This window comes from Jiangella muralis (genome assembly GCF_001270745.1).
Lineage (GTDB): Bacteria > Actinomycetota > Actinomycetes > Jiangellales > Jiangellaceae > Jiangella > Jiangella muralis.
The window spans coordinates 168,583-223,380 of sequence record NZ_LFXL01000010.1 but is presented as its reverse complement, the minus strand read 5'-3'; the positions used below and the strand labels follow the sequence as shown (position 1 = coordinate 223,380).

Sequence of the window (54,798 nt, the reverse complement as noted above, 5' to 3'; positions counted from 1 at the left end):
CGGTAGATGTCGTGCACCTCGTCGCGGTCGGTGTGCACGTGCTGGCCGGGCGCGTGGGCGGGGTCGACGTCGGGGAGGTCGGCGTGCTTGGCCAGCAGCCCGGCGGAGTCGATGCGCACGCCGGCGGCGCCGCGGTCGAACCAGAACCGCAGGATCTGCTCGTGCTCGTGCCAGACCAGCGGGTGCGTCCAGTTGAGGTCGGGCTGCTCCGGCGCGAACAGGTGCAGGTACCACTCGCCGGGCGTGCCGTCGGCGTTCTTCGTCCGGGTCCAGGCCGAGCCGCCGAAGATCGAGCTCCAGTCGTTCGGCGGCTCGGCGCCGCCGGGACCGCGTCCGGGCCGGAACCAGAACCGCTGCCGGGCCGGCGACCCGGGCGCGGCGTCGAGCGCGGCCCGGAACCAGGCGTGCTGGTCGGACACGTGGTTCGGGACGATGTCGACGATGGTGCGCAGGCCCAGCTCCTTCGCCTCGGCGATGAGCTGCTCGGCCTGGTCGAGCGTCCCGTAGGCCGGGTCGATGTCCCGGTAGTCGGCCACGTCGTAGCCGCCGTCCGCCATCGGCGACGGGTACCACGGGCTGAACCACAGCGCGTCGACGCCGAGGTCGGCGAGGTAGCGCAGCCGGGCCCGGACGCCGGCCAGGTCGCCGGTGCCGTCACCGTTCCCGTCGGCGAAGCTGCGCACGTACACCTGGTAGATGACGGCGCTGCGCCACCACGCGTTGTCCATGGCGGTCACGGTAACGACGGCGACATCGCCGCGCAATAGTCAGACAGAAAGTTGCAATAACTAGATCTCGGCCGGATTCCGTGCTGGCGGCGGCGCCGTCGAGCCCCTGACCACCAGTTCCGGTTCGAAGAGCAGTTCGTCCGACTCGACCCGGTGCCCGCTGATCAGCCCGACCAGGAGGTCGACGGCGGTCTTGCCCATGGCCTCGATCGGCTGGCGGACCGTCGTCAGCGGGGGTTCGGTGCAGTTCATCAGGGCGGAGTCGTCGTAGCCCACGACGGAGAGGTCGTGCGGGACGCGCAGGCCGGCGCGCTTGGCGGCGCGAATGGCGCCGAGGGCGATGGGATCGCTGGCGCAGATGAGAGCGGTGACGCCGCGGCGAAGGAGGCGGGCGGCGGCGGCCTGGCCGCCTTCCAGGGAGTGCATGGCGTTCTCGACGTGGTCGTCGGGGAGCTCCAGCCCCGCTGCCGCCAGCCTGGTGTGCGCTGCTGCCAGCTTCCGCTGCGACGGCACATGGTCCGGCGGCCCCAGGATCAGGGCGATCCGGGTGTGCCCCAGCGACAGCAGGTGGCCCAGCGCCTGCTCCGTCGCCACCGCGTCGTCGCAGCTCACCCGCGGAAACGGCAGCTCGTCGATGCCCGCGTTGACCATGACGGTGGGCAGGTTGCGCTCGATCAGGCGCGCGTAGTGGTCGTGTGCGCCGTTGCGGCCGCTGTACAGGCCGCCGGCGAACAGCACGCCCGACACGCGCTGCTGGAAGAGCAGCTCGATGTAGTCGGCCTCGGACACCCCGCCGACGGTCTGCGTGCACAGCACCGGCGTGAGGCCCTGCTGCGCCAGCGACCCGCCCACGACGTCGGCGAACGCGGGGAAGATGGGGTTCTGCAGCTCCGGCAGCACCAGCCCCACCAGCCGTGCCCGTTCCCCCCGCAGCTTCGTCGGCCGCTCGTACCCCAGCACGTCGAGCGCCGTCAGGACCGCCTCGCGGGTGGCCTCGGACACCCCCGGGCGCCCGTTCAGCACCCGGCTCACGGTCGCCTCGCTCACGCCGACCTTCGCGGCCACCTCAGTCAGTCGTCCAGCCATGTGCGAAAGCATACGACAAGATCACGCAAGATCCTTGCGTGCGGCTGCGGCCCGGCGCGACACGGGACCAGTGAACGCGCCGGGTCAGCGCGTGGGTCGCGGCGTCTCCGTCGCCTCAGCCGGTTCCCGGGCCACCAGCGCCGCCGGCGGCTCGGATCGCCGATACAGGTCGCTGGGCCACCACATGAACCGCCCGATGTCGAGGTTGAGCGCCGTCACCAGGATGGACCGCACGATCAGCGTGTCCAGCAGCACGCCCAGCGCCACCGCGATCCCGATCTCCGCGAACGCCACCACCGGCAGCGTCGCCAGCACCGCGAACGTCCCCGCCAGCACCAGCCCGGCCGACGTGATGACGCCGCCCGTCGCCGCCAGCCCGATCAGCGCCCCCCGTCGGGTGCCGTGCTGTTTCGCCTCCTCGTGCACGCGCGTCATCAGGAAGATGTTGTAGTCGATTCCGAGCGCGACCAGGAACACGAAGACGAACAGCGGGAACGCGGTGTCGGCGCCGGCGAAGCCCAGGAGGTGCTCGAAGATCAGCGAGCTCAGCCCGAGCGCCGCGGCGAACGACAGCACCACCGTCGCGATGAGGACTAGCGGCGCCACGAACGCGCGCAGCAGGATCATGAGGATGACGAGCACCGCCACCAGCACCAGCGGCATGATCACGATGCTGTCGCGGCTGGACGCGTCGCGCGCATCCAGGGCGATCGCGGTGTTGCCGCCGACCAGCGCGTCGGCGTCGGGGACGGCGTGCACGCTGTCGCGGACCGCCTCGACGGTGTCCTGCGCGGCCGGGCTGTCCGGCGCCGCCTCGAGGGTGCCCTCCATGTACACGCGGTCGTCCAGCGGTACCGGGTCGGCCACGTCGGCGATGCCCTCGGTGTCCTCGAACGCCTGCCGCACCGCGTCGGCCTCGGGCGCGTCGGCGACCACGATCACGGGGCTGCCCGTTCCGGCGGGGAAGTGGCGGGCCAGCGCGTCCTCTCCGGTGATCGAGGCGGGCGTGTCGATGAACGCGTCCTTGTTCTGGATGACACCGGTGTTCAGGCCGAGCAGCCCGAGCGCCATCGCGCCGAGCGCCAGCGACGTACCGATCCACACCGTGCGCGGGCGGTGCGCGATGGCCCGGCCGATCCGGGACCAGAACCCGCGTTCTGTCGGCTCGGCCGATCCGTACTTCGGCTTGAGCGGCCAGAACACCCAGCGGCCGGTCACCACGAGCAGCGCCGGCAGCAGCGTGAGCATCGCCGACACCCCGATGAGGACGCCGATGGCCAGGACCGGGCCCATGCCGCGGGTGGAGTTCATCTCCGCGGCCACCAGACACAGCATGCCGACGGCGACGGTGGCGGCGCTGGCGACGATGGCGGGACCGGCCCGGTGCAGGGCGAACGCCATGGCCTCGTGCCGGTCCTCGTGGCGGCGCAGCTCCTCGCGATAGCGCGCGATCAGCAGCAAGGCATAGTCCGTGCTCGCGCCGAACACCAGCACCAGCAGGATGCCGGCGGTCTGCCCGTTGACGGTGACGCCGGCGTACTCGGCCAGCAGGTAGACGACGGCCTGGGCGGCGGTGAGCGCGGTGAACGCCGAGAAGACCGGGATGAACCACAGCGAGGGACTGCGGTACGAGATCAGCAGGATGACGATGACGACGCCCATCGCCGCGTACAGCAGCGTGCCGTCGATGCCCTCGAACGCGTCGGCGAAGTCGGCGGACACACCGGCCGGCCCGGCGACGTACGCGTTCAGGCCGTCGGGCCCGCCGCTGACGATGCCGTTCATCTCGTTGACGGCGTCGCCCAGTGCGAACCAGCCGCCGTCGCCGGGATCGATCGGCACGATGATCTGCAGCGCCTGGCCGTCCTCCGACGGGATCGGCCCGACGACGTCGCCGCTGACGTGCTCGACGTCCGCGAACGCCTGCGCGTCGGCAGCGGCCTTCTCCTGGTCCGCGGGCGTGATGCCGTCCGGCCGCTCGTAGACGATGATGGCCGGCAGCTCCTCGCCGGTCTGGAAGGCGTCCTGCTGGACCTCGAACACCTGGGTCGACTCGGCCGAGCCGGGCAGCCAGGATGCGGTGTCGTTGTCCTGCGCGCCGGTCAGCTTCGCCGACAGCGGGAACGCCACGACCAGCAGCACCAGCCAGAACACCAGGACCACCCACTTCGAGCGGCGGCCGCAGACGAGCGGGCCCAGTCGGCGTCGCGAGCCTGCTGCAGGCGGCGTGCTGTCGCTGTCGCGCGTGGTCATGGACATGACCCATCACTCCCCGGCCGGCGCGCGCCGACCCCCCGTCGGAGTTCCAGACCCGCACGAGTCTAGGCGTGTCCGAGCCGTCCGGACCCGGTGCGGACAGGATATTTTCGGGACCCATGATCGTATGGCTGAACGGGACGTTCGGGGCAGGCAAGACGACGACGGCGAAGGAGCTGACGGCCCTGCTGCCCGATGCCCGGATCTTCGACTCCGAGTACGTCGGCTTGCTGCTGCGCCACCTGCTCGGCTCCGTCCCCGTCGATGACTTCCAGGACTGGCCGCCGTGGCGCGGGCTGGTGGTCGAGACCGCCGCCCAGGTGCACGCCTACGTCGGGGGCACGCTGGTGGTGCCGCAGACGGTGCTGGTCGAGGCGTACTGGCAGGAGTTGCGGACGGGGATGGAGAAGGCCGGTCTCCCGGTGCACCTCGTGCTCCTGCACGCCGACGACGACACGCTGCGGCAGCGCATCGACGGCGACACCGTCGAGGCCGGGGCCCGGCAGTGGCGGCTGGACCACCTGGCGCCGTACGCGGCGGCGCTGCCGTGGCTGCGGCCCGCCGCCGACACCGTCGTCGACACCGCCGGCGCCGAGCCGCGCGCGGTGGCCGAGCGCATCGCCGCCGCCGTCAGGGCGTGAGCTGCCAGCAGCCCTCGTAGCCGATCGGGGCGAACCCGACCGCCTCGTTGACGTCGAGCATGTGCCGGTTCTCCTCGGCGTTGAACGTGGTGACCAGCGTCGAGGACGGGCTCAGCTCGGCCAGCCGCTGCAGGTTGGCCACCTTGAGCAGCATGCCGAGCCGCCGGCCGCGGTGCTCGGAGAGCACCAGGGTGTCCTCCTGGGTGACTGGGCGGGTGCGGTCGGCCGGCAGGTAGAGCTCGTTGTAGCCGGCCAGCCGCCCGGTCGGGACGTGCTCGGCGGCGACGGTGAGGCGCTCGCGGCCGCTGCCGGCGAGGTGGCCGTCCCACCGCGCGAGTCGCGCGGCGTCCCACTGCTCGTCGGTGGTCTCGAGGGCGGCGCTGGGGATGTCGGTGCTCATGCGCGTCTTCAGCGTGACGAGGTCGTCGACGCGCTCTGGCGGGGTGGTGCCGGTCCAGGCGACCACGCGGTAGTCGTCGCCCGCGGCGGCCTGGGCGGACGTTCGCTGTGCGGCGAGGACCGCGGGATCGACCGGCAGCGGCAGCGCGCTGATGCGAGCCACCTGCTCGAGGCGGTAACCGTGGCGCAGCAGGAACCGCACGCCGGGGTCGTCGGCGGACACCCAGCCGAAGCCGGTCGGCGAGTCGATGCGCTCGCCCGTGGCCGGCCGGGTGTGGATGGCCTCGGCCTGCAGCGTCGGGCGGCCGGAGGCCAGCGCGATGGCCGTCAGGTGCTCGAGCAACGTCGTGCCGATGCCGCGCCGGCGGTACTCCGGTAGCACCTCGACTGAAACCCACGACGCGCTCGCGCCCTCCTCGGTCTGCCACGACAGGATGGCCCGCCCGACGATGCGGCCGTCGACACGGGCGACGAACAGCCGGTTCGGCTCGTCCTCCTGGACGAGGTAGACGGGCAGCAGCTCGCGGGCGGAGTAGTTCAGCACGTCGGTGCCCATGATCTGGGTCTCGATCGCGTTGCGGACCTGGACCATCTCGGCGAAGGCGGCCGCGCCGGGTGCGTCCATCGAGGCCGGGATCTCCAGTTCCTCGATGGCGACGGCGGCGTAGGTGCTCATGATCGGACGCTAGCCCGCCGGCAGCGCCCGGCGCACCATATTTTCAGCCGGCGAGCAGCTCTGCGTACTCGCTGACCAGCACGTATCGTGCCGCGGCGTCCTCGGTGACGGACGGGTAGCGCGGCGACGGATCGAGGAAGACGTTGTCGTCGGCGTCGTCGTTCACGGCCGACACCTCGCCGGCCAGCAGGACCCCGCCGTCGGCCCAGAACCGGTGGTAGACGCCGGCCGGCACCTGCACGCTCTGCCCGGGCTCCAGCCGCAGCGGCGACCCGCCCCGCACCGCCCGCTCCAGCCCGTCGACCAGCGTGACGACCTCGCCGTCGCCCGACTCGGGGCGCAGCTCGACCACCAGTTCGGCGCCGCCGCGGTTGATGATGTCCTCGGTCTTGCGCCGGTGCAGGTGCATCGGCGTCTCCTGGCCGTCGCGCGCGACCAGGAACTTCTCCGCGTACGTCTGCCCGGCCCCGGCGTCGCGCTCGGCCAGGGTGCCGTTGCGCAGCGTGCACAGGACCAGCCCGACGCGGTCGAAGTCGCCGCGGCCGAAGTCGGTGACGTCCCAGCCCAGGCCGCGTTCCAGCGCCGGTCGCAGGCCCGGCGTGGGCGCGGCGGCGAGCCAGTCGGCCCGCGTCCAGGCCGCGAATCCGGGCAACGCGATGCCGGCCTCGGCCGCTCGGGCCCGGGCGTCGTCGATGGCGGCGTCGATGCGGGATCGGTCCATCGCCGGGAGTCTACGGAGCCGGGCCCGTCTGGTCGTCAGCCGACCGCGACGGCCTCGATCTCGAGCAGCCAGTCCTCGGAATAGATGTCGGTGATGATGATCGTCAGCGCCGGCGTGTGGTCGCCGAGCACCTCCTCGCGGATGCGGCTGTTCGCCTCGCGGTAGCGGCGGTCGGACAGGTAGGTGGTGACCTTGGCGAGGTTCTGGACGCCCATGCCGGCCTCTGCCAGGACGGCGAGCACGTTGCGCCACGTCAGCCGGCACTGGTCGGCGAACTCCGGCGGCACCCGGCCGTCGTCGCCGGCCCAGGGGACCTGGCCGCTGACGTAGACCGTGCGGCGGACGCCGGTGACCAGCGTGCCGTGGGTGTAGTTGCTGGCGGCGGGCAGGACGGCGGGGTCGAGCCGTTCGATGGTCATGCGGGCTCCTTCGCGACGTGCATGGCGGTGTAGTAGACGCACTCGGTGGCGCCGGGATTGGCGAACTCGTGCACCGCGTCGCCCGCGTAGTACAGCGCGTCGCCGGCGGCGAGCCGGTGCCTGACGCCGTCGACGGTGACGGTCAGCTCCCCGCTCTCGACGGCGACGTACTCGCGCGAGCCGGGTGCGTGTGCGGCGAACGAGCCGAGCGTGACCCCGGCCGGGACGGTGGTGCGGATGAACTCGAACTCGACGCCGGGCAGCGTGGGGGAGAGGATGCGCCGCTGCCACCCGTCGGCGTCGGTGATGGCCCGCTGCTCGGCCTGCCGGCGGACGATCACCCGCTCGGGCCGGTCCTCGCCGAGCAGCCGCGCGACGGTGACGCCCAGCGCCGTCGCCAGCCGGGCCAGCACGATGACGGTGGGGATCTTGGCGCCGCGCTCGATGTCGGAGATCATGCTCCGGCTCACCCCGCTGGCCGCGGCGAGCGCCTCGAGGCTCAGCTCGCGCTGGTGCCGCTGCGCCCTGAGCCGGGTGCGCAGCCGCTCCGGCAGATCGTCGTCCATGGCGGAAGCATATCCGCTATCGCGGCATAGTCGAGTTTGACATGGAACGACGTGCCATCCGAGGGTGAGCCGAGTCCGTCCACCCAGCGAGGAGCGCCCGCGTGATCGAGTACATCGAGCCCGACCCCGAGAACCCGCCGCCCGTGCCGCTGTCGTCCGCCGTGCGGGTGGGCCGGCTGCTGTTCGTGTCCGGCCAGGTGTCGACGGAGCCGGGCGTGGGGATCGTGGCCGACACCTTCGACGGCGAGTTCCATCGCACCATCCGCAACGTGCAGGAGGTCCTCGCCGCCGCGGGCGCGACCCTGCGCGACGTCGTGCAGGTGCGCGCGTTCCTGCGCGACGAGGAGGCGCGGGCGCGCTTCAACGAGTTGTACGCGCAGACGTTCCAGCCGCCGTACCCGGCGCGCACCACCGTCGGAAACCACTTCTCGTTCATCCAGATCGAGATCGACTGCGTGGCCGTGCTGCCAGACGGGGCCGACCCGACGGTGTGACCCCGGCGTCACGGGCGCGGAACGCCCTGAATCCACCGCCGTTGTGAGATCGATGCCGAAATGATCTTGCGTTCGGGCGGCCGGTCCGACAGGGTCGTTCGTGACAATCCGGTTGTCGCAGGGCAAGGAGGAACTGCCGGATGAAACGCGCCATCTCTGCACTTGCCTTCGTTCTGTTCCTGCTCCTCGGTCTCTCCGTCCCCGCGGCCGCCGGCGGAGAGTCCGACCCCACCGTCGGCGGCGACGAACGGGTGGCCGCCGCGGCCGGTCCATGCGGCTCGTCGTACCGGCACATCGGCCACTACCCGATCGGCTCGTCGCCGGTCCTCGGCTACATGGACGTCTACTGGTCCAGCACGGCGAAACGCAACTGCATGGTCGTCAACCACTCCAGCGCCACCTACGGGGAGCGGTTGTACACCGAGGCGAGCATCTGGCCGTACGGCTCCGCGGCGCCGTCCTGCCCCAGCAGCGTCGGTTGCGACGGCGGCATGTACGGCTACTACGCCGGCCCGGTCTACACCCCGGCGGGCGTGAACATGTCCAACCGCTGCCTCAACATCAAGGGCGTGGTCGACTGGACCACGGCCACCCGCACCCGAATCCACTGCGGTTGACGCCCCGCTGGATGAGCGAGTCCGATTGATCGGGTGGACCTGTCAGCCATGATCATCAACCGCTGGCGACGTCATGATGTCGCTGATCGTTGATGATCATGTCGACCCGCCCGGGTGCACCGTCCGCCTGGCTGGCTGCCGTTCGTCGTTCCTGCCGGTGCGCCGTTTGGTCGTCCTCGACTCCCGCGACCGTCGTCGATAGCTCCGCCTCCATGACCCGAGTTGATCATGGCCATATCGGGGTTCCGGCGCACGGGGAACCCCGATCTCACCATGATCAACTCGGCGAGCGGGGACGGCATCCAGCGAGGTTGGCCTCGGACCGCCGAGCCGGTGGGGTGAGGTACGCAGACGGGCGGAACCGTGACCGGTCGCGTCCCCCTCTGCACGATCCCCACCTCACTGTGTGAGATCGCTGCGCCGGGTGGGGCGGATCACTGTTCCCTGACAACAGCAACGCCACCCACCAAGCACAGTGATCCCACCCAGTGACGCGCCAGGGGCGCACAGTCGTCGCGGCCCAACGATGCGGGGATCGATGTGAGATCGCTGCGGAAACGACGCGGCATCACTGTCGCGGACACGACAGTGTTCTCCCATCGATCACGCAGCGATCCCGCATCGTTGCGCCGGGCCGGCGAGGCGCCGCCACCTGCTTCAAAACTCGGTTCGAGTGTCGGAGTCTCGGAGACCAAGCGGAGCTAGGCTCCGGGCATGATCCGGCACACGGTCGCCTTCCGTCTTCGTCACCCCGCCCGCTCGGAGCAGGAGCGTGACTTCCTGATCGCCGCCCGAGCACTGGCAGGCATCCCCGGCGTCGAGCGGTTCGAACAGCTGCGGCAGACCAGCCCGAAGAACGACTTCGCCTTCGGCTTCTCCATGGAGTTCGCCGATCAGGCGGCCTACGACGGCTACAACGAGCACCCGGTGCACGTCGCGTTCGTCGCCGACCGGTGGGCCGCCGAGGTCGAGGACTTCCTCGAGCTCGACTACGAGCCGATCGGCTGAGCCGGGCGGGTCAGTCGTCGTGGGTCATCAGGTCGAGCGCGACGGTGGCCGCCAGCACGGGCACCGGGTCCTGGCCGGGCGCGATCTCCACGCCGTAGGTGTCGGCGACCCGGAACCACTTCTTGGAGACGGTCGCGACCGATGTGCGGCCGTCGGTGAACGTGTACTCGTGGTCGACGACGTTGCCCTGGACGTCGAGGTCGGACCCGCCGCTGATCTCGACGCTCCACCGATCGCGCAGCGGGCTGACCAGGGCCTTCTTGATGAGCGCGATCCGGTTGCCGTCGGCGTCCTCGACCTCCATCGAGTCCTTCACCCGCATGACCCGGTCCTGGATCTTCGCCACCTCGTGACCCTGGGGGTCCTCGAGGATCAGCGTCTTGCGCATCCGCAGCGCCTTCCCGTCCACTTTGTACGCGCGCTGCCCGTCGTCGGTCTCGATCCAGAAGTCGTCCCCGATCGACACCAGCCGCTGCCGCATTCGATAGTGGACCTGACCGCCGTCGTGCCGCTCCTCGCGGCGTTCCTCCCGGCGTTCGCGTCGTCGTCCCAGTGCCATGCCGGCCACGTCCTTCCCGTCCGGCTTCCGAGCATGCGGCCGGCGACGCGTCCGCGCCTCATCCACCGCGGGTGAGGCTCGCGAGCAGCCCGTCGAGCCGTTCGCGCGTGTGCTGGTCGTCGAGCATCTCGCCGATCCACGCCTCGGCATGCGACCGGCCGCGCGAGCGGTGGTTCGGGCGCAGCCATTCGGTGGCCGCGATCTCGGCGATGTGCCCGAGCACCGCGATCAGCATGGAGAAGTCGCCGCGGCCGGTGACGCGGCCGGGGCCGCCGGCGTCGGCGTAGGCGTTCGCCAGTGCGCGGGCCCGGCCGGGATCGGTGCGGCCGAACTCGAACAGCGCGACGGCGAGCTCCTGGCCGGCGCCGGCCGGGCCGCTGTTCTCCCAGTCGATGACGCACACGCCGCCGGCCGCGGTCGGGACGAGGTTGTCGGCCATGAGGTCGCGGTGGCAGGTCCGCAGCGCCGCCGGGGGAGCGAGCCACGACTCCAGCGCGACCAACTCGTCCCGCACCGCCGCCAGCCGCCCGGCGAACGGCGCGCCCTTCGCGTGCAGCTCCGCGATCAGCTCGTCCCACCGCGGCGCGCCGACGGAGTCGAAGTACCAGCCGTCGACGTCGATGATGGGCGCCGCTCGTTCGGCGCCGGGCACCTGGTGGGTGGCGGCGACGGCGGCGCCCACCAGCTCCGGATCGAGGAGCGGATCGGGGTGGCCCAGGTCGACCCACTCGTAGACCCGCAGCTGAACCCCGTCGACGACGGCGAAGAGGTCGCCCTCGCCGGTGCGGCGGATCCGTGGCGCCGGCACGCCGGACGCGGCGGCGGCCTCCTGGAACGCGGCGGCGGGCGCCAGCGCGGCCTCGTCCTCGTGGCGGAACGGGACCTTGACCGCCCACCGTCCGTCCGCGGTGGTGAGCCGCCAGACGGCACCCTGCTTGCCGCGCGCGACCGGTCCCTCGGACAGCGCCGGACGGGCGCCGAGGGCGAAGCGGTCGGCGATGGCGGCGGCGTCCACCACGCCACCCCATCACAGCCGTGACGGGTCAGCCAGCGAGTTCCACGGCCGGCCGCGCGCTCGTCAGCATCGTCAGCCGCGGCGTCACGCCCGGCCAGGCGGCGGCGAGATCGCCGGCCAGCGCCGTCAGCAGCGCCTCGACGTCGGCGGCGGCGCCCGGGTGCAGCGCCTCGGACACGATCAGCACGTCGCGGGTCTCGGGCCGGACGATCGACGTGCCGCTCTGCTTGTACGTCCAGCGGCGCGCGTGCGCCTGGCCGGCCTCGTCGGCGAAGATCACCTCGCCGGGCACGGGCCGCTCGACGTCGCCGCCGAACGCCGTGTACGTCTCGTCGCCGCGCGCCCGGCGGACCTCGAGGTCGCCCTTGACGCGGTCGCGGTCCAGCGCGGCGACGGGGATCGCGGCCGCCGCCGACGCCGCGTTGCACAGGTCGACCAGCGGGTGGATGCGCGGCAGGTCGCCGTCCTTGCCGAGCCGGCGCAGCAGCGACTCGGCGGCGCACCGGTACTGCGTCGGCTTCAGGCCCATCGCGGCGAACGCGCGCCGCCAGGCCCGCAGTTGCGGCAACGCGCTGGCCGGCTCGCCGCCGAGCCGGGCCCTGGCCGCGTCGAGGTACCGGTCGACGGCGTCGCCGGTGGTGGCCCGGTCGCTCACCCCGTCGACGACGAGGACCCCGGCGGCCAGGGTGGGGTGATCGGCCCAGATCTCCGGGGCATGACGGAACCGCATGCGGGCATCGTCGCCGCTGCCTCCACTGCCGGAACAGGGCCAGCCGCGCGCTCGTGCACTGGGCCAGCGGGGCCGGACGCTCGCGGTCGGCCTGCGCGCCACCCCGGCCGCATCCGGTGTTCTGTCCGAGCCCGCGAGTAGCGTCCGCCCCGCAGGCCTCGCAGGGGGCGTGGCCTGCGCAAACGCAGGGGGGATCCATGAACGAGCAGCACACGCCCCAAGGCTGGTACCAGGACGGCCAGGACCCGACGATGGACCGGTGGTGGGACGGCACCCGGTGGACCGGCGCGACCCGGCCGAGGGTGGCGCCGGGTGCGGTGGCCGCCGACCAGCGAGCGCCGATCGTCGTGGCGCCGGCGCCGCCGAAGAAGCGGCACCGCGTCCGCAACGCCGCCCTCATCGTGGTCGGCGTGATCGTCCTGATCTCGATCATCCAAGGCATCACGGGCGGCGACGACACCGACACGCCCGCAACGACGAGCCAGGAGAACGGTGGCGAGGCGCAGGATGCCGGCCTGGGCCTCGGCGACGCGGCCGAGGACGGCGACTTCACCTTCGTCGTGGAGTCCGTCGAGGACGGTCCGGAGCGCATCGGCACCGACACCTTCGGGACGAGCCCGCAAGGCCGCTTCGTCTACGTGACCGTCACGGTCACCAACCACGGCGACGAGGCCGGCTCGTTCTTCGGCGACAACCAGTACCTCGTCGACACCGAGGGCCGGAAGGCCAGCGCCGACACCGAAGCCGCCGTCTACCTCCCGGAGTCGCAGTCGCTCTACGAGGAGATCAACCCCGGCAACACGTTGACCGGGACGGTGGTCTTCGACATCCCGGCCGACGCGGTCCCCGCGGCGGTGGAGTTGCACGATTCGCTCTTCTCCGGCGGCGTGACGGTCGACCTGTCGTAGCGCCGTCAGCGACGGTCGGCCACGTCACCCCTGGCCATCGCGTCGGGAGGCGCGTACGTTCAGGGTGGGGGTGATGGTCATGCTGAATGACTATCCGGTGTACGCAACGATTGCGACGGGTGACCTCGCACGGGCGCGGGCCTTCTACGAGAAGACTCTGGGGTTCAGCCCCGAGATGGAGGACGCCGCCGGCGGCATTCTCTACCGGTCCGGTGGCACCCGGTTCCTGCTCTACGCCAGCGAGTTCGCCGGCGATGCGGGGCAGACCGTGGCGACGTGGATGGTGGAGGACGCCGACGCGACGGTGGCCGAGCTGGCCGGCAAGGGCGTGACGTTCGAGCAGTACGACCTGCCGGGGCTCAAGACCGACGAGCGGGGCATCGCCGAGCTGGGGCCGTTCCGTGGCGCCTGGTTCAAGGATCCCGACGGCAACATCCTCAACGTCGGCACCGGCCCGGCGAGTTGAGGCCGGGCTCGTCCGCTATCCCACGCGACGGGTGAGGGCGGGCCGCCCGATCCAGGGCACGCTGAGGTGCGAGTCCTGGACGGGGGTGCCTCATGGTGGAGCCCAGCGGTCCGGCCGCGACCGGACCGGTGCCGGCCGCGTCCGGGCTGATCCTGCTGACGCTGGCGTCGGGGCAGTTCCTGATGGCGCTGGACAGCTCGGTCATGAACGTGTCCATCGCCACCGTCGCCGCGGACCTCGACACGACGGTCACCGGGATCCAGTCCGCCATCACGTTCTACACGCTGGTGATGTCGTCGCTGATGATCACCGGCGGGAAGATCGGCGAGATCCTGGGCCGCAAGCGCGCGTTCGCGATCGGCTGCGTCGTCTACGGCTGTGGCTCGCTGACGACGTCGCTGGCGCCGAACCTGGCGGTGCTGCTGGTCGGCTGGTCCGTGCTGGAGGGCGTTGGTGCGGCGCTGATCATGCCGGCGATCGTCGCGCTGATCGCGGCGAACTTCGATCGCGGCGCCCGGCCGCGGGCGTACGGCCTGGTGGCGGCTGCCGGCGCGATCGCCGTCGCGCTGGGTCCGCTGATCGGCGGGGCGCTGACGACGTACGCGTCGTGGCGGTGGGTGTTCGCGGGTGAGGTGCTGATCGTCGGCGCGATCCTGGTGCTGACGCGGCGGCTGGCCGACGTCCCGGGCGACCGCTCGGCCCGGCTGGACGTCGTCGGCACGGTGCTGTCGGCACTGGGGCTCGGCCTCATCGTCTTCGCGGTCATCCGCTCCGGGACGTGGGGGTTCGTCAACCCGAAGCCGGACGCCCCGGACTGGCTCGGCCTGTCACCGGTGATCTGGCTGCTGCTCGCCGGCGGCCTGGCGCTGCTCGGGTTCGCCGCATGGGAACGCCGGCGGCGCGACGCCGGCCAGGCGATCCTGTTCGACCCGGCGCTGCTGCGCAACGGCGTCCTGCGCGCCGGGCTGGTCTCGTTCCTCTTCCAGTACGTGGTGCTGGCGGGCGTGTTCTTCACCGTGCCGCTGTTCCTCTCCGTCGCCCTGGGGCTGTCGGCCATCGAGACGGGCGTGCGGATCCTCCCGCTGTCGCTGGCGCTGCTCGCGACGGCGCTGGGGATCCCGAAGCTGCTGCCCGGTGTGTCGCCGCGGCTGGTCGTGCGGGCCGGCTTCCTCTCGATGTGCGCCGGCATCGTGTGGCTGGTCGCGGCGCTGGACGTCGACGCCGGGGCGGAGATCGTCAGCTGGCCGATGGTGCTGGCCGGGCTCGGCATCGGCGCGCTGGCGTCGCAACTGGGCAGCATCACGGTGTCGTCGGTGCCGGACGAGCGCAGCGACGAGGTCGGCGGCGTCCAGAACAGCGTCATGTTCCTGGGGTCGTCGATCGGGACGGCGCTGGCCGGCGCCGTGCTGATCGCGGCGCTGACGACGTCGTTCTTCACCAACGTGCGCGACGACCCGGCCGTCCCGGCGCAGCTGACCACCCAGGCCGAGGCCGAGCTGGCCGGCGGCGTGCCGTTCGTCTCCGACGACCAGCTGACCGCAGGCCTGGACGACGCCGGCGTTCCCGCGGACGTCACGACGGCGATCGTCGACGCCAACGCCGACGCGCGTGTCGACGGCCTGCGGTCGGCGCTCGCGCTGCTGGCCCTGCTCGCGTTCGTCGCGCTGTTCGCGGCACGGGGGATTCCTCGCCGGCAACCGGCGGCTGTCGGCGGAGCATCGAGCGAAATCCATTGACTTTCGATCGATATCGGGCGACAGTCGGTGCATGCCGTCCACGCATCGGGCCGTCGGCCCGCTCCGGGTCCTGCTCGTGCTGCTGTTCGCAGGGCTGGTCGTGGCGCAGGTGGCCATCCTGCCGCCGACGCTCGCGTCCCTGGCCGACGACGAGCCCGATCTCGCCTACCTGCAGTGGCCGGCGCTGGCCTTCTCCGTCGTCGAGCTGGTGTGCGTGCAGGTCGTCATCGTCTGCACGTGGCGGCTGCTCGGCATGGTCCGGGCCGGCCGCATCTTCAGTGAGGCCGCGTTCGTCTGGGTGAACGCCATCGTGGCGACCATGGCCGTCGCGTGGGGGCTGCTGCTGGCCGCGCTCGTCTACGTGAGCGTGCTGGTCGACGGGCCGGGGCTGCCGGTGCTGCTGTTCGGGGCCGTGCTGGCCGGGGGAGCGCTGGTCCTGCTGGTGGTCGTCATGCGGGCGCTGCTCCGGCAGGCCACCACGCTGCGCGCGGACCTGGACGGGGTGATCTGATGCCCATCGTCGTGCGCATCGACGTCGAGCTGGCGAAGCGGAAGCTGAGCGTCGGCGAGTTCGCGGAGCGGGTCGGGCTCACGCCGGCCAACGTCGCCGTCCTGAAGAACGGCCGGGCGAAGGCGGTGCGGTTCAACACGCTGGAGGCGATGTGCCGGGTCCTCGACTGCCAGCCCGGCGACCTGCTCGAATGGGTCCCGGACGGCGCCGAGTGAGGGCCGACGTGCTGGTCGTCGGCGCCGGGCTGGCCGGGCTGCACACGGCGACGCTGCTGGCGCGCGCCGGTCACGACGTGCTGCTGGCCGAGCGGCGGGCGCGGCTCGGCGGCGCCGTCCGCACCACCGGGATCTTCGTCCGCCGCACGCTCGACGACTTCGCGCTGCCGCCGGAGCACCTGGGCCCGCCGATCCGCCGCGTCGTCCTCTATCCGCCCAGCCGGCGCCGCCCGGTGACGCTGGTCAGCGAGCGCGACGAGTACCGCGTCGGCGACATGGCGGCGCTGTACCTGGCGGGCGCGCGGACGGCGGCAGCGGCGGGCGTGCGGGTTCTCCTCGGCACCCGCTACGAGGGCGGGGGACGGTCGTCGTTCCTGCTCAGCGGGCCGGACGGGCCGGTGCGGGTGCGTGCGCGGTTCGTCGTCGGGGCCGACGGCGCGCGCTCGCGGGTGGCCCGCGACCTCGTCCTCGACCGCAACGAGCACCTGCTCACCGGCGCCGAGGAGGTGTTCGCGGTCCCGGCGGGGGAGCGGCCGCCGACCTTCCACTGCGTCGTCGATCCCGTGCTCGCCCCCGGCTACCTCGCCTGGGTCGTCGACGACGGCCGGCACGCGCACGTCGGGGTGGCCGGGTATCCCGACCGGTTCCCCGGCGGCATGCGGCGGGCGCTGGCCCGGTTCAGCGCCACGGCGCCCGGCCTCGACGGCGTGCGGCGGCCGGCCGGCGCCGAGGTCGAGCGGCGCGGCGGCCCGATTCCGGTCGGTGGCATGCTGCGGCGCATCGGCTGCTCCGACGGCCTGCTGGTCGGCGACGCCGCGGGCGCCGTCTCCCCGTTGACCGCCGGCGGGCTGGACCCGTGCCTGCGGCTGTCCGAGCACGCCGCCGCCGTCCTCGACGACGCCCTGCGGACCGGGCGCACCGATGCCCTGGCCCACTACGACGGCGCCGCGCTGCGGGCCCGGTTCCGTGGCCGGCTCGCGCTGCGGCACGGGCTGGCCCGGGTGCGGACGCCGGCCGTCGCGACCGCGGGGTTCGCGCTGCTGCGCACGCCGCCGGGCCGGGCCGCCGCCCGCCGCATCCTGTTCGGGTGACGGCTAATTGCGTTGCTCGCCGAATCGGGCCGGGTTAGCGTCGCGAGCATGAGGCCGGTCACCGAGGACGACATCCGCCGCTCCTTCGTCAACTGCTCCAAGGGCGAGGCGAAGCGGCTGGCCGTCCCGCGCGACCTCGACGAGCAGCCCTGGGACGACCTCGACTTCCTCGGCTGGCGCGACCCCGGCGCGCCCGACCGCGGCTACCTCGTCACCACCCGCGACGACGGCGGCCTGCTCGGCATCACGCTGCGGGCGAACCCGAAGTCCGGCCGGGGCTTCACGCACAGCAGCATGTGCTCGCTCTGCATGACGGCGCACACCGGCGGGGGCGTGTCGCTCATGACCGCGCGCCGCGCCGGCGAGGCCGGCCGCCAGGGCAACAGCGTCGGCCAGTACCTCTGCGCCGACCTCGCCTGCTCGCTCTACGTCCGCGGCCGCAAGAAGGCCGTCGTCGCCGTCCAGCCCATCGAGACCACCCCCGTCGAGGAGAAGATCGCCCGCGCCCGCCGCAACCTCGCCGCGTTCGTCGACTCCGTGCTCAGGTAGCCGGCAGGCCCAGCAGCCGCTGTGCGTTCCGGAAGTACAGCTGCTCCAGGACATCATCGGGCAGGTCCAGGCCTCGGACCGTCGCCTCGGACTGGAACGGGAACGGGTTGCCGATCCCGTCCAGGCCGGTCTCGAAGAAGGCCAGATTCCGCGCGTAGAAGGCCTGGGTGAGGTCGGGATACTCGCCGGGCAGCGGCTGGTCCAGCCACCCGGCCATGCGCGCGTAGTCGCTGCCGAAGAGCACCCGGTCGGCGAAGTCGCACAGCAGCGCCCGGGCCGCCGCCGGCTCCTGGGCGAGGTCGAGGACGCGTGCCGACGTCTCCAGCCAGAGGTTCGGGTACCTCCGCATCATCCGGTGCAGGCGATCGAACGGGATGAAGCAGCCGCCGTGCAGTGCGACGAAGTCCGTCGCCGGATGCGCCGACACGAGCCGCTCGAACTCGTCGTGCAGCGTCTCCAGGCGAGGGAACTCGTCGCCGGCGAAGGACCAGTCGGGTCGTTCGAGCAGCTCGGTGTAGCGCGGGTTGTCCGGCGCGACGGGCTGGAAGAACGGCTGCGGGTCGGCGATGTGGATGCCGGCCGGACGCCGGTGCCGTGCGGCGCAGTCCCACATCGGCGCCAGCCGCTCGTCGTCGACGGCGACCCGGTCGCCGCTCGCGTCGGTGAGCCAGAGGCCCAGCTGCTTCCAGATCTTGAGGCCGCGGGCACCCAGCTCGAAGGCGCGCCGGACGTCGTCGGCGAGGTCCCGCTCGAAGCCGGGGGAGCCGATGCCCGCGAGGTCAGGAGCGTGGAAGAGGACCATCCCGGCGACCGCGCGGTCGCCGCTCCAGCCGGCCCGCCACTCCTCGAACGGTTGCGGCGGCCAGGCGCCGACGAGGTTGACCAGCCCGCCGAGGCCCGCGGCCCGCATGGCCGCGACGGCCGCGTCGCCGGCGCCGACGGAGAAGTGCGTGTGGACGTCGACGATCTGCCCGTGGAAGCGGGACCGGTAGCCGTCGTGCGGCCCGGCCGCGGCGCGAGCGAGCCGGCTGGTCATGAGGCGAGCCGCCGCAGCGCGCCGGGGTTGGCCTGGATCTTCGCGAAGGCGAGCGCCAGGTCCGTGGTCAGGTCCTCGTTCTCCTCGACGTAGTTCCACGGGATCTCGATCGACGCGGCCACCTTCGTCCGCATACCTGGGAGGTCCGCCGCCGTCGCGTCGTACCCGGAGCGCCGGACGGTGCCGGTCCACATCACCTTCGGCCCGGCGTACGACGGGCTCAGCCGCGGCGACTCGTTGAGGCCGCGGGCCACGTAGGTGACCGCCGGGACGCCCTCGGCCTGCAGCGCCCCCAGGATCGCGTCGCGCCACTCCGGGACGCGGACGTTGATTGTGACCATGTGGTAGACGGGCGTGTCGTCGGCCGGATAGGCCGGCATCGAGAACAGGTCGAGGTCGTCGATCTTCTTCCGCAGTGCCTCGGCGTTGCCGCGCCGGTTCGCGTTGAGCTCGTCGACGTGCGGCAGCTGGTCCAGCGCCAGGATCAGCGAGGCGAGGTTGGGCCGGTAGGTGTAGACGAGCGTGTCGACGAGGTCGCGCAGGTCGTCGGGGAAGCCCGGTTCACTGGCGCGCCCGATCAGTTCGCCGCGCCCGGCGTGCTGTGCGCTGATGGTCGGCGTCCAGTAGACGGACTCGTGACGGGTCACGAGGTAGCCGCCCTCGGTCGTCGCCAGCGGCTTGACGCCGTTGATCGAGAAGCCGGCGGCATCGCCGAGTGACCCGAGGCGCCGGCCGCGGTGGCGGGCACCGTGCGCCTGGCTACCGTCCTCGATCACGGCCAGGCCGTGGCGGTCGGCGAAGTCGAGGATCGCGGTCATGTCGCTGACCTGTCCATACAGGTGCGGCACCAGGACGGCGCGGGTGTGCGGCGTCAGTGCCCGCTCCAGGCTGCCCGGGTCGATGAGGCCGGTCTCCGCGCTCACGTCGCAGAAGACGGGGACCGCGCCGTTGTGGAGGATGCACGACACCGACGCGCCCCAGGAGTACGGCGACGTGATGACGTGATCGCCGTCGGCGATCTCCAGCCCGATCAGCGCGGACTGCAGCGCGCCGTGCCCGGAGCTCGCGCTCAGGCAGTGCGGCACCTCGTGGAACTCGGCCAGCGCCCGCTCGAACTCTCCGACGACCGGATGGTGCTTGGAGAGCCCTTGCGTCGGCCCGGTGCTGATCACCTGGACCAGCCGCTCCAGGATCGCTGCCGAGAAGCTCGGATACCGAGGGGTTTCATGTCCGAAGGCGGCCGGGCCGCCCTCGATCGCAAGTTCCATCGTCACGTCGGCCAGCGTACGGAGCATGAACAGGATCGGTCAACCGGTTGACCAATTGTGGCCGAAACTCTATGGTGCCGCCTACGACGACATCCACTGCGGCTGCCATGGCGCCGTCCCGGCTCCCGCGCCCGGCACTCCATGACCCGAGAGGGACACCATTGATCCGAGCGTTCATCGAGCGTCGCTCCGACCCAGGCACCGAGCACGCGCCCGCACCGCCGGGTGACGGCCAGCAGGCCGCCTCCGCGCGGCTGCTGCTGGCGGTGATCCGCCTGGGCCCGACGCTGCTGCTGGCGATCCTCGCGGTGGTCTTCACCGTGGCCTCGCCGTACTTCCTGACCTCCGGCAACCTGCAGAACCTCGGTGCGCAGAGCTCGATCGTGATGGCTCTGGCGCTCGGCCAGTTGATCGTCGTGCTCATCAGGGGCATCGACATCTCGGTCGGCTCCGTCATCGGGTTCTCGGTGGTGTTCGCCGCAGTCGTCGGCGGGACCGGCAACGGCTGGCAGTTCCTCCTGCTCGCGCTGCTCGGCGGTGCGCTGATCGGGACGATCAACGGCGCCGTGATCGTCTGGGGCCGGCTGCCGCAGCCGTTCATCGTCACGCTGGCGACGCTCGGCGCGGCGGCCGGAGCGGCCCAGCTGCTCACCGACGGCACCGCCGTCGTCGGCGTGCCGGAGCTGATCACGACGATCGGTGGCGGCGAACTCGGCCCGGTGCCGACGCCCGTGCTGCTCGTCGGCGCGCTCGGGCTGCTGCTCTGGTACGTCACGACCCGGACGCAGTGGGGCCGGTGGCTCTACGCGCTGGGTGGCAACCCGGAGGGCGCCACGCGAATGGGCCTGCCCGTCGGCCGGATCACGATGGCGGCGTTCGTCATCTCCGGGGTCACCGCCGCGTGCGCCGGGATCATCGCCGCCGGGCGCACCAACACCGCGACCCCGCTGGCCGGAACGGGCGCCGAGCTGGACTCGATCATCGCCGTCGTCATCGGCGGCGCGAGCCTGTTCGGCGGCCGCGGGACCGTCGTGAACGTGCTGGTCGGAGCGCTGATCCTCGGCACCATCCGCAACGGCCTGGACCTGCTCGGCGTGAGCCCGTACATGCAGCAGGTCGCCGTCGGGGTCATCGTGCTCGCCGCGCTCGAGCTCGACGTGATCCGCCGCCGGCTCGAGGAACGCGTGAAGCGGCTGACCGCGCTGGAGGTGGAACGATGAACTCGGCGACGACCACCGCGCCGCTGCTGCAGATCACCGGCGGGTACAAGACGTTCGGCCACGTCACCGCCTTGAACGGCGTCGACTTCCAACTGTACGAGGGTGAGATCGTCGCGCTGCTCGGCGACAACGGGGCCGGGAAGTCGACCCTGGTCAAGGTCATCGCCGGCGTGCACCAACTGGACGCGGGCGAGCTGCGCATCGACGGGGAGGCGGTGCACTTCCGCAGCCCCGCGGACTCGCGCGGCGCCGGGATCGAGACCGTCTACCAGGACCTCGCGGTCTTCGACAACCTCGACGTCCTCGCGAACATGTTCATGGGCCGCGAGCACCGCACACCGCGCTGGCTCGGGCCGCTGGGCTACCTGCGCAATCGTCAGATGCTCGCGGCCTGGAAGACGGCGTCGGCCGAGCTCCAGGTCACCATCCCCGACCCGCGCCAGCCGATCGGCCTGATGTCCGGCGGCCAGCGGCAGGCGGTCGCGGTGGCCCGGGCGGCGGCGTTCGCCAGCCGGGTCGTCGTGCTGGACGAGCCCACCGCGGCGCTCGGCATCCGGGAGAGCCGGCAGGTGATCGAGCTGGTGCGGTCGCTGCCGGAGCGAGGGATGTCGGTCGTGCTGATCTCCCACAACATGGAGCACGTCCTCCAGATCGCCGACCGGGCCACCGTCCTGCGGCAGGGCCGGGTCGTCGGGAACGCCGCCGCCAGCAAGGAGAACGAGCACCGGCTCGTCTCGATGATCGTCGGATCGCCGCAACGATAAAAGGAAGGGCACCCATGAACCAGCTGATGAGGACCGCAACGGCGGTCGTCTGCGCCGGCGCCGTGGCCGGCGGCCTCGCCGGATGTTCCGCGCGCGGCGAGGCGTCGACGGACACCGAGATCAAGGTCATGTACCTGCTCCCCACGCTCAACGACGAGGCGTACAGCCGTGAGGCGGCCGGCGCCCGGGCCGAGGCCGACCGGCTGGGCGTGACGGTCGACGTCCAGGCGGGCCCGCAGCGGCGTGACCCGACGCCGATCATCGCGAAGGTCGAGGACGCGATCACCCAGCGGTTCGACGTCATCGTGGTCGACCCCGGCGAATACGCGGCCCAGCTGTCGCCCGTCCTGAACAAGGCGGAGGAGGCTGGGATCGACGTGATCTCGATGATCCAGGAGATCCCCGACCTCGAGCCGACGGTGCACATCGCCTACGACGAGTCCGCCGGCTACCGGGCCGCGGGGGAGTACATGGGTGAGCTGCTGCCCGAGGGCGGCGAGCTGGGCGTGATCGGCTGCGGGATCGGCAACGCCCAGATGGACGGGCGGCGCTCCGCGTTCGCGGAGGGGCTGCCGGCCAACATCACCCAGGTCCAGATCGGCGAGACCCAGTGTGACCCGACCAAGGCGCGCAAGCTCACCGAGAACATGCTGACCGCTCATCCGGAGCTGGCCGGCATCTTCAGCGACACCGACATCGCGCTGCTCGGCGGGATCGAGGCGCTGCGCGCCGCGGGCGCGGACCTGGCGGTGATCGGCGGCGACGGGCAGACCGCCAACCTGGAGCTGATCTCCAACGGCGAGATTCAGGACGCCAGCACCAGCTACCCGAGCGAGATCTTCGGCGCGACGGCGATCCAGGTGGCCAGCCGGCTCGCGGCCGACGACGCCGTTGCCGCCGACTGCGAGATCCCGTCGCAGCCGCTGATCACCGAGGACACCGCCGCGCAGGTGCTGGCGCTGATCGAGGAGATCGAGGCCGGCACCGCGCGACCCGAGGTGCCCGACTGCTCGGAGAACCATGGCTGACCGATCGTCGCATCGCCCACCAGGAGGTCAGGTGCCCGCACCGTTCCAGGCCGAGAGACTCGACCAACTGCTGCAGGAGGCCGGGATCGACGTTGTCCTCGCGACCACGCGGCACAACGTCCAGTACCTGCTCGGCGGCTACCGCTACTTCTTCTTCGCCGGCATGGACGCCATCGGGGTCAGCCGCTACCTGCCCGTCGTCGGGTACGTCGCGGGCCGGCCGGAGGACTCGTTCTACGTTGGCTGCGGCAACGAGGACTGGGGCACCGACGTCCACCCGCTCTGGGTCGGCGAGATCCAGAACGTGAGCTGGTCGAGCCTCGACTCGGCTCGCACGGCGGCCGCCGCGATCACCCGTCGCGGGGCCGCGACCGGGCGCATCGCCGTCGAGTACGCCTTCATCCCCGCGGACGCGCTGGACGAGCTGCGGCGCGAGCTGCCGGACGCCGAGTTCGTCGACGCGCACCCGATCCTGGAGTCCTTGCGCGGGCAGAAGTCCGCCGCGGAGCTGGCGCTGGTCCGGAAGGCGTCGGAGGGGATCATCGACTCGATGCTGGCGACCTTCGCCACAGTGCGCCCCGGCTTCACCAGGCACCAGATCGTGGAGGAGTTCCGCCGCCAGCAGACCAGCCGCGGGCTGGTCTTCGACTACTGCCTGATCGCCACCGGGCCGAGCCTCAACCGGGCGCCGTCGCAGGAACCCTGGCGCCCCGGCACCGTGATCTCGCTCGACAGCGGCGGCATGTACGACGGCTACATCGGTGATCTCGCCCGGATGGCGGTCCACGGGGAGCCGACCGACCGCATGGTCGACCTGATGGCCGAGATCGAGCACGTCCAGCAGCAGGTCCGGACCGTGGTCCGGGCCGGCAACCCGGGTTCGGCGATCTACGAGATCGCCGCCGACCTGGTGGCTGCCAGCCCGCACGCCGCGAGCATGACGTTCCTGGCGCACGGCATGGGCCTGATCACCCACGAGGTCCCGCGGCTGACGGCGACCGGCCCGGTGCCCTACCCGGCGGACCACGCGAACACCCCGCTGGCCGAGGGCAACGTGCTGTCCATCGAGACCTGGATCGAGGATCCGGTGGTCGGCTTCGTGAAGCTGGAGGACACCCTCATCGTGACGGCGGACGGATATGAGGCGCCCGGGGACATCGGCCGCGGCTACACGGTCGTCCATGACTAGGCCGGCCGTGACGATCGCCGAGTTGGACCGGCCGCCCACCGCACGGCGCGAGGCGGACGACCTGGCCGCGGTTCGGGCCGCCGCCGTGCGGCGCCGCACCTGGACCGTCGTGATCGACGACGACCCCACCGGCACCCAGTGCGTCCGCGACGTGCCGGTCGTCATGGGGGAGTGGACCGCGGATGACCTGGCCTGGGCGGCGCGGGGCCACGACCTCGCCTTCGTGCTGACGAACAGCCGCGCGCTGACGGCGTCCGAGGCGAGCCGGGTGACGTCGCACGCGGCGGCCGCGGCCGGCCGGGTCGGCGAGCGGCTGGGCCGTCCGGTGCGGTACGTGAGCCGGAGCGATTCGACCCTGCGTGGGCACGTCCGGGAGGAGGTGGCGGCCGTCCGGGCTGCCGCCGGCGCCCCGCAGCGGCAGCGGGTCGTGTTCGCGCCGGCCTTCGTCGAGGCGGGCCGGTTCACCGCCCGCGGCGTGCAGTGGGTCGGCGACGGCGTGCTGGTCCCGGCCGCTGCGACCGAGTACGCCGCGGACCCGGCGTTCGGCTACGACGACGTGGAGCTGGCCGCCTGGGTGCGCCGCCGGTTGCGGGACGACGTCGCCCAGGTGCGGGTGCTGGACCTGGCGCGGCTGCGCAGCGGGTCCGGCCCCGAGCGGGTCCGCGACGAACTACGTCACGGACACCACGACGACGTCTGGATCGCCGAGGCGGTGACCGGCGGTGACCTTGCCGCGGTGGCGGCCGGCTGCGCGCTGGCCGAAGAGGACGGCCTGCAGGTCGTCTATCGGACCGGCCCTACGGCGGTACGGGCACTCGCCGGGCAGCCGCTGCCGAAGCCGTGGCCGGGTCGCGCCGGCGCGGCGGCGAGCGGGCTGGTCGTCGTCGGCAGCCACACCGGGCTCACCAACGCCCAGGTGGACGAGTTGCGGCGGAGCCGGCCGGTCTCGCTCGTCGAGCTCGACGCCGGGGTGGTCGTCGCCGGCGACGAGGCGGCGCTGGAGGCCGAGATCGGGCGGGCGGCCGCCGCCGTCCGGGCCGCCGTGCCGTCCGTCACGACTGTGCTGCAGACCTCCCGGCAGGTCGTCGCCGCGCCCGCTGGCGAGAACCCGATCGGCGCCAGCCGGCGGGTGGCGGCCGCCCTCACCGAGACAGTGCGCCGGATCGCCGAGTCGACGCGGCTGGGCTTCCTCGTCGCGAAGGGCGGGATCACCTCGCACGACGTCCCCGCGCGGGCGCTCGGCGCGACCCGGGCCGTCGTCCTCGGCCAGTTGTTCCCGGGGATGGTGCCGGTATGGCGGCTGCTCGACGGCTCCCGGCCTGAGCTGCCCTACGTCGTGTTCCCCGGCAACGTCGGCGACCGCGCAAGCCTCGCGGTCGCCGTCACCCGGCTCGCAGAAGGAGACCCCAGTGCCTGACCCGAACCGCAGCCGTTCGTTCGCGGACCGCCTACGCGACCGCGACCCGGTGCTCGGGCTGATCGTCAAGATGCCCAACCCTGCCCTGGTCGAGCAGGCCCGGTACCTCGGGTTCGACCTGGTGGTGATCGACACCGAGCACGGGGCCGGCGACGACCTGCTGCTCGAGCACCACCTGCGCGCCGCCGGCAGCGCCGGCATCGACGCACTGGTCCGGGTCGGGTCGAACTCCCCGCTCGACATCCTCCGGGCGCTCGACGCCGGCGCCGCGGGGGTGATCATCCCGCACGTCGCCGACGGCGCCGAGGCCGGCGAGGCGGTCGCCAGCGCCCACTACCCGCCGCGCGGCCGCCGTGGTCTCGCGGTGAGCACCCGCGGCGGCCGGTACGGCGACGAGCCGATCGACGAGTACCTCGCCCGGGCCGCCGCACAGACCGTCGTCGTCGTGCAGGTCGAGGACGAGGCCGGGGTGCGCAACGCCGCCGAGGTCGTCGCAACTCCTGGCGTCAACGGCGTCTGGGTGGGGCCGGGCGACCTGTCCGTGTCGCTCGGCTTCCCTGGACAGGGCGACCACCCGCGGGTGCGCGCCGCCGTCGAGCAGGTCGTCGCCGAGGTCGTCCGCAGCGAGCGGACCACCGCCGCGGTGCTGGTCAAGTCCGCACACGAGATCAAGGAATGGCACGCTCTGGGTGCGTCGATGTTCCTCATCACCTCGATCGACCTGTTCGGCCGGGCGGCCCGCGAGCTCGTGGCGGCGGCCGCGGCGCTGGACGGCGCCCGTCACGACGTCAAGGAGGCAGCACAGTGAGCAGGAGCGGGATCCTCGGCCGGTTCGACCTCACCGGACGCACCGCGTTGATCACCGGCGCCGGCATGGGGATCGGGCGGGCCTTCGCGCACGCCCTCGGCGAGGCCGGCGCGAACGTGGCGGTGATCGACCTCGACCCGCACCGTGCCGAGCAGGTCGTCGGCGAGCTCGGCGAGAACGGGATCGCCGCGCTCGCCGTCGGCGCCGACGCCTCCGACCCCGAGCAGATCGACGGCTTCGTCGCCCGGGTCGTCGCGCACTTCGGCCGGCTCGACATCGCCGTCAACAACGCCGGGATCAACCTCAACTCGGCGGCGGAGGAGACCACGCTGGACGAGTGGGACCGCGTCTTCGCGGTGAACACCCGGGGCGTGTTCCTCGCCTGCCAGGCCGAGGCGCGGGCCATGTTCCCGCACGGCTACGGCAAGATCGTCAACACCGCGTCGATGGCCTCGCTCATCGTCCCGCACCCGCAGAAGCAGGTCTCGTACAACGCGTCGAAGGGCGCCGTCGTCACGCTGACCCGCACCCTGGCCGCCGAGTGGGCACCGCGCGGCATCCGGGTGAACTGCATGTCGCCGGGAATCATCCGGACCGCGCTGATCGAGCAGTCGCCCGACCTCGCCCCGCTCGTCGACGAGTGGGTGCGTTCCATCCCGGCCGGCCGGTTGGGCGAGGTCGAGGATCTCCAGGGCGGCATCGTGTACCTCTCCAGCCCCGCGTCCGACTACATGACCGGCCACAACCTGGTGATCGAGGGCGGCCAGACGCTCTGGTGACACTCAGCTCTCGACGGCGCGCTGCTCGGCCGCGGGCAGCGACAGCCGCAGCCGCCGGGTCGCCCGGTCCATGAGCGCCTGCATGGCCGCACGTGCCCGGTCCTCGTCCTGCTCGATGACGGCGTCGAGGACGGGCACGTGCATGGCCAGCGACGACTCCGTCTCCTGCGCGGACTCGATGACCCGGTGCGCCCAGGCCTCGATCAGCGACCGGATGTTGCTCAGCACACCCGTCAGCACCTCGTTGCCCGACGCCGCGGCCAACTCCAGATGGAACTGCACGTCGGCCTCGATGTACCGGTCGTAGTCGTGACTGGCCGCCCGCATCTCCTCGATCAGCTGCGTCAGCCGGGCCGCCGCCACCGCGCTGCGGTTGCGCGCCGCCTGCGGCGCCAAGGTCACCTCGAGCAGCTGGCGGGCCTCGATGAGGTCGGTGAGCTGGTTGTTCCCGAGCAGCACGCCCCATTCGATGACCTTCGGCAGCAGGCTCGACGGCTCTTTCGCCAGGTACGTGCCGTCGCCCTGACGCTGCTCCAGCACGCCGAGCAGGATGAGCGACTTGATGGCCTCCCGCAGCGCCGCGCGGCCGACCCCCAGCGCTTCGCTCAGCGCGCGCTCACCCGGAAGCCGCTGCCCAGGCGTCACGTCGCCGGACGCGAGATACGTCAGCAACTCCCGCGTCAGCTCGACCGTCGCCGGTTCGCGCCGGCGCAGCGGCCGATCGGGCAGCGGTGCAAGGTCGCCCATGACATCCTCTCGAAGGTTGACCGGTGAACCCCTCGACCATCCTAACGTCCGGGCCGGTGTCCAGAGGTCACCCGGACGACGCTCTCCGCCACGGTCTCACCGGCGTGGCCCGCTCCTCATCGTTCTCCTCCGCGTCCCGGCTGACGGCTCCGTCGGTGTGGTCGACACTATGAGACCGCAGCAGTTCGTCGACAGCATGACGGCCGCGCTGGAGACCCCTTCGGCCAAGGAGATCGCCGCGGTGGCGCTCAGGCGGACGTCGCAGGAGTGGCACGCGCCGCACTTGGGGCGGCATGACCGCGACAGCTGAGTGCGCGGCGTCCTGCGAGATTTCGGGTAGGCGTGTCCTGGTAGGGCGGGTGGGACTCGAACCCACGACCCAGGGATTATGAGTCCCCTGCTCTAACCGGCTGAGCTACCGCCCCGCGCTCACGCCCGAGCACCTTACCTCGCCGACGACGGCGCGTGGCGGCCCGCTCGGGCCAGGGCGTCCTCGGCCTGGGCGGCCAGGGTGGCGACGAGGTCGCCGGCGGCGGGGAGGTCGGTGATGAGGTCGACGCCCTCGCCGGCCCAGACGGGGAGCGGCGGGATCATGCCGCGGGCGACGTCGTCCGGGTAGTCCTGCCGGGCATGGGCGTCGGCGGCGAGGTCGGCCTCCCGACCGTGCCATCGGTCGAGGTAGGGATGGCCGAGCGTGCGCGCCGCATACCGTGACGGCCAGTCGGAGCCGCGGGCGAGGTCGAGGACGGTGCTGCGCTCGGTGTCCTCGGCCGAGCCGTCGACGATCGCCTGGGCGATGACGGGGTCGACCAGCGCCTCGGCCGTCGCCTGGAACCGGGTGCCGATCAGCGCGCCGGCCGCGCCCAGGGCCAGGGCGGCGGCCACGCCGCGGCCGTCGGCGATGCCGCCGGCGGCCAGCACCGGCACCGGTGCCGCCAGGTCCACGACGACGGGCACGAACGGCAGCGTGGACCGGCCGTGCCGGGCACCGTGCCCACCGGCCTCGGTGCCTTGCGCCACGATGACGTCGGCGCCCAGGTCGACGGCCTGCTTGGCCTCCTCGAGGTCGGTGACCTGCAGGATCAGCGCCGCACCGGCCGCACGGATCCGCTCGGCGTACCGGGTGGGGTCGCCGAAGGACAGCATGACGGCCCGCGGGCCGTGCTCCAGGGCGTGCTCCACCGCGCCGTCCTGGATCCCCCAGGTGAGGAACCCGACGCCCCACGGCAGCCCGGGCCGCGACGCGACGATCGGCGCCTCGCGGTCCAGCCAGTCGGGGTCGCCGAACGCGGCGCCCAGGATCCCGAAGCCGCCGCCCTGCGACACCGCCGCGGCCAGCGCGCCACCGGCCGAGCCGCCCATCGGCGCGAGCGCGATCGGGTGCCGCAGGCCGAACAGGTCCGTGAACGCCGTCGACAACGCCATGGCTCCATCATCGCTGGAGCGCGGACATCACCCGCCGCGGGTGTACCGGCGTCGCCGCCCGGCGGGGTGGGATGGGCCGTGTCGCAGGAGGAGAACGAGCCGATCCGGGCGCCCGCCTGGCTGCTGCACCGCTGGCCGGGGCGGATCGCGATCACCAGCGCGGCCGGGTGCGTGCGCATCGACGTGTTCGATCGGGCGATGACGGTGGCGGCGCAGCTGTTCAGTTCGGTGCTGCCGATCCTGATCCTGTTCGCGACGTGGGCCGGGGCGAGCGCGTCGGACGCGACGGCGGAGGCGTTGCAGATCCCGGACGAGTCGAAGGACGTGCTCGACGACGCGGCGCAGGGGTCGTCGGGCGCGGCGTTCGGGGTGGCCGGCGTGCTGATCGTGCTGATCTCGGCGACCAGCCTGTCGCGCGCGGTGACGCGGGCGTTCACGGCGGTGTGGTCGCTGCCGCGGCCGCGCAGCCGGCTCGGCTCGGCCTGGCGCTGGCTGGCCGCCGTCGTCGGGCTGGCGCTGGCGGTCGTCGTGGTGCGGCAGCTGGCGGCGCTGGCGGACGGGCTGCCGCAGCCACGGGCGTGGCAGTCGGCGGTGGCGTTCGCGGCGGACGCGGCGGTCACGCTGTTCCTGCCGTGGGTGCTGCTGGCCGGCGCCGTCCGGCCGCGGCTGCTGCTGCCCGGCGCGCTGCTGTTCGCGGTGACGATGATCGTGCTCCGCCCGGTGTCGGCGGTGTGGCTGCCGCGGGCGCTGGAGTCCAGCGCCGACCGGTTCGGCTCGATCGGCGTCGCGTTCACGTACCTGGCCTGGCTGTACGCGATCGCGTTCTGTTTCCTGGTGGCGGCGGTCGTGGGCCGGGTGGTGGCGACGGACGACGGGCGGCTGGGCCGCTGGATCCGGCGTTGAACGCGCGGACGCCCCGGGGCTGCGGTCCCCGGGGCGTCCGTGGTCTCCTTCCTAGTGGTGCCCGGCGTGCTGCGCGAGCGCCTCCTCGATCGACGGCTCGGCGGCGAGCTCGGCCGAGGCCGGCGCCTTGGCCGCCACCGGCTCGGCCGGGGGCGGCGTCGTGCCGACCTCGGACGCGGCCGCGGTGCGGGTCAGCATGCCCCGCTCCCGCGTGGTGATGACGCCGTCCGTGACCAGTTGGTTCGCGACCTCGGTGACGTGCCGGACGAACTGGCCGTGGTTCGGCCACTCGCCCTCGTCGTCGATGAGGTCGTTGATGGTGCAGCCGTCACCCCGGTCGACGTTGGCCACGAGCGAGTCGAGGCCGCCGATGACCACCGTCGGGCGGGTGTCGGAGTCGGGGCAGGCGTCGCCGTCGCGCTCGACGACGGTGAACGTCACCGACCCGACGGCGGACTCGTTGCCCGCGTTGTCGGTCGCCCGGTACCGGACGGTGTGCTCGCCCACCGCACCCACCACGACCGGCGCCGTGTAGGGCACGAACGCCCCGTCGTCCAGCGAGTAGACGACCGACGCGACGCCGGACTGGGCGTCCGTCGCGGTGACGGTCACGGTCGCGGAGTCGACGTAGGCGCCGTCCGCGTTCTGCTCGCCGGTGACGGCCGCCGCGACCTCCGGCGGGGTGGTGTCGTCCGGCTCCGGCGCGACGACGGTGAACGCGACGGACTCGACCGGCGCGACGTTGCCGGCGTTGTCGGTCGCGCGGTACTGCACCGTGTGATCGCCGATGGACGAGACCACGACCGGCGCGGTGTAGGCGGTGAAGCCCGCGCCGTTCAGGTTGTACTCGATCGACGCGACGCTGGACTGGGCATCCGACGCGGTGACGGTCACCGTCGCGGATGCGATGTAGTCACCGTCCGGGTTCTGCGAACCCGACACTGCCGCCGACGTCTCCGGCGGGGTGGTGTCGTCCGGCTCCGGTGCGACGACGGTGAACGCGGCGGACTCGACCGGCGAGGTGTTGCCGGCGTTGTCGGTCGCCCGGTACTGGACGACGTGGTCGCCGACGGCCGCGACGACGACCGGCGCGGTGTACGGCTGGAACGAGCCGCCGTCCAGGGCGTACGCGATCGACGCCACGCCCGACTCGGCGTCCGTCGCCGTGATCGTCACGGTCGCCGACCCGACGTACGCACCGTCGGGGTTCTGGTCGCCGGCCACCGCCGCGGACACGTCCGGCGGGGTGGTGTCGTCCGGCTCCGGCTCGACGACGGTGAACGCCACCGACTCGACCGGCGCGACGTTGCCGGCGTTGTCCGTGGCCCGGTACTGGACCGTGTGGTCACCGAGCGCCGAGACGACCAGCGGCGCCGTGTAGGCGGTGAAGCCGGCGCCGTCCAGGTTGTACTCGACCGACGCGACGCCGGACTGCGCGTCAGACGCCGTGACGGTGACCGTCGCGGACCCGATGTAGTCGCCGTCGGCGTTCTGGTCGCCGGCCACCGTCGCCGAGATGTCCGGCGGGGTGGTGTCGTCCGGCTCCGGCTCGACGACGGTGAACGCGGCGGACCCGACCGGCGAGGTGTTGCCGGCGTTGTCCGTCGCCCGGTACTGCACCGTGTGGTCACCCAGCGCCGTCACGACCACTGGGGCCGTGTACGGCTGGAACGAGCCGCCGTCCAGCGCGTACGCGATCGACGCCACGCCGGACTGCGCGTCCGTCGCCGTGATCGTCACGGTCGCCGACGACACGTAGTCGCCCTGGTCGTTCTGCTCGCCGGTGACGGCCGCCGCGACCTCCGGCGGAGTGGTGTCGTCCGGCTCCGGCTCGACGACGGTGAACTGGACGGCCTCGACCGGCGCGACGTTGCCCGCGTTGTCGGTCGCCCGGTACTGCACCGTGTGGGCGCCGATCGCCGACACCACGACGGGCGCGGTGTAGGGGGCGAACGCGGCGCCGTTCAGGCTGTACTCCACCGACGCGACGCCGGACTGCGCGTCCGTCGCGGTGACGGTCACCGTCGCCGACCCCACGTAGTCGCCGTCGGCGTTCTGGTCACCGCTGACCGCCGCCGAGATGTCCGGCGGGGTGGTGTCGTCCGGCTCCGGCTCCACGACGGTGAACGGCACCGACTCGACCGGCGCGACGTTGCCCGCGTTGTCGGTCGCCCGGTACTGCACCGTGTGCGCGCCGATGGCCGTCACCTGCACGGGTGCGGTGTACGGCTGCCAGCCGCCGTTGTCGAGGTTGTATTCGACCGACGCGACGCCGGACTGCGCGTCCGTCGCCGTCACCGTGACCGTCGCCGACCCGATGTAGTTGCCCTGGTCGTCCTGTTCGCCGGTGACCGCCGCCGAGATGTCCGGCGGGGTGGTGTCGTCCGGCTCGGGCTCGACGACGGTGAACTGCGCCGATCCGGCCGGTGACGTGTTGCCGGCGTTGTCCGTCGCCCGGTACTGCAGCGTGTGCGCGCCGATCGCCGTCACCTGCACGGGCGCGGTGTACGGCTGCCAGCCGCCGTTGTCGAGGTTGTACTCGACGGTGTCGACACCCGTCCCGGCGTCGGTGGCGTTCACCGTCACCGTGGCCGCGCCGACGTAGTCGCCGTCGGCGTTCTGGTCGCCGGTGACCTGCGCGGACACCTCCGGCGGCGTGGTGTCGTCCGGGCCGCCGGTGACGACCAGCAGGCCGGTCATCTGGCCGTGCCCGGGGAACGCGCAGTAGAACCGGTAGACGCCCGGCGTCAGGTTGACCTCGACCTCGTACCGGCCGCCGTTCGGGTCGAACGGGTTCGCCGTGATGTTGAGGTCGACGTCCTGGTTGTACTGCGGGTCGCCGGTCTCGAACGTCAGCGTGTGCGGCATGCCGCTGGTGTTACCGGTGGCCGTGCTGTTCTCGAAGACGATCGTCGTCGGCCCGGCGACCGCGGTGGTCGGGGCCGACCGGTACGCCGTCACGCTGTTGTCGGCGGTCCAGGTCAGGGTCTGCGCGGCCGCCGTCTCGGCATTGCCGGAGACGGACGACGGCGTGGGCGCCGGCGCGCCGCGCAGGGCGGCCGCCGTCGGCACCAGGCCGACCGCCATGAGGGCCGTGGCCAGCACCGCGACGACGACGCCCTGGGGCGTCACCCGCCGGCGGCCGGACCGGCCCGTCGAGGGATGGCGGCCGGTGAGGTCCGCCCAGAGTCGTAGAAGCATGAAGTGCCGCACCTCTTTCGTGAATCCGCGAGACGCCGTGCGTCCCGGCGGCCGAGGCCCGCCGGAACGGGCGCGACCCAGGGGGTGAGGTCGCGCCCGTCCAGCCGGCCGCCGGGTCCTACAGCTCCCGGACTCGGATGTTGCGGAATTCGATCTGGTCGTTGTTGCCGTGGTTCTGCAACCCGACGTATCCGCTGAGGAACTGGCGCAGGTCGGTCGGCGGGTCACCCGCGCGAGACGACTCGATGCCAGGCACGTTGTCGAACTCGTTGATCACCACGCCGTTGCGGATGATCGTGTAGTGCTGACCCTCGACCCGGATCTCGTAGTCGTTCCACTCGCCCTTCGGCGTGGCGCCGGAACCGGGCAGCTGGATCGGGTCGAAGTTGTAGACCGACCCGGTCTTCTGCGGCTCGCCGGTCTCGCCGTCGTAGATCTGGATCTCCTGGCCGCAGTAGATCGCGACCCAGGCCGGCGAGTTCGCCGCGGAACCGACGCGCCCGCACTCCGGACGCTCCGCCAGCGGCTGGTTCGGGTTCGGGAACCGGATGAACACACCGCTGTTGGCGCGCGTGGTCCCGGGTGACACGTCCCGGAACTGCAGCCGGATCGAGTAGTCCGCGAACTCCTTCTCCTCGTACCAGAGCATGCCCAGCCCGCCGCGGCTGATGATCGTCCCGTCGCCCTGCAGCTCGAAGAAGCCGCCGGGCGCCTGGGTCCAGCCCTCGAGGGACTCGGCGGTCCCGTCGAAGATGGCGTCCCAGCCGGTGTCCCCAGGCGCGCCGATCTCGGAGGCCGCGGCCAGCCGGGTCAGCGTCGCCTTCTCGCGAGCGGTGATGACACCGTCGGCGGCCAGGCCGTTGGCGGTGTCGGTGACGTGCCGGACGAACTGGCCGTGGTTCGGCCAGCTGCTCTCGTCGTCGATGAGGTCGTTGATCGTGCAGCCCTCGCCGACGACGTCGTTCGTCACACCGGTGTCGGTGTCGCGCAGCCGGACCGTGCCGCGGTCGTCCGGCACCGCACACCCGACGGTGACCTCGACCTCGGTGGTCATGGTCTCGCCGTCGGCGTACGTCACCGTGAGCGTCGCCGTGTAGGAGCCCACCGCGGCGTAGGTGTGCCGCGGGTTCGCCTCGTCCGACGTCGCGCCGTCACCGAAGTCCCACGCGTAGGACACGCCGCCGGAGCGGGCGCCGGTGAAGGCGATGGTCAGCGGCTTGTTCTGCACGGCCGTCGCCGACGCCGTCGCCACCGGGGTGGCGGGGCCGCCGTTGTAGACCACGCGGATCAGCTTCTGGTTCGGGGTGAGGCTGAAGAACCCGCCGCTGTAGTCGTTCATGTAGAGCGCGCCGTCCGGGCCGAACCGCGAGGTCATCATCCAGCTCTGCAGCTGGTCGTTCGCGGAGCCCTGCGGGATGATCGAGGTCAGGCTCTCCGCGAACAGCGGCGGCGCCTGCTCCTCGATGCCCTCGGGGTCGACGGTCACCGCGACGCGGTTGTTCGCGCCGCACTCGTCACCGAGGATCCACTTGCCCTCCCAGTAGTCCGGCCAGGCGATGTCGCTGTCCGGATCGACCAGCGCGTCGCGGTACGTCGGGCCGGTCATGACGGCCTGGCAGCCACCGCGCAGGTACGGGAACGTGTACGTGGCCTCGTCGTTCTGGTAGGTCGGGACCCCGTCGCCGCGGTCCGGGAACACCGGGCTGCCGCCGCTGGGGGAGTACCAGATCATGTTGTCGCGGGCGTCCGGGATGTCCACCAGGCCGGTGTTGCGCGGCGAGGTGTTCAGCAGGTTGCCCTTGCAGTCGTACCAGTCGGTCAGCACCGACGCGTCGGTGTTGTCGCGGTCGCGGTACGGCTGCCGGTTGCCCATGCAGTACGGCCAGCCCTGGTTGCCCGCCGACGTGATGATCGTCGCCGTCTCGTACTTCGCCGGGCCCAGCTCCGGGCTCGGGCTGCCGGCGTCCGGGCCGACCCACGCGGCGTGCAGGTAGTCCGTCACCGGGTCGACGTAGAGGGTGGAGATATTGCGCACGCCCATGACGTAGATCTCCGGGCGGGTCTTGCCGCCGCCCTCTTCCTCGCCGGTGAACAGGTTGCCCTCGGGGATGGTGTACGTCCCGTCGGCCTCCGGGTGGATCCGCAGGATCTTGCCGTTCAGGTCGTTCGTGTTGCCCGACGTGCGGCGCGCGTCCTGGAACGAGTACCCGCCGAACTCCTGCGTCCAGTTGTTGCCGGAGTAGCCGCTGGAGCCGCCCGACGAGTTGCTGTCGCCGACGCCGACGTACAGGTTGCCGTCGGAGTCGAAGTCCATGCCGCCGCCGGCGTGGCAGCAGCTGTGGATCTGGGTCTCCCAGGACAGCAGGTCCTTGCGGCTGTCGAGATCGATCTGCTGGGTCTCGTGGTCGTAGGTGAACCGCGAGACGGTCCGGTCACCGACGCGGCGCTCCCGGTCGAGCGACTCGTACGGCATCCAGTAGGTGTAGATCCAGCCGTTGTCCGTGAACGACGGGTCCAGCGCGATGCCGACCAGACCGTCCTCGGCCTTGACCAGCTCGCTCCCGCTGCCGCGGTTGCCGAACACCTCGAGCGAGGCCAGCTGCGTGACGTCGCCGGTCTCCGGGTCCCACTGGTGGATCGTGCCGCAGCCGCGGCCGACGTTCGGGTCGTCCCACGACGCGATCGGGCCGGTGGCGCAGGACGCCTTGCCGATGTAGAAGACGGTGCCGTCGGCGGCGACGTCCAGGCCGTGCGGCTCGCCGTTCTGGTCCAGCTGGCCCGGCTGGTTCGGGGCCGTCAGGCGCTCGATGTCGTAGTTGGCGCCGATGGTGGCCTGGCAGTCGCCGCGCACGAGCCCGGTGGCCCACTGCAGGGCGCCGGTCAGGTGGCTGCGGAACTCCGGCTCGGCGTAGCTCTCCGCCGTGCCGCCCATGCCGGTGTAGAAGGAGCGGCCGCCGTCGTAGTCACGGCACCACGAGATCGGGTGGAACGCGCCGTTGGCGCCGTCGCCCGGTTCGTAGGTGTGCTCCTGGATCTGCGCGACGGTGTGCACCGTGCCGACCGGGTTCGGGGCCCAGTTGGTGTAGCGGTCCGTGCGGGTCAGCGTCAGCGGCAGCCCGTCGTTGGCCGGGTGCTGGCGGTCGACGATGCTGACCGTCGCCTCCTGCGCCGGCACCGGCGGCGGCTCTACCATCTCGCCGGCGAAGAACTGCAGCTCGGCCAGCTGGGTGATCGAGTCGCCGGAGTTCCGGGTGATGTCCAGCCGGAAGTACTCGTAGGCCGTCGTGTTCGAGATCGTGTAGGCCTTGGTCTGGAACCGCTCCGGGAAGTCCTCGTTGGTCCGCCGGTCGATGTCGGTCCAGGTCGTGCCGTCGTTCGAGCCCTGCAGGGTCCAGTCCTGCGGGTCGCGGCCGGCGGAGTCGTTGGCCGACGACAGCGCGTACTGGTTCACCGCGGCCGGCTCGGTCAGCCGGACGGTGATCTGCGCCGTCCGCACGAACCCGAGCCACTTGGTGTTGCCGTCGCCGTCGACCAGCTTCGGCGCATCCTCGTTCGGCGGGTTGCTGGCGGTGGCGCTGACGGAGGCGACGTCGAGCGAGTCGGGCAGCGCGCCGACCGGCCGGGTGCCGATCAGCCCGGTGAACCACTCCGACCGCTCCTGCGCGCGCGAGGCGTCGCCGATGCCGAGGAAGCCGCCGCCGTCCTCGATGTAGGCCTCGAGCGCATCCTCCTGGGACGGCGTCAGCTCGGTGCCGATCGCGGACAGGAAGACGACGCCGCGGTAGCCGGCCAGCGTGTTCGCCGAGAAACTGGCCGGGTCGGACGACACGTCGACGCTGATGCCGCTGGCCGCGCCCAGTTCCTGCACCGCCGCGACTGCGGCCGCGACGGGGTCGTCCTGCTCGGCGGCGGCGCCGTGGAAGACCAGCACCTTGACGCCGTCGGCGGCGTTCGCCTTGGCGGCGGCCAGCGCCTGGCGTGCGGCCGGGCTGGCGTCGTCGGCGGCGTCGGGGGACTTGGCGGCCGGTGCGCTGGAGGCACTCGGCGAGGGCTCGGCCGGCTCCGGCTCGGTCTGCCCCTGCGCGGGCAGCGCGGTCACGCTCAGCGCCAGGACGGCCGTGCTCGCCAGGACGATCGTGCGGCGCCACCGGGCGGATCTCGCCGGTGGTCCTCCTCCCGGACGGACGAGGCTGGTGCGTCTCATCGTTGCTCCTTCGATCGATGTGCGCTCGTGCCTGTGCGTTCTCGGCCCTGCTGGGTGTCAGTGGTACGGGCGCTCGTCCCTAGCTCGAGTGGCCCCCGTGTCCTCCTCCATGTCCTGCGTGGTAGCGGTCGATCGCCTCCTGTGCGTGGTCGGGGATGGTGCCGTCCTCGTTGCGGACCAGGAAGACGCCGGACATGCCGCCGTCGGAGTGGAACTGCACGTGGCAGTGGTACATCCACGCGCCGGGGCCGACGCCCTCGCCGGCGATCACCTGGAACCCGAACGAGCTGCCGGGATTGAGGTCCTTGTTGTCGACGGCCGGGGTGGGGTCGTTGGGGCCGTCGAGGTAGCCGGTCCGGTTGTCGGCCCACCGGTGGGCGTGCAGGTGGAAGGTGTGTTCCATGCTTCCGTGGCCGATCGCCAGCCACTCCACGCGCTCGCCCAGAACGGCGTCGAACATCGGCGTCTCGGGCGCCATCTTGTTGTTGATCGTCATGTCGTTGAACACCACGACGAACGTCTTGTCCGGCAGCAGATCGCCCTTGCGGCGGACGATGAGGCCGCCGTACAGGCCCTTCTGCAGGCCCTGGGTGCCGTGGTCGCCGTAGGCGTGGTCGTGGTAGTGCCAGTAGCCGGCGCTGCCCGGCAGCCAGGCCCGTCCGGCCGTCGTCGTGCGCTCGCTGGTGCGCCACACGTACGTGCGGGTCTCACCCGGCAGGTTGTAGGAGGCGTTGAACGCGGAGCCGTCGGAGAAGACGTCGTAGTCGACGCCGTGCGGGTGGATGGACAGCCGCTGGTCGGTCGTGTTGACCAGCGTGATCTCCAGAGTGTCGCCCTCGACGATCTCCAGCAGCGGGCCCGGGATGGTCGCCTCGCCGGGCGCCAGGCCGTAGCCGAACTGGCCGCCGGGCAGTGTCTCGGCGTACATCGTCACGCGATGGGTCGTGCCGGTCGCCCGGGCCGTGCGCAGCCCGGGTGTCGTGGACGAGCCGGGGCTCGCCGGCGCCGCGCTCGTGGTCGCGGCGACTGCGGGGAAGGCCGCACTCGCGACCGCGCCGGCCAGCACCGACCGGCGGGTCAGGTTTCCTAGCCAGCCACGTCGGACGGGGTTGTCAGCCATGGGGTCTCCATTCCGTGAGTCCCGGGGCACCAGCACCGGAGACCGGGGGTGGGGCCGGCATCACCACCGCAGGGCATGGACGACCCCCGACGGTCGCTGATCCGCTCCGACCCGTACATGGCTCCGCACAGTAAAGGGGCTTTTGCATGCACGTCAACGGAAAGTTTCACGTTCGTCGACAAATGCTCCGGCTGGTAACGCTTCGCGCCGACTGCGTTCCAGATCCGATTCGACCGAAAAGGCGCAGGTGTCGCCTGTGTTGGCGTTCGGTGCGGACGGTTTACGCCTGCGCCCGGGTGGGCTGCCGTCCTGGGAACGACTTAGGTCGAGCAACGGAGGACTTTTGCAAGTTACCGTGAGGTAACGCTTGTGTCAGCAACCGCCCGCTCGGTACCGTCCCAGTCGTCAGTGGTGTGGGTCACCGCAGGGCAGGGCCGGAGGCTGTGGCACGACACCGCGGACGAGCGCAACCGGCGGCCCCGCATGGCCGCCGGACGATGACGCTCGTCCGAGGTGAGGTGGTCACATGCGCCGCGAGGGACACCGATTCACGTCTCCCGGCCCTGCTCCGGTCACCCGTCCGCCGCCGGTCCCCGCATCCGGGCCGGGCCGGGCTGGGTCTGGTCGGCTGGGGGTCTGGCGGCCGGTGCTTCGCGGGTGTGACGGCGGGTCCGATGGCGGCATCGTCGCCGGTGGGCGCCCTGATCCGCGCCACCCGCGGATCGCGTCGCCGGCCGTACCGCAGTCGGCCGGCGCTGCGGCGGCGACTCCGTCCGGCGAGCGTCGGCTGCTTCGTCCGGCGAGTCTGTCGGTGCCCGCCCGTAGGGTGGGTCACCCACCCGAACGGGGAGGGTCATCGCCACCTCAGCGAACGCTGGTCATGGCGAGCAGCGCCAGCACCGCCACCACGCCGACGGACAACCGCAGGCTCAGGTTCGGCTGCTCCGGTCCGAGCAGCCAGCGGCGCAGTCGCGCGAGCGAACGCAGTCCGGTGAACGTGGGAGTCACGGCACCCCTCCAGCCCGCGACCGGCCCACTCCGCCGCCACTTGACGGAGCGTCGATGCCGGGCGCACCTCGACCCTGACCGGGATTTCCTATGCGGCGCCGACGCGAATTGCCGGCCACCCAGCGGCCGGCGGTTCTAGCGGCGAGAAAGTGCCGCACGGATCGGGGGCCGTTCACACGAATTGGGGCTGACGACCCCAGGATGACTCACCGCGAAACGGTCGTCAATACCCGCTTTCGCGCCGATGACCAGGCTGGTCACCAGCGCCGCCCGGGCGGGCCGGCGCGGTGGCGCGGCCGGGCCGGGACGCCGCCGGCTGGGCTGGCCCGGCGGCGCCCCGGCTTCCTCGGCGTCGGCCGTCCCGAACTCGGCCCAGCCGCGCGGCCGCGGACGCCGACGGTCACACGTGCTCACCAGCGCACCCGCGCGCCAGTCCGCCGAGATCGCCGACGCCCGGCGCTGGTCCGAGTTGGCCTACCGCGCCGACCGTCGCTCCGACCTCTACGGGTGATGGTTGAGGGATTCGGGTAGCCAGGGCAACCCGAATCCCTCAACCACGACAGGCGGGCCGCAAGGTGGTTGGCGGTTTGGTGGGGCCATAGCGCCACCAAACCGCCCACCATGAGCGCTAGAGGTCCAGCGCCTCACCTTGGTGCCGCTCCCCAGTACACGCCCGGAATCGTCGAAGGCGATGGTGCGGTAGTAGCCGCCACCCACCTCGGCCACGTGGTGCGTGTGCGAGTCATGTACAGCTCGTCGTCGGTGGTGGCGAGGGACAGGATCCCTCCGCTCCGCCCGGCGGCGACACCGCCGAGCACCGTGGTCGCGCCGGTCGACGGATCGATCCGGAACAGCGCGCATCTCGTAGGTGCCGCCGTAGATCGCGCCGTCGGTCCGCAGCGCCCAGCCGGGCGAGCGACCTACCGGCCGGTGCGGCCGTCGATCAGCTCGCGGAGGATGTCGAGGTGGCCGGCATGGCGGCCGGTCTCCTCGATCAGGTGGGTCAGCGCCCACCGCATCGACTGCGCGGGCCGGCGGCCGGAGTGGGCGGGCTGCTCGAGGTCGGTGCAGGCGGCGACGGCGCGGTCGGCGTCGGCGATGGCATCGCGGTAGTCCTGGACGACGCTCGCCACGGTCTCGTCCGGGCCGGCGTGGAAGGTCGCCGGCCAGTCGCGGACGTCGTGTCCGAGCAGGACGAAGCGCTCGACGTGAGCGAGGTGCTTGACCAGCCCGAGCGGGTTGGTCCCCGACGGCACGCCGGGCGTGCGAACGCCAGGCTCGGGCGCGCCGGTCACCTTGGCGACGACGCTCTCGCGCAGGTAGCCGAGGAAGCCGGTGAGGACGTCCTTCTCACTGGCGCCGGTCCGGGGTGGCGGCTGGTCGCGGCGGCGCGTCACCGGCGAGCCACCAGGACGGTGCGGGCGGCGGCCGCGTCCGGCGCCCGGCGTGGCGCCCGTTGTGTGGTCATGCCGCCAGTGTCCGTGGCCCGAGGACCCGGACGCCCGCCGTCGTGCAGATCTGCAACGCCGTCAGGTGTCGTGCAGGTGGATGCGCTCGCCCTGGGTGCCGAAGATCGCGATCACCTCCGCCGGCCCGTCGTCGGCCGGGTTGCCGATCCAGTGCGGCGTCCGGGTGTCGAACTCGGCCGCCTCGCCGGCCCGCAGCAGGTGCTCGTCGCCGCCGAGGACGAGGCGAACGGCGCCGGAGAGTACGTAGAACCACTCGTGGCCGTCGTGCGTGCGCAGCTCCGGGGTCGGTAGCGTCGCCGCCGGCGGATACAGCACCTTGTACGCCTGCACGCCACCGGCCTGCCGGGTGAGCGGCACGAACGTCAGGCCGAACCGGCGCACCGGCCGCAGGTGCACGCGCGGATCGCCGACCCTGGGCGCGTCGACCAGCTCGCCGATCGGCACCCCGTACACCCGCGACAGCGGCAGCAGCTGGCCCAGCGTCGGCTGCACGCGGCCGGTCTCCAGCCGCGACAGCGTGCTCGGCGTGATGCCGGTCCGCCCGGACAACTCGGCCAGCGTCAGCCCGGCCCGGTGCCGCAGCCGGCGCAGCCGCACGCCCACGGCCCGCACCACCGCGTCGTCTTCGTCACCCATACCTGCAAGGTACTCAGGCGAACGACTCCGGGGTCATGCGGACGGCGACGCTGACCCGGTTCCAGGCGTTGATCGTCGTGATCACCATGATCAACTGGGCCAGTTGCGCGTCGTCGTAGTGGGCGCGGGCCTGCTCCCAGACGTCGTCCGGCACGCGCGGCGCGCCCTCGCTGAGCCGCGTCATCGACTCCGCCAGTGCGAGCGCCGCCCGCTCGGCCGCACTGAAGGCCGGGCCCTCGTCCCAGGCGGCAACGGCGTAGACGCGGGCCGGCGACTCGCCGCCCTTGACGGCGTCGTGGCTGTGCGAGTCGACGCAGTAGGCGCAGCCGTTGATCTGGCTGACCCGCAGCTTCACCAGGTCGAGTAGGCCTGCCGGGAGGTCGCCCTGGTGGGCCCGGCTGTCGAGCGCGATCAGTGCATTGTACGCCGCGGGGGCGAGCGCGGCGATGTCCATGCGTGTCATGACGTCACCGTACGGCGCTACATTGGTCTCACCACAGTGACAATCCACGGGTAGATGATTGGTCCAATGGAGTTCCACGTCAGCCTCGACGGCCGCGGCGACCTCGTCGCGCGGATCTACCGGTCCCTGCGCGACGGCGTACGCGACGGGCGGCTGCGTCCCGGCGACAGGCTGCCGCCGTCGCGCGAGCTGGCCCGGACGCTGGACGTGTCGCGCGGCACCGTGGCGACGGCGTACGAGCGGCTGACCGCCGAGGGCTTTCTCGAGGGCCGGGTCGGGGCGGGGACGTTCGTCGCGGCGGGCGCGGCGGGACTGGCAGCCGGGACGGGCGCGGCGGCGCCCTCGGTCCCGCGCGACGAGGGACTGCGGCCGCGGCCGGGCTGGGACGACGCCGCGTGGTCGCCCGGCCCGCGGGCGGCGGCACGGTACGACTTCAGGGTCGGGGTGCCGGACGCCCGGCTGTTCCCGTACGACACCTGGCGCCGGCTGATCGCGGCGCAGTGGCGGCGCGGTCGCGAGCCTGCCGGCTACGCCGACCCGGCCGGCCACCCCGACCTGCGCGCCGCCGTCGCCCGGTACGTCGGCTACGCACGGTCGGTGCTGGCCGGCGCCGACGACGTCGTGGTGACGAGCGGCGCCCAGCAGGCGCTCGATCTCGTCGCCCGGGTGCTGCTCGCGCCGGGTGACGTCGTCGCCGTCGAGGAGCCGGGGTATCCGCCGGCGCGGGAGGCGTTCGCGGCCCACGGCGCGCGGGTCGTCAGCGTGCCGGTCGACGGCGACGGGCTGGTGGTGTCGCGGCTGCCGGCCGAGGCGCGCCTGGTGTACGTGACACCGTCGCACCAGTTCCCGCTCGGCGTCGCGATGTCGCTGCCGCGCCGGCTCGAGCTGCTGGCCTGGGCGGGCGCGCACGACGCGGGCATCGTCGAGGACGACTACGACAGCGAGTACCGGTTCGCCGACCGGCCGCTGGAGCCGCTGCACGGCCTCGACGCCGGCGGGCGGGTCGTCTACGTCGGGACGTTCTCGAAGACGCTGCTGCCCGGGCTCCGGCTCGGATTCGTCGTCGTGCCGCCGGGGCTCGGCCGGGCCGTGCGGACGGCCCGCGGGCTGGCCGACGGTCACGGGCCGGTGGCGACGGAGGCCGCGCTGGCCCGGTTCATGGACGAAGGGCTGCTGGCGCGGCACATCCGGCGGACGGGGAAGGTGTACGGCGAGCGGCGGTCGGCGCTGCTGGCCGGGCTGGACGGTGCGCTGGCGCCGTACCTCGAGCGGGTGCCGTCGGCGGCGGGGCTGCACGTGTGCGCGCTGCTGCGCTCCGGCGACGGTGCGACGGCGGAGGCGGTGGCCGGACGAGCCCGGGCCGGCGGGGTGCTCGTCGAGCCGCTCGGCAGGTATCAGGCGAGGGCCGGCGGGCGCGACGGGCTGGTGCTCGGGTACGGGGCGATCGACGCGGCGGACGTGCCGGCCGGGCTGGATCGGCTCGCGGCGGCGTTCCGGGCGGTCACGCCGGGCTGAACCCGCCGTCCGTCAGCACCGGGACCACGTCGCTGGGTCGCTCGTCCGCAGCGCCGCCGGCGACAGCGACCACGGGTGCCCGGCGCTGGTCGCCCGCCGGTCCACCGCCAGCCGGGCGCCGACGGCGTCCGCGTAGGCCGCCGCCGACTCGTCGCGCCAGGCGTACGGATACACCGTCGTGCCCGCGTCGGCCGCCACCGACACCGCCGTCGTGAACGACAGCACGTCCACGACCACCAGGCAGGCGGCGTGCGGGGCGAACCGCCGCGCGCCGGCCGGGCCCCAGTCGACGCGGACGCCGAAGCCGTCCTGGTCCCAGGCGTTCACCGTCCGATTCTCGCCGACCCTGTCGGTGCCGGGTGGTTGGGTGGGTCCATGGCGGATCTCAAGTCAGAGCTGCACCGCAAACTGCAGCTGGCGCGGGCCGGGCTGCTGTCGAAGCTCGACGGGCTGGGCGAGTACGACCTGCGCCGGCCGCTCACGCCCAGCGGCACCAATCTGCTCGGGCTGGTCAAACACCTGGCGAGCATGGAATACGGCTACCTCGGCACGACCTTCGGACGGCCGCCGCCCGAGACGCTGGCCTGGGAGGAGGACGGCTCGATCTGGGACGGCGCCGATATGTGGGCGACGCCGGATCAGTCCAGCGAGTACCTCGTCGGCCTGTACCGGCGGGCGTGCGCGCACGGCGACGCCACCCTCGCCGAGCTCGACCTCGACGCGCCCGGCCGGGTGCCGCACTGGCCGGACGAGCGCGCCGACACCACGCTCGGCGTGATTCTGATCCGCATGCTCGCCGAGACCGCCCAGCACGCCGGCCACGCCGACATCGTCCGCGAGCTCATCGACGGCGCGGGCGGCCCCGACCACGACGATCTCGGCGACGAGGAGGTCTGGAGCGACTACTTGGCCCGCATCCAGGCGGCCGCCGACGCCTTCGCGCCACGCACGGCGTGAGTGTCCTGGACAGCCGGCTCCGGGAAGATCGGCCAGCCCGAGGAACCAGGGATGGCCCTCGTGGTGTCCGCACGGGCCGCGGGCGGGTGTGAAAGAGTCCCGCGCATCGACCCCGATCGGATGGAGGCGCCCAGTGGCAGGACGACTCGACCAGAAGGTCGTGCTCATCACCGGGACCGGCGGCGCCCAAGGCCGGGCCGCGGCCGAGTTGTTCAGCGCCGAGGGAGCCAAGGTCGTCGGCTGCGACGTGAACGCGGCCGAGAACGAGCGCACGGTCGAACTGGTGACCGCGGCCGGCGGTGAGATGGCCGGCATGGCGCCGGTCGACCTGGGCGACAGTCAGCAGGCCCGCCGCTGGGTGGCCGACGCCGCCAGCGTGCACGGTCGCATCGATGTCGTGTTCAACAATGCCGCCGCGCCCCGGTTCGCGCCGATTGCCGAGCTGACGGACGACGACTGGCACTTCACCATCCGCAACGAGTTGGACCTGATCTTCTACGTGACCCAGGCCGCCTGGCCGCACCTGATCGCCAACGGCGGCGGCGTCATCGTCAACACGGCCTCGGTCCAGGGCCACGTCGGCATCGCGATGAACGGCGGCCTCGCGCACGCGGCCAGCAAGGGCGGCGTCGTCGCCATGACCCGGCAGCTGGCGGCCGAAGGGGCGCCGCACGGCATCCGTGCCAACAGCATCAGCCCCGGCACCGTCGCCTCCCAGGCCACCGCCGCGTTGTTCAGCGATCCCCGGGTTCTCGACGCCGTGCTCGCGCCGCTGCTGGTCAAACGGCTCGGCGACCCCGCTGACGTCGCCGTGCTGGCGCTCTACCTCGCCTCCGACGAGTCCGGCTACGTCACCGGCGCCGACTTCCTCGTCGACGGCGGCCTCACCGCCACCTAGTCTCCTGACTCAGGAGACTAGACGTCGGCACCGATCACGGCCTGTCCCGCCGGGCGTGTGCGCACGGCGACCACACCGTCGAGGAACTCGAGCTCCGGACGCAGGCTCAGTGCAGCACGCGATAGGTCAGGTGCGTCACCCCGGTCGCCGCCCGCGACGCCACCTGCTCCAGCCGCAGCGACGGGACGCCGTCGAACAGGCGTGTGCCGGCGCCGAGTGTCATCGGCACGACGTGCAGCCGGAGCTCGTCGATCAGCCCGGCGGTGAGGTACTGGTTGATCGTGGCCGCGCCGCCGATGATCGACACGTCGCCGTCGCCGGCCGCGTTGCGAGCCTGCTTCAGCGCCGGCTCGATGCCGTCGGTGACGAACTGGTAGGTGCTGCCGCCTTCCATCGGCTGCGGGTCGCGCGGGTGGTGGGTGAGCACGAAGACCGGGGCGTGGAACGGCGGGTTGTCGCCCCACCAGCCATTCCACTCGCGGTCCCAGTCGCCGCGCACGGGACCGAACATGTCGTGGCCCATGATGAACGCTTGGGCGGCGTTGATCCGGTCGATCTCGGCTCGGCTCTGCTCGGGGTCGTCGAACATCCAGGCGTGCAGCTTGCTGCCCCAGCCGTCGCCGCCGTCGGCGCCGAACGGGCGCTCCTCGGTCTGGCCCGGCCCGGCCGAGTAGCCGTCGGCGGAGATCGAGAGGTCGCAGGTCACCCGACCACTAACGGTTGTCACGTGGTCTCCTCCTCGCACCGGCGTCACTGTGTCTGCCGGTCTACTGTTTCGGTGGAGGATAATAGTGTCCTGCGGATACTGTTGCCGCAAGACGCAATCGGCCCGAGTTCAGGTCATCGCGCACGGCGCCGGCACCGATCACGTACCTGGTCACAGCGTCGGCGTACGCGGCTCGCCGTACGGAGTACGCGGATCGACGTAGTGGCGATCGGTCCGCTGGACGGACGCGCCGCCGGCTCCGCCGACGAAGACTGACCGCCATGTCGATACGAGCCCTCGTCCGAGCCCTGACCGCCGTCGCCGTCAGCACCACCGTCCTCGCCGCCGCTGCCACCGCCGCCGCCACCCCCACGGATCCCGCCGCCGAGCGGCCGGATCCGGGCGTCGTCCGGGTCGACTCCGGCTGGCTGCGCGGCACGGTCGCCGACGAACACGTGACCTACGCCGCCATCCCGTACGCGGCGCCGCCGGTGGGGGAGCGGCGGTGGCGGCCACCGGCCGGGGTGCGGCCGTGGCGTGGGGTCAGGGACGCGACGACGCCGAGCCCGTTCTGTCCGCAGGGCGGCATGCAGGGCGTCGTCGGGCAGGAGGACTGCCTGTACCTCGACGTCACCGTGCCGGCGCGGGCCGGGCGCGGCGACCGGCTGCCGGTGCTCGTCTGGCTGCACGGCGGCGGCTTCACCAGCGGCGGCGCCCGCGAGTACGACGGCGCCCGGCTGGCGACCGCCGGCGACGTCGTCGTCGTGAGCGTGAACTACCGGATCGGCGCGCTCGGCTTCCTGTCCGCGCCGGCACTGGACGAGACGGGCGGCAACTACGGGCTGATGGACCAGGCGGCGGCGCTGCAGTGGGTCCGTCGCAACGCGGCCCGGTTCGGCGGCGACCCGGGCAACGTCACGCTGGCCGGCCAGTCCGCGGGCGCCCGCTCGGTGTGCGCCCAGCTCGCCTCGCCAGACGCGCGCGGCCTGTTCGACCGGGCGATCGTGCAGAGCGGCGCCTGCGACAACCCCGTGCCCGACCTCGCCGCGGCGCAGGCGTTCGGCGAGCGGGCGACGGCCGATCTCGGTTGTGCCGGGGCCGCCGACACGGCAGGCTGCCTGCGCGACGTCGCGCCGGAGCAGCTGGTCCGCGTCCTGGCGCGGGTCGGCACCGGGCCGACGGCGCGCGTCGCGGACCGCCCGTGGAACCCCGTCACCGGAACGCCGTCGCTGCCGCGTCAGCCTGGGGACGCCCTGCGGGACGGTTCGGCGGCGCGGGTGCCGCTGCTGACCGGCGCCACACGGGACGAGATGCGCGCCTTCGTCGTCGGCGAGACGGTGACGGCGGACGACTACCGAACGCTGCTCACCGGCGCGTTCGGAGACGACGCCGGGACCGTGCTGGCCGAGTACCCAACGGGCGACGACCCGGCGGTGGCGCTGGCGACCGTGGTCACCGACTGGGGCGGTAGCATCGGCGCCTGCCCGGTGCTGCGCACGGCCGAGGCCGCCGCCGTCCACCAGCCGGTCTACGCCTACGGTTTCGCCGAGGACAGCGGCGAGGTCGTGGACGGCTTCCCGATGGGCTCGTTCCACGGGCTGGAGCTGTCGTACCTGTGGGACCTGGACATGGCGTGGGACCCGTACCCGCCGCTCGACGCGGACCAGCAGCGGCTGTCCGCGACGATGATCGGCTACTGGACGGCGTTCGCCCGCACCGGCGACCCGAACGGTCCCGGCCGGCCGCACTGGCCCGAGTTCGGCGCGACCGGCACCGTCCTCGGCCTGTCCTCCGCCGGGGTCGCGCCGACGCCGTTCGCGGCCGCCCACCGCTGTGACCTCTGGTCGTCACTGCCGCGATGAGTTCTCCGGCCGGACGCGGTCGGTACAGACTGGAGCCAAGGAGGTCCGCGATGAGCAAGGTCCTGAGCCACATGACGATGTCCCTCGACGGCTACATCGCCGAGCCCGACGGCAGCATCGGCGAGCTGTTCGAGTGGTACGCGGCCGGCGACGTCGCCGTCGACAACCCCAACGAGACCGTCCGCTTCGCCGTCGACGAGGCGAGCGCGGCGGTGCTGCGCGACCTGACCGAGAACGTCGGCGCGCTGATCGCCGGCCGGCGGCTGTTCGACATCGCCGACGGCTGGGGCGACAAGCACCCGGCCGGCTCACCGGTCGTCGTGGTGACGCACCACCCGCCCGAGGACGCCGCCGAGCGCTGGCCCACCACCACCTTCGTCGACGGCGTCGCGGCGGCGGTCGAGCGGGCGAAGGCGATCGCCGGCGACAAGGACGTCACGATCGCCAGCGCGAACGTCACGCAGCAGGCGCTCGCCCTCGGCCTGCTCGACGAGGTGTGCGTGAGCCTGGTGCCGGTGCTGTTCGGGGAGGGGATCTCGTACTTCTCCACCATCGGCGGCGGACACCAGCTGCTCGAGGATCCGGAGGTCGTGCAGGGCCGACGGGCCCTGCACCTGCGCTACCCGGTGCGACACTAGAGGGAGATGCCGCCCGGCGCTTCCCGTCCATCGTCCAGACAAGAGCCCCCACGCCGTGGCGTGGGGGCTCTTCGGACCCGGCCCGGCTCGAACGGGCTGCCACCCTCTCCGACTGCGGGCGCGCCCTTACCGGGTAGATGCGCCTTGGGCGAGTTCAACAGCCACGGTAGAGCGGACGTTCGGGCCAACGCCAGTCGAATTCGTCGGCGACTGCGTGCTGGTGATCTGGTGTTGCTAAGCCTCGGTGAGGGGTGGACGCTCCCACGCTGGGTGCCGTCAGAGGTGCGTCGATGGGCCGCTGCGGGCGCCCGCGGACGGCTGGACGTAGACGAGGCTGGTCGACCGGTGCAATCCGTCACTTAGGTGCGGTCGCCATATCTGGGGACGTTGTCCACAAGCATCCAGGCGTTGACGTTCCCAGGGTTGTGGCCGACCAAGAGTCCGCAAGGCATAACGATGTGGCTCTCGCCGAACCCGACATTAGCGCCGTTGATCTTGGCTTCCTTCTTGCTGAGCAGTATTTCAACTCCATTGCACAACAGTCGACCGCGAGCTATATGCACCACGTTCGGCTGTGAGAAGTCGATATCCAGAAAGATCTTCCTGAGTTCGCACCTGATAATGAACGCCATCCCCTCTGACGCAATATCCCATCCCTCGGTGGACAGGATGATTTCGTTCTGGAGGATAAGTAGTGCAGGCTGGTTCATCTCATCAAGGAACTGGGCGGAAAGGCTCGGGCGGCCGTCTTGTTCTCCGACGACGATGATCGGCACCCCGTCCACGATGAGCGGGAAGAACGGTTCCCCGGGCCATGAGAAGACAGTCGTACCCAGCACGACTTGAGTTTCCGCGACAGGGCCGCGCAGGCCGGTACCCCAGGGAGTTGTGTGCCCTTGCTTCTGGTTAAACGGCTCATCGTTACTCCCGCGGATTTCGTCTTCCCCCAACCAGCCCCGCGTTGTAGCGTCGTGGTGCGTGCCGCACAGAAGCGTGAGGTTGGATTCACTATTGTCCTGCGACACGGCGTAGTTCGTCATATGGTGATAGTGATAAACTGGGATTCCACAAATTACACAACCAAAAGCGCACCGCTGTCGGACCTGCCGCTTCGTTTCTGCTGGTATCTCAATTCTCCGCTCGGCAACCATCGTCGACCCCCCCCATTGGAACCTCTACCTTGGCACCCTAGATCGCGGGCGAAACAACAGTCTCGCGAGAGTACTCGGTGGGTCGGACTCATGACCCTGACAAGAGCTCGGCCGCACAGCTCAACGCGACAGCTCGACGCGCCGCGTTCGACGGGGTCACACCGCACGCCGCGCCACCGGAACTGCGGGCGCTCGCTGATGGCCGCGTCGACATCCTTACCCGAGCGGCCGGACACATGGCTGGCCTGCGCTCGGTGAAGGCTCGCTATGACGGCGGGGGTCGCACTGGTCGCTGCGGGCTTCCTGGTCCGCGCCATTGGCACCGAAGGACGGAATATCTGAACCTGGCTCATTGGGTCGACGAAGGCCGGTTTGCGGCCTACCTGACGGAGCGCGACGCCGCCCGCGTTGGCCTCTTTTCACCGCGAGCAACGGCGGAAGGCTGGGCGCCAACTGCCTTCTGACGCGCGAGGAAAGGATGTCATCCCTCTCGCCTCCCGGAGCACCGTCGCCAAAGTTGTCATGGAGTCGATCACAACATCGGCTCCAGCCGCAGCGAGCCATTCGGCCTTGCCTGGCTTTGTCGGCGTACCCGACCGCGAGATCGCCAGCACGCTCCGCTGCCACGGCGTCAGCATCGGAGTCGCAGACAAAGGTGCAGGCATGAGCGGGCGCCCCGGGCCGACACTGCCTCGATCAGGTAGTGAGGGTTCGGCTTCATCAGGGTCGGCTCCGAGGTTCGCCGCGCAGCGATGTAGTCGACCCACTGGCCAGGGCCTCATCCGGAAGTGGATCAAGAGCCGCTTCGATCGGGCGCTGCCGCTTCCGCTCGTAGCCGTCGCGATGCTCAGGCGTCGGTTCGTGCCGGGCACACAGCTCGACCGCCCGGTGTTCGCGAACAGCCGAGGCGGGTTCCGTGACCCGTCGAACACGAGCCGGGACATCCGTGTGGCCAGGGGACCGGCCGCGATGGAGTGGCTGACCTCGCACAACTACCGCAAGACGACCGCGACCGTCATGGATGGTGCCGGGTTCTCCGCTCGGCAGGTGGCCGACCAGCTCGGGCATGCCCGCGTGTCGATGACCCAGGACAACTACATGGGCCGGCGAGTCGCCAACCCGGCCGCCACTGCGCTCGATGCGGCGTTCCGCGATGCGGCGGAAGGCGAAAACCATGGGTAAACCATGGGTCGCTATGTGGAGCCGAACAGCCCTCTGGCCTGTGACCTTGGTGTTTGGCTCCCGCACCTGGACTCGAACCAGGAACCCTCTGATTCTTCTCCGGGCGCTGATCGCCCTTCTCGTTGACTCGCGGATCCTGGCTCTGACCAGCGTGTTCGGGCGGTTGGTCCGTCGTCGTCCTCTCCTCGGTTCTTGCCGTCCGGAGAGCATTCCTGTGGGTCAAGGTGTGGCTTCCGTCGCCGTCGCCACTCTGCGCCTTCCCCCTCATAACTGCCGCCCCAAGGCCGGAGTGGAGCGTGTCAAGGGTCGTAGATCGCGAAGCGACACGGAGCGTAGCGGAGTGCCCTTGACTCGCGGAGTGGAGGCCGGACAATCACGGCATGAGGGGGACGGCCAGACCCTCTCAGCTCTCGTCGGTGAAACTGGCCCCCTTCCCCTCGGTGATCATGTGCGTAGCGTCGAGGTGGGCCCTCACGGAGAGGTGGCCGGCTGCTTAGGGGGACTTGGGAGCGGACGCCGGGGCTTGCGGCTCGTGCAGCTCCCGAGCCGGCGGCGGCCTGGCATGGCGTCTGCCGCGTGCCGTTCTCCGTGAGGGCGAGGGCGCGTGGCATCGGGTGGCCAGGTCCTGGGGTTGCGGATCACCAGGCCGGTGACAGGTGAGACACGTTCTCATCCGTCACCGGCCTGGTCGCGTTCGTGCCGCCCGTACGGTGCGCCCGGAACGGCCGAAGGCCGCACGCCCGGCGCAGCCGGGAGGGCGGCGCGGCGAGCGCAGCGAGCCGCTTTAACGGAGTAAAGAAAGTTCTCACCGTGGCCACCATCGCCGTCACCGGGCCGAGGAGGAGTGAGGTGATGGGGCCTGCCGCCGAAGGGTAGCCGGAAGTAGGACGTACCTGCGGTGCGCCGAGGGGGCGTTGACGGCTCGTGCTGCTGGCCGTGGGTCGCTGGGCTGACCAGCGTCCTGCTGGAGCCATGGGGGCGGCTGCTGACCGCGCTCATACCGGTGGATTGCCCGGTCCTCGCCCGCGCCGTGGGAACAGAGACGACGTATCTTGATCTCGCTCATTGGGCTGAGGAAGGCTGGTTCGCGGCCTGCCGGACGGAGCGAGATGCAGGTCGCACTGGCGGCGTTTCACCGCGAGCGCCGACGGAACGTCGGGAAGTAGACTCGAAGTCCGTCAACTGCCGTTCGGATCATTGGATCGCAGCTCTGGGGCCAACGGGTCGAGGACGGCCAGTTCTTGAAGTAGCGCTCGGCGTCGCATGCGTAGGGCGGTGACCTGCTGGGGCGTGACCTCCGCGGCGGGATTCTGGATCTGGGCCTGTAGCTCTTGCATCTCATGCCGAAGCTGTCTGATGCGGCTGAGCTGCCAGTTGCTCAGGTGGGCGCGGCGCCTGCTCTGCCAATACTCAATTTGCGGAGCGTCATCGATCCAGCCGATTACTGGCTCTACCTCACCTTGGAACATCCGGACTTCACCAGTCTCGTAGCCTGCCTCCGCCGCGATCTTTACGAACTCTTCAACTTGCGCACGTGTGAACTGAGGCGCATCGCGAGCATCTGGCCTCCGCTGCATAGAGCGGTGCGCCACGGATTCGGCCGCAGTAAGCAACTGCCGGTTGCGGTCTGCGTTGATCTGCTTTACCTCGGGAAGCTTCTCCATCTCCAGTGCGAGCGGTCCAGCCGACGCCTTTCGAAGTCGCTTGAGCAAGTCAGCGATCTCATGTCGAAATAGAGCCAGGAAGGTAAGAACCAAGACGAGGACAACCATTGGCCACGAAGCAGCGAGTGTCTCGTTGATCAACGCCCAGATCTCCACGCGCAGTGATCATCCTCGCGTCGCATCGGTTCGGCAAGTCACCCTGGACGTCGCAGCGGCAGGTAGCCGTCCGCTCGCCCAAGGGGCTCAGCTCACATGGCATTCCGCTGGCGGACGAGCACGGCGACTCTTGCTGCTGCGTCCGAGGGGTTCTCGTGCTCCCATACGACGATCACCTCCCAGCCGGCGGCACGCAACGCGCTCTCGGTCTCCGCGTCTCGCGCGACGTTCCGAGCTAGCTTCTGGCGCCACCAGTCGGCGTTGTGCCTGGCCGTCGTGCCGTGTTCGGGGCACGCATGCCACCAACATCCTCGTACGTCAACGACAACCTTCGCAGGGCCGAAGACGATGTCGGCCGTTCGTCGCACACCGGGGAGGAGCCGTCGCTGGACGCGGTACCTAAGCCCGCGTCGATGCAGCTCGCGCCGCAGCGCCATCTCGGGCGACGTGTCGCGCCTCGCCTGTGCACGGAAGCGACCTTGAACATGCTCAGACGTCGGCATGGGTGCTCGGTTCGGCGTGACAGGTGAAGATGCGTGGACCACGTAGTGCAGGCTATCGCCGATGCCTCCAGGGGCGAGGTGCGCGACCGCGAGACGGCCCATCGGGTCACGCTCGGGGGCCTCGGAAGGTCGGATCGGTCGGGCGATGACATGCATGGCGTTCGACGAGTCCGTGAACTGCGAGGGCGGCAGTCGCAGCCGCTCACTGCTCCCAGGTGTAACAACTTCCGCCTCAACGTGCCAAGGCCGTCGACGAGTGTCCCACCCCCAAGCTAGGCTCCGACCATGCGTCGTGTGCCACCTAAAGTCAGTGCGATTGACCTGTTCTGCGGCGCCGGCGGGCTGTCGTTGGGCTTGAAGCAGGCCGGCGTCGAGGTAGCTGCCGGCATCGATCTTGATCCCGCCTGCGCATACCCCTACGAAGCCAACCTCAGGGCAAAGTTCTTACTGAAGGACGTGGCAGAAGTAACGGGTCGGGATCTAACCGACTTGTGGCACGCTGAAGCAAAATACCGCCTGCTTGCCGGATGTGCGCCGTGTCAGCCGTTTTCAAGTCATCGGCGAGGAAAGGACACGAGCAGCGAGGAGAATTGGGACCTGCTCGCGCATTTCGGTCGGTTGGTCGAGGAGGCTATGCCTCATTTTGTAACAATGGAGAATGTCACCCGTCTCGGTCGCATGACAGTGTTCCACGAGTTCGTCGCAAAGCTGCGGGAGCTCGGATATGCAGTTGACTACGGAACGCTCTACGGTCCCGAGTTCGGGCTTCCACAGGAACGCCGACGCCTCGTGCTGATTGCTTCTCGAATAGGCGTCGTTCGTTTGCCCAAAGGTAGCCTGGAGCGATCCGAGTTTAGAACCGTAAAGGATGTAATCGCTACACTTCCGGCACTGCGTCATGGTGAAACAGATCCGAGCGACCCTCTTCACATGGCTCGGAGCTTGACGCCATTAAATCTCGCTCGAATGCAAGCATCCAAGCCAGGCGGAACTTGGCGCGATTGGCCAGAGAAGCTGCTAGCCGAGTGCCACAAGAAGAAGACGGGTGCCAGCTTCCAGGCATTCTATGGGCGCATGAAATGGGACGAACCGTCGCCGACGATAACCACGCAAGCGTATAGCTTTGGAACAGGCCGTTTCGGTCATCCTGAACAGGACCGGAGCCTGTCCTTGCGGGAAGCCGCCATGCTGCAGGGCTTTCCGCGTGAGTATCAGTTTGTGAGTGCCGACGAACGGCCAAAACTCCTCACGGTTGGCCGACTAATCGGCAATGCCGTCCCGCCGCCCTTCGGCTGTGCCGTAGGCGAGGCGTTCATTTCGAAAATCGAGTCGATTGCAGGGGGCAAAGATGGCTGATTCGGCGGCGCCGTACACATTTAGCGTTGATCTAGCCGTGGTCGAGTCGCTCGGGATGAATCTGTACAGCAACGCCGCGGCAGTGCTATCCGAACTTGTGGCGAACGCATGGGATGCGGACGCCAATAAGGTGG

At 71.4% G+C, this 54,798-nt stretch carries 55 protein-coding genes and 1 tRNA gene (2 of these 56 cut by a window edge); 29 read left to right on the top strand and 27 right to left on the bottom strand.

Annotation, left to right across the window (positions count from 1 at the left end; all coding sequences use genetic code 11):
• The 3 genes from ACW62_RS19165 to ACW62_RS19155 form a co-directional block, all read right to left on the bottom strand.
• Positions 1 to 728 carry the start of a glycoside hydrolase family 13 protein gene (locus ACW62_RS19165; protein WP_053205708.1) on the bottom strand. The gene continues 922 nt to the left of window position 1, outside the view, so 728 of the gene's 1,650 nt are visible here — the first part of the coding sequence; it begins with the start codon at positions 726 to 728; its stop codon lies beyond the left edge, outside the window.
• 60 nt (positions 729 to 788) lie between these two features.
• Positions 789 to 1,814: a LacI family DNA-binding transcriptional regulator gene (locus ACW62_RS19160; protein ID WP_053205707.1), complete on the bottom strand. Its 1,026-nt coding sequence runs from the start codon at positions 1,812 to 1,814 to the stop codon at positions 789 to 791.
• 84 nt (positions 1,815 to 1,898) lie between these two features.
• On the bottom strand, positions 1,899 to 4,067 hold the full coding sequence (locus ACW62_RS19155) for an MMPL family transporter (RefSeq protein WP_083459969.1): 2,169 nt from the start codon (positions 4,065 to 4,067) through the stop codon (positions 1,899 to 1,901).
• A gap of 122 nt (positions 4,068 to 4,189) precedes the next feature.
• Between ACW62_RS19155 and ACW62_RS19150 the strand changes: the two genes are divergently transcribed.
• The gene (locus tag ACW62_RS19150; RefSeq protein WP_053205706.1) at positions 4,190 to 4,711 is read left to right on the top strand and encodes an AAA family ATPase; all 522 of its coding nucleotides are present in this window, start codon (positions 4,190 to 4,192) and stop codon (positions 4,709 to 4,711) included.
• Here ACW62_RS19150 and ACW62_RS19145 read toward each other — a convergent pair.
• From ACW62_RS19145 to ACW62_RS19130, 4 genes are read right to left on the bottom strand one after another with little or no spacing between them, the layout of a single operon-like run.
• Complete coding sequence (locus ACW62_RS19145; RefSeq protein ID WP_053205705.1) at positions 4,701 to 5,786, bottom strand: GNAT family N-acetyltransferase; 1,086 nt, start codon at positions 5,784 to 5,786, stop codon at positions 4,701 to 4,703. The two genes, ACW62_RS19150 and ACW62_RS19145, sit on opposite strands and share 11 nt — an antisense overlap.
• Positions 5,787 to 5,829: 43 nt before the next feature.
• Positions 5,830 to 6,507 carry a D-lyxose/D-mannose family sugar isomerase gene (locus tag ACW62_RS19140; protein ID WP_053205704.1) on the bottom strand — a complete coding sequence of 226 codons (678 nt, stop codon included), beginning with the start codon at positions 6,505 to 6,507 and terminating at the stop codon, positions 5,830 to 5,832.
• 35 nt (positions 6,508 to 6,542) lie between these two features.
• Positions 6,543 to 6,926: a RidA family protein gene (locus ACW62_RS19135; RefSeq protein ID WP_053205703.1), complete on the bottom strand. Its 384-nt coding sequence runs from the start codon at positions 6,924 to 6,926 to the stop codon at positions 6,543 to 6,545.
• Positions 6,923 to 7,492 (bottom strand): helix-turn-helix domain-containing protein, encoded by a 570-nt coding sequence (locus ACW62_RS19130; protein WP_053205702.1) that lies wholly within the window; start codon positions 7,490 to 7,492, stop codon positions 6,923 to 6,925. The genes ACW62_RS19135 and ACW62_RS19130 overlap by 4 nt, the downstream gene beginning before the upstream one ends.
• 101 nt (positions 7,493 to 7,593) lie before the next feature.
• On the opposite strand from ACW62_RS19130, the gene ACW62_RS19125 reads away from it, so the two are divergent.
• The 3 genes from ACW62_RS19125 to ACW62_RS19115 all read left to right on the top strand — a co-directional run bounded on the left by ACW62_RS19125 (position 7,594) and on the right by ACW62_RS19115 (position 9,611).
• Entirely contained in the window at positions 7,594 to 7,986 is a 393-nt protein-coding gene (locus tag ACW62_RS19125; RefSeq protein ID WP_053205701.1) for a RidA family protein, read from the top strand.
• A 140-nt stretch (positions 7,987 to 8,126) separates the two neighbouring features.
• Positions 8,127 to 8,603 carry a hypothetical protein gene (locus tag ACW62_RS19120; protein WP_205629466.1) on the top strand — a complete coding sequence of 159 codons (477 nt, stop codon included), beginning with the start codon at positions 8,127 to 8,129 and terminating at the stop codon, positions 8,601 to 8,603.
• A 714-nt stretch (positions 8,604 to 9,317) separates the two neighbouring features.
• Complete coding sequence (locus tag ACW62_RS19115; protein WP_053205700.1) at positions 9,318 to 9,611, top strand: Dabb family protein; 294 nt, start codon at positions 9,318 to 9,320, stop codon at positions 9,609 to 9,611.
• A gap of 10 nt (positions 9,612 to 9,621) precedes the next feature.
• On the opposite strand, the gene ACW62_RS19110 is transcribed toward ACW62_RS19115, so the two are convergent.
• From ACW62_RS19110 to ACW62_RS19100, 3 genes are read right to left on the bottom strand one after another with little or no spacing between them, the layout of a single operon-like run.
• Positions 9,622 to 10,170 carry an LURP-one-related/scramblase family protein gene (locus ACW62_RS19110; protein WP_053205908.1) on the bottom strand — a complete coding sequence of 183 codons (549 nt, stop codon included), beginning with the start codon at positions 10,168 to 10,170 and terminating at the stop codon, positions 9,622 to 9,624.
• A gap of 58 nt (positions 10,171 to 10,228) precedes the next feature.
• On the bottom strand, positions 10,229 to 11,185 hold the full coding sequence (locus tag ACW62_RS19105; RefSeq protein ID WP_169792093.1) for a phosphotransferase enzyme family protein: 957 nt from the start codon (positions 11,183 to 11,185) through the stop codon (positions 10,229 to 10,231).
• Between the two features lie 28 nt (positions 11,186 to 11,213).
• The gene (locus tag ACW62_RS19100; RefSeq protein WP_053205698.1) at positions 11,214 to 11,915 is read right to left on the bottom strand and encodes a B3/B4 domain-containing protein; all 702 of its coding nucleotides are present in this window, start codon (positions 11,913 to 11,915) and stop codon (positions 11,214 to 11,216) included.
• 197 nt (positions 11,916 to 12,112) lie between these two features.
• Here ACW62_RS19100 and ACW62_RS19095 point away from each other — a divergent pair, with 197 nt between their 5' ends.
• From ACW62_RS19095 to ACW62_RS19065, 7 genes are all read left to right on the top strand, one after another.
• Entirely contained in the window at positions 12,113 to 12,823 is a 711-nt protein-coding gene (locus ACW62_RS19095) for a DUF4352 domain-containing protein (protein WP_053205697.1), read from the top strand.
• Positions 12,824 to 12,902: 79 nt separating this feature from the next.
• A complete protein-coding gene (locus ACW62_RS19090) occupies positions 12,903 to 13,289 on the top strand; it encodes a VOC family protein (RefSeq protein WP_053205907.1) in 387 nt (128 codons plus the stop codon).
• A 92-nt stretch (positions 13,290 to 13,381) separates the two neighbouring features.
• Positions 13,382 to 15,025 (top strand): MFS transporter, encoded by a 1,644-nt coding sequence (locus tag ACW62_RS19085; RefSeq protein ID WP_053205696.1) that lies wholly within the window; start codon positions 13,382 to 13,384, stop codon positions 15,023 to 15,025.
• A 31-nt stretch (positions 15,026 to 15,056) separates the two neighbouring features.
• Complete coding sequence (locus ACW62_RS19080) at positions 15,057 to 15,536, top strand: DUF2975 domain-containing protein (protein ID WP_053205695.1); 480 nt, start codon at positions 15,057 to 15,059, stop codon at positions 15,534 to 15,536.
• Complete coding sequence (locus tag ACW62_RS19075) at positions 15,536 to 15,751, top strand: helix-turn-helix domain-containing protein (RefSeq protein WP_053205694.1); 216 nt, start codon at positions 15,536 to 15,538, stop codon at positions 15,749 to 15,751. The genes ACW62_RS19080 and ACW62_RS19075 overlap by 1 nt, the downstream gene beginning before the upstream one ends.
• Positions 15,727 to 16,842: an FAD-dependent oxidoreductase gene (locus ACW62_RS19070; protein ID WP_053205693.1), complete on the top strand. Its 1,116-nt coding sequence runs from the start codon at positions 15,727 to 15,729 to the stop codon at positions 16,840 to 16,842. The genes ACW62_RS19075 and ACW62_RS19070 overlap by 25 nt, the downstream gene beginning before the upstream one ends.
• A gap of 48 nt (positions 16,843 to 16,890) precedes the next feature.
• A complete protein-coding gene (locus tag ACW62_RS19065; RefSeq protein WP_053205692.1) occupies positions 16,891 to 17,391 on the top strand; it encodes an FBP domain-containing protein in 501 nt (166 codons plus the stop codon).
• On the opposite strand, the gene ACW62_RS19060 is transcribed toward ACW62_RS19065, so the two are convergent.
• A complete protein-coding gene (locus ACW62_RS19060; protein ID WP_053205691.1) occupies positions 17,384 to 18,427 on the bottom strand; it encodes an amidohydrolase family protein in 1,044 nt (347 codons plus the stop codon). The genes ACW62_RS19065 and ACW62_RS19060 overlap by 8 nt on opposite strands.
• A complete protein-coding gene (locus ACW62_RS19055; protein ID WP_240477353.1) occupies positions 18,424 to 19,695 on the bottom strand; it encodes a DegT/DnrJ/EryC1/StrS family aminotransferase in 1,272 nt (423 codons plus the stop codon). Before ACW62_RS19055 ends, ACW62_RS19060 begins: the two co-directional genes overlap by 4 nt.
• Positions 19,696 to 19,856: 161 nt before the next feature.
• Between ACW62_RS19055 and ACW62_RS19050 the strand changes: the two genes are divergently transcribed.
• The 7 genes from ACW62_RS19050 (at position 19,857) to ACW62_RS19020 (ending at position 26,900) form a co-directional block, all read left to right on the top strand.
• Positions 19,857 to 20,915 carry an ABC transporter permease gene (locus ACW62_RS19050; protein ID WP_053205689.1) on the top strand — a complete coding sequence of 353 codons (1,059 nt, stop codon included), beginning with the start codon at positions 19,857 to 19,859 and terminating at the stop codon, positions 20,913 to 20,915.
• Positions 20,912 to 21,679 (top strand): ATP-binding cassette domain-containing protein, encoded by a 768-nt coding sequence (locus ACW62_RS19045; protein WP_053205688.1) that lies wholly within the window; start codon positions 20,912 to 20,914, stop codon positions 21,677 to 21,679. The genes ACW62_RS19050 and ACW62_RS19045 overlap by 4 nt, the downstream gene beginning before the upstream one ends.
• Before the next feature lie 14 nt (positions 21,680 to 21,693).
• Positions 21,694 to 22,707: a sugar ABC transporter substrate-binding protein gene (locus ACW62_RS19040; protein ID WP_053205687.1), complete on the top strand. Its 1,014-nt coding sequence runs from the start codon at positions 21,694 to 21,696 to the stop codon at positions 22,705 to 22,707.
• Positions 22,700 to 23,896: a M24 family metallopeptidase gene (locus ACW62_RS19035; RefSeq protein WP_053205686.1), complete on the top strand. Its 1,197-nt coding sequence runs from the start codon at positions 22,700 to 22,702 to the stop codon at positions 23,894 to 23,896. The genes ACW62_RS19040 and ACW62_RS19035 overlap by 8 nt, the downstream gene beginning before the upstream one ends.
• Positions 23,889 to 25,313 (top strand): four-carbon acid sugar kinase family protein, encoded by a 1,425-nt coding sequence (locus ACW62_RS19030; protein ID WP_169792091.1) that lies wholly within the window; start codon positions 23,889 to 23,891, stop codon positions 25,311 to 25,313. Before ACW62_RS19035 ends, ACW62_RS19030 begins: the two co-directional genes overlap by 8 nt.
• Entirely contained in the window at positions 25,306 to 26,121 is an 816-nt protein-coding gene (locus ACW62_RS35900; RefSeq protein ID WP_053205684.1) for an HpcH/HpaI aldolase family protein, read from the top strand. The genes ACW62_RS19030 and ACW62_RS35900 overlap by 8 nt, the downstream gene beginning before the upstream one ends.
• Positions 26,122 to 26,186: 65 nt before the next feature.
• Positions 26,187 to 26,900, top strand: a complete 714-nt coding sequence (locus ACW62_RS19020; protein ID WP_053205906.1) for an SDR family NAD(P)-dependent oxidoreductase — start codon at positions 26,187 to 26,189, stop codon at positions 26,898 to 26,900.
• A gap of 3 nt (positions 26,901 to 26,903) precedes the next feature.
• On the opposite strand, the gene ACW62_RS19015 is transcribed toward ACW62_RS19020, so the two are convergent.
• On the bottom strand, positions 26,904 to 27,647 hold the full coding sequence (locus ACW62_RS19015; protein ID WP_053205683.1) for a FadR/GntR family transcriptional regulator: 744 nt from the start codon (positions 27,645 to 27,647) through the stop codon (positions 26,904 to 26,906).
• Positions 27,648 to 27,816: 169 nt separating this feature from the next.
• On the opposite strand from ACW62_RS19015, the gene ACW62_RS34160 reads away from it, so the two are divergent.
• Positions 27,817 to 27,957 (top strand): hypothetical protein, encoded by a 141-nt coding sequence (locus ACW62_RS34160; RefSeq protein ID WP_157574848.1) that lies wholly within the window; start codon positions 27,817 to 27,819, stop codon positions 27,955 to 27,957.
• 38 nt (positions 27,958 to 27,995) lie between these two features.
• Here the strand turns inward: ACW62_RS34160 and ACW62_RS19010 are convergent.
• Together ACW62_RS19010 and ACW62_RS19005 are read right to left on the bottom strand one after the other, a co-directional pair.
• A tRNA-Ile gene (locus ACW62_RS19010) sits at positions 27,996 to 28,072 on the bottom strand.
• Between the two features lie 19 nt (positions 28,073 to 28,091).
• Positions 28,092 to 29,072, bottom strand: a complete 981-nt coding sequence (locus ACW62_RS19005) for an NAD(P)H-dependent flavin oxidoreductase (protein WP_053205682.1) — start codon at positions 29,070 to 29,072, stop codon at positions 28,092 to 28,094.
• Positions 29,073 to 29,150: 78 nt separating this feature from the next.
• Here ACW62_RS19005 and ACW62_RS19000 point away from each other — a divergent pair, with 78 nt between their 5' ends.
• Complete coding sequence (locus ACW62_RS19000; protein WP_157574847.1) at positions 29,151 to 29,975, top strand: YhjD/YihY/BrkB family envelope integrity protein; 825 nt, start codon at positions 29,151 to 29,153, stop codon at positions 29,973 to 29,975.
• A gap of 51 nt (positions 29,976 to 30,026) precedes the next feature.
• Here ACW62_RS19000 and ACW62_RS18995 read toward each other — a convergent pair whose 3' ends face one another.
• The 4 genes from ACW62_RS18995 to ACW62_RS34155 form a co-directional block, all read right to left on the bottom strand.
• A complete protein-coding gene (locus ACW62_RS18995) occupies positions 30,027 to 33,176 on the bottom strand; it encodes an OmpL47-type beta-barrel domain-containing protein (protein WP_205629464.1) in 3,150 nt (1,049 codons plus the stop codon).
• 118 nt (positions 33,177 to 33,294) lie between these two features.
• Complete coding sequence (locus ACW62_RS18990) at positions 33,295 to 37,380, bottom strand: ThuA domain-containing protein (RefSeq protein WP_053205679.1); 4,086 nt, start codon at positions 37,378 to 37,380, stop codon at positions 33,295 to 33,297.
• 79 nt (positions 37,381 to 37,459) lie between these two features.
• Complete coding sequence (locus ACW62_RS18985) at positions 37,460 to 38,500, bottom strand: multicopper oxidase domain-containing protein (RefSeq protein WP_053205678.1); 1,041 nt, start codon at positions 38,498 to 38,500, stop codon at positions 37,460 to 37,462.
• Between the two features lie 864 nt (positions 38,501 to 39,364).
• Positions 39,365 to 39,508, bottom strand: a complete 144-nt coding sequence (locus ACW62_RS34155) for a hypothetical protein (protein ID WP_157574846.1) — start codon at positions 39,506 to 39,508, stop codon at positions 39,365 to 39,367.
• A 244-nt stretch (positions 39,509 to 39,752) separates the two neighbouring features.
• On the opposite strand from ACW62_RS34155, the gene ACW62_RS18980 reads away from it, so the two are divergent.
• The gene (locus ACW62_RS18980) at positions 39,753 to 40,019 is read left to right on the top strand and encodes a hypothetical protein (protein WP_053205677.1); all 267 of its coding nucleotides are present in this window, start codon (positions 39,753 to 39,755) and stop codon (positions 40,017 to 40,019) included.
• 409 nt (positions 40,020 to 40,428) lie between these two features.
• On the opposite strand, the gene ACW62_RS18975 is transcribed toward ACW62_RS18980, so the two are convergent.
• The 3 genes from ACW62_RS18975 to ACW62_RS18965 form a co-directional block, all read right to left on the bottom strand.
• Entirely contained in the window at positions 40,429 to 40,905 is a 477-nt protein-coding gene (locus tag ACW62_RS18975) for a DinB family protein (RefSeq protein WP_053205676.1), read from the bottom strand.
• A 132-nt stretch (positions 40,906 to 41,037) separates the two neighbouring features.
• Complete coding sequence (locus tag ACW62_RS18970) at positions 41,038 to 41,613, bottom strand: helix-turn-helix domain-containing protein (protein WP_053205675.1); 576 nt, start codon at positions 41,611 to 41,613, stop codon at positions 41,038 to 41,040.
• A 13-nt stretch (positions 41,614 to 41,626) separates the two neighbouring features.
• The gene (locus ACW62_RS18965; RefSeq protein WP_053205674.1) at positions 41,627 to 42,076 is read right to left on the bottom strand and encodes a carboxymuconolactone decarboxylase family protein; all 450 of its coding nucleotides are present in this window, start codon (positions 42,074 to 42,076) and stop codon (positions 41,627 to 41,629) included.
• Between the two features lie 66 nt (positions 42,077 to 42,142).
• Here ACW62_RS18965 and pdxR point away from each other — a divergent pair, with 66 nt between their 5' ends.
• Positions 42,143 to 43,591, top strand: a complete 1,449-nt coding sequence (pdxR, locus tag ACW62_RS18960; RefSeq protein ID WP_053205673.1) for a MocR-like pyridoxine biosynthesis transcription factor PdxR — start codon at positions 42,143 to 42,145, stop codon at positions 43,589 to 43,591.
• A 12-nt stretch (positions 43,592 to 43,603) separates the two neighbouring features.
• Here the strand turns inward: pdxR and ACW62_RS18955 are convergent, their stop codons facing one another.
• Complete coding sequence (locus ACW62_RS18955; RefSeq protein ID WP_053205672.1) at positions 43,604 to 43,918, bottom strand: hypothetical protein; 315 nt, start codon at positions 43,916 to 43,918, stop codon at positions 43,604 to 43,606.
• 48 nt (positions 43,919 to 43,966) lie between these two features.
• On the opposite strand from ACW62_RS18955, the gene ACW62_RS18950 reads away from it, so the two are divergent.
• Complete coding sequence (locus ACW62_RS18950; protein WP_053205671.1) at positions 43,967 to 44,548, top strand: DinB family protein; 582 nt, start codon at positions 43,967 to 43,969, stop codon at positions 44,546 to 44,548.
• Positions 44,549 to 44,681: 133 nt separating this feature from the next.
• Complete coding sequence (locus ACW62_RS18945; RefSeq protein WP_053205670.1) at positions 44,682 to 45,446, top strand: SDR family NAD(P)-dependent oxidoreductase; 765 nt, start codon at positions 44,682 to 44,684, stop codon at positions 45,444 to 45,446.
• A gap of 106 nt (positions 45,447 to 45,552) precedes the next feature.
• On the opposite strand, the gene ACW62_RS18940 is transcribed toward ACW62_RS18945, so the two are convergent.
• Positions 45,553 to 46,173 (bottom strand): dihydrofolate reductase family protein, encoded by a 621-nt coding sequence (locus tag ACW62_RS18940; RefSeq protein WP_053205669.1) that lies wholly within the window; start codon positions 46,171 to 46,173, stop codon positions 45,553 to 45,555.
• Positions 46,174 to 46,433: 260 nt separating this feature from the next.
• On the opposite strand from ACW62_RS18940, the gene ACW62_RS18935 reads away from it, so the two are divergent.
• Positions 46,434 to 48,014, top strand: a complete 1,581-nt coding sequence (locus ACW62_RS18935; protein ID WP_053205668.1) for a carboxylesterase/lipase family protein — start codon at positions 46,434 to 46,436, stop codon at positions 48,012 to 48,014.
• A gap of 50 nt (positions 48,015 to 48,064) precedes the next feature.
• A complete protein-coding gene (locus ACW62_RS18930; protein ID WP_053205667.1) occupies positions 48,065 to 48,652 on the top strand; it encodes a dihydrofolate reductase family protein in 588 nt (195 codons plus the stop codon).
• 359 nt (positions 48,653 to 49,011) lie between these two features.
• Here the strand turns inward: ACW62_RS18930 and ACW62_RS18925 are convergent, their stop codons facing one another.
• The gene (locus ACW62_RS18925) at positions 49,012 to 49,692 is read right to left on the bottom strand and encodes a hypothetical protein (protein ID WP_053205666.1); all 681 of its coding nucleotides are present in this window, start codon (positions 49,690 to 49,692) and stop codon (positions 49,012 to 49,014) included.
• 633 nt (positions 49,693 to 50,325) lie between these two features.
• Here ACW62_RS18925 and ACW62_RS33305 point away from each other — a divergent pair.
• Positions 50,326 to 50,985 carry a tyrosine-type recombinase/integrase gene (locus tag ACW62_RS33305; protein WP_083459927.1) on the top strand — a complete coding sequence of 220 codons (660 nt, stop codon included), beginning with the start codon at positions 50,326 to 50,328 and terminating at the stop codon, positions 50,983 to 50,985.
• Positions 50,986 to 52,163: 1,178 nt separating this feature from the next.
• On the opposite strand, the gene ACW62_RS18915 is transcribed toward ACW62_RS33305, so the two are convergent.
• Entirely contained in the window at positions 52,164 to 52,805 is a 642-nt protein-coding gene (locus tag ACW62_RS18915) for a hypothetical protein (RefSeq protein WP_053205664.1), read from the bottom strand.
• A gap of 92 nt (positions 52,806 to 52,897) precedes the next feature.
• The gene (locus tag ACW62_RS36580) at positions 52,898 to 53,308 is read right to left on the bottom strand and encodes a very short patch repair endonuclease (protein WP_083459926.1); all 411 of its coding nucleotides are present in this window, start codon (positions 53,306 to 53,308) and stop codon (positions 52,898 to 52,900) included.
• Positions 53,309 to 53,593: 285 nt separating this feature from the next.
• On the opposite strand from ACW62_RS36580, the gene ACW62_RS33295 reads away from it, so the two are divergent.
• Positions 53,594 to 54,664 (top strand): DNA cytosine methyltransferase, encoded by a 1,071-nt coding sequence (locus ACW62_RS33295; RefSeq protein WP_083459925.1) that lies wholly within the window; start codon positions 53,594 to 53,596, stop codon positions 54,662 to 54,664.
• Positions 54,657 to 54,798: the start of a BbrUII/HgiDII family restriction enzyme gene (locus tag ACW62_RS18910; protein WP_083459924.1), read on the top strand. Its footprint extends 1,865 nt past the window's final position; 142 of the gene's 2,007 nt are visible here — the first part of the coding sequence; it begins with the start codon at positions 54,657 to 54,659; its stop codon lies beyond the right edge, outside the window. Before ACW62_RS33295 ends, ACW62_RS18910 begins: the two co-directional genes overlap by 8 nt.

Excerpts from the sequence above, each read along its gene's own strand:
- ACW62_RS19160 (WP_053205707.1), bottom strand. The coding sequence starts at position 1,814 with ATGGCTGGACGACTGACTGAGGTGGCCGCGAAGGTCGGCGTGAGCGAG.
- ACW62_RS19155 (WP_083459969.1), bottom strand. The coding sequence starts at position 4,067 with ATGACCACGCGCGACAGCGACAGCACGCCGCCTGCAGCAGGCTCGCGA.
- ACW62_RS19150 (WP_053205706.1), top strand. The coding sequence starts at position 4,190 with ATGATCGTATGGCTGAACGGGACGTTCGGGGCAGGCAAGACGACGACG.
- ACW62_RS19145 (WP_053205705.1), bottom strand. The coding sequence starts at position 5,786 with ATGAGCACCTACGCCGCCGTCGCCATCGAGGAACTGGAGATCCCGGCC.
- ACW62_RS19140 (WP_053205704.1), bottom strand. The coding sequence starts at position 6,507 with ATGGACCGATCCCGCATCGACGCCGCCATCGACGACGCCCGGGCCCGA.
- ACW62_RS19135 (WP_053205703.1), bottom strand. The coding sequence starts at position 6,926 with ATGACCATCGAACGGCTCGACCCCGCCGTCCTGCCCGCCGCCAGCAAC.
- ACW62_RS19130 (WP_053205702.1), bottom strand. The coding sequence starts at position 7,492 with ATGGACGACGATCTGCCGGAGCGGCTGCGCACCCGGCTCAGGGCGCAG.
- ACW62_RS19120 (WP_205629466.1), top strand. The coding sequence starts at position 8,127 with ATGAAACGCGCCATCTCTGCACTTGCCTTCGTTCTGTTCCTGCTCCTC.
- ACW62_RS19115 (WP_053205700.1), top strand. The coding sequence starts at position 9,318 with ATGATCCGGCACACGGTCGCCTTCCGTCTTCGTCACCCCGCCCGCTCG.
- ACW62_RS19110 (WP_053205908.1), bottom strand. The coding sequence starts at position 10,170 with ATGGCACTGGGACGACGACGCGAACGCCGGGAGGAACGCCGCGAGGAG.
- ACW62_RS19100 (WP_053205698.1), bottom strand. The coding sequence starts at position 11,915 with ATGCGGTTCCGTCATGCCCCGGAGATCTGGGCCGATCACCCCACCCTG.
- ACW62_RS19095 (WP_053205697.1), top strand. The coding sequence starts at position 12,113 with ATGAACGAGCAGCACACGCCCCAAGGCTGGTACCAGGACGGCCAGGAC.
- ACW62_RS19090 (WP_053205907.1), top strand. The coding sequence starts at position 12,903 with ATGCTGAATGACTATCCGGTGTACGCAACGATTGCGACGGGTGACCTC.
- ACW62_RS19085 (WP_053205696.1), top strand. The coding sequence starts at position 13,382 with ATGGTGGAGCCCAGCGGTCCGGCCGCGACCGGACCGGTGCCGGCCGCG.
- ACW62_RS19080 (WP_053205695.1), top strand. The coding sequence starts at position 15,057 with ATGCCGTCCACGCATCGGGCCGTCGGCCCGCTCCGGGTCCTGCTCGTG.
- ACW62_RS19075 (WP_053205694.1), top strand. The coding sequence starts at position 15,536 with ATGCCCATCGTCGTGCGCATCGACGTCGAGCTGGCGAAGCGGAAGCTG.
- ACW62_RS19070 (WP_053205693.1), top strand. The coding sequence starts at position 15,727 with ATGGGTCCCGGACGGCGCCGAGTGAGGGCCGACGTGCTGGTCGTCGGC.
- ACW62_RS19065 (WP_053205692.1), top strand. The coding sequence starts at position 16,891 with ATGAGGCCGGTCACCGAGGACGACATCCGCCGCTCCTTCGTCAACTGC.
- ACW62_RS19060 (WP_053205691.1), bottom strand. The coding sequence starts at position 18,427 with ATGACCAGCCGGCTCGCTCGCGCCGCGGCCGGGCCGCACGACGGCTAC.
- ACW62_RS19055 (WP_240477353.1), bottom strand. The coding sequence starts at position 19,695 with ATGGAACTTGCGATCGAGGGCGGCCCGGCCGCCTTCGGACATGAAACC.
- ACW62_RS19045 (WP_053205688.1), top strand. The coding sequence starts at position 20,912 with ATGAACTCGGCGACGACCACCGCGCCGCTGCTGCAGATCACCGGCGGG.
- ACW62_RS19040 (WP_053205687.1), top strand. The coding sequence starts at position 21,694 with ATGAACCAGCTGATGAGGACCGCAACGGCGGTCGTCTGCGCCGGCGCC.
- ACW62_RS19035 (WP_053205686.1), top strand. The coding sequence starts at position 22,700 with ATGGCTGACCGATCGTCGCATCGCCCACCAGGAGGTCAGGTGCCCGCA.
- ACW62_RS19030 (WP_169792091.1), top strand. The coding sequence starts at position 23,889 with ATGACTAGGCCGGCCGTGACGATCGCCGAGTTGGACCGGCCGCCCACC.
- ACW62_RS19020 (WP_053205906.1), top strand. The coding sequence starts at position 26,187 with ATGGGGATCGGGCGGGCCTTCGCGCACGCCCTCGGCGAGGCCGGCGCG.
- ACW62_RS19015 (WP_053205683.1), bottom strand. The coding sequence starts at position 27,647 with ATGGGCGACCTTGCACCGCTGCCCGATCGGCCGCTGCGCCGGCGCGAA.
- ACW62_RS34160 (WP_157574848.1), top strand. The coding sequence starts at position 27,817 with ATGAGACCGCAGCAGTTCGTCGACAGCATGACGGCCGCGCTGGAGACC.
- ACW62_RS19005 (WP_053205682.1), bottom strand. The coding sequence starts at position 29,072 with ATGGCGTTGTCGACGGCGTTCACGGACCTGTTCGGCCTGCGGCACCCG.
- ACW62_RS18995 (WP_205629464.1), bottom strand. The coding sequence starts at position 33,176 with ATGCTTCTACGACTCTGGGCGGACCTCACCGGCCGCCATCCCTCGACG.
- ACW62_RS18990 (WP_053205679.1), bottom strand. The coding sequence starts at position 37,380 with ATGAGACGCACCAGCCTCGTCCGTCCGGGAGGAGGACCACCGGCGAGA.
- ACW62_RS18985 (WP_053205678.1), bottom strand. The coding sequence starts at position 38,500 with ATGGCTGACAACCCCGTCCGACGTGGCTGGCTAGGAAACCTGACCCGC.
- ACW62_RS18980 (WP_053205677.1), top strand. The coding sequence starts at position 39,753 with ATGACCAGGCTGGTCACCAGCGCCGCCCGGGCGGGCCGGCGCGGTGGC.
- ACW62_RS18970 (WP_053205675.1), bottom strand. The coding sequence starts at position 41,613 with ATGGGTGACGAAGACGACGCGGTGGTGCGGGCCGTGGGCGTGCGGCTG.
- ACW62_RS18965 (WP_053205674.1), bottom strand. The coding sequence starts at position 42,076 with ATGACACGCATGGACATCGCCGCGCTCGCCCCCGCGGCGTACAATGCA.
- pdxR (WP_053205673.1), top strand. The coding sequence starts at position 42,143 with ATGGAGTTCCACGTCAGCCTCGACGGCCGCGGCGACCTCGTCGCGCGG.
- ACW62_RS18950 (WP_053205671.1), top strand. The coding sequence starts at position 43,967 with ATGGCGGATCTCAAGTCAGAGCTGCACCGCAAACTGCAGCTGGCGCGG.
- ACW62_RS18935 (WP_053205668.1), top strand. The coding sequence starts at position 46,434 with ATGTCGATACGAGCCCTCGTCCGAGCCCTGACCGCCGTCGCCGTCAGC.
- ACW62_RS18930 (WP_053205667.1), top strand. The coding sequence starts at position 48,065 with ATGAGCAAGGTCCTGAGCCACATGACGATGTCCCTCGACGGCTACATC.
- ACW62_RS18925 (WP_053205666.1), bottom strand. The coding sequence starts at position 49,692 with ATGACGAACTACGCCGTGTCGCAGGACAATAGTGAATCCAACCTCACG.
- ACW62_RS33305 (WP_083459927.1), top strand. The coding sequence starts at position 50,326 with ATGGAGTCGATCACAACATCGGCTCCAGCCGCAGCGAGCCATTCGGCC.
- ACW62_RS36580 (WP_083459926.1), bottom strand. The coding sequence starts at position 53,308 with ATGCCGACGTCTGAGCATGTTCAAGGTCGCTTCCGTGCACAGGCGAGG.
- ACW62_RS33295 (WP_083459925.1), top strand. The coding sequence starts at position 53,594 with ATGCGTCGTGTGCCACCTAAAGTCAGTGCGATTGACCTGTTCTGCGGC.